The organism is Pseudomonas sp. 1912-s, assembly GCF_029269205.1.
Lineage (GTDB): Bacteria > Pseudomonadota > Gammaproteobacteria > Pseudomonadales > Pseudomonadaceae > Aquipseudomonas.
In genome coordinates this window covers 1-56493 of record NZ_JARIXR010000019.1, presented here as the reverse complement: position 1 = coordinate 56493, position 56493 = coordinate 1, and the positions used below count along the sequence as shown (strand labels likewise).

The window sequence follows — 56493 nt, the reverse complement described above, 5'->3', positions numbered from 1 at the left end:
TAGTCGCGAACGGTACGGCTCCCAGTTAATCAGGAGCTATGCCATGTTTAAAATTGTCCCCGATCCACCCCGTGACCAAGCCAAAGACCGCGCCGCCTTCAACCGAGCGCTAGACCACTACTTGCCGACCGACCCGCCGCAACCGTCGACGAACTTCTACGCCATCAGCGACGACATCAGCTTCGAAGACTCGCTGCTCTACACCGCCGACCTGCTGCACAGCGCCTCGGCCACCGCGCTCGACTGCGGCGAACAGCTGCAAAGCCCCGAGCGTGCCAAAGTCCTCGCCGTGTGGCACCTGCTGGAAATCGCCAAGGCCATGGTCGACCGCTCGATAGAGTGCCTGCACCCGCGCAAAACCTGACGATCAACACCGAACAAATGTGGGAGCTGGCTTGCCGGCGATAGCATCACCTCGGTATCAGGGATACACCGAGGTGCCTGTATCGCCGGCAAGCCAGCGCCTACAGAAGATTTTTGTGAGGCCGGGACCTGCGCAAACCCCAACCGCTCGTCACCAAACCCGGTGTTTCCCGTTAAACAGTTGATAGCGTAGATAAATTTTCAAAAAAAGCGCTTGACGCATTCCCGTTCTCCGCGAATAATGCGCGCCACTTGGCTACATAGCTCAGTTGGTTAGAGCATAGCATTCATAATGCTGGGGTCCGGGGTTCAAGTCCCTGTGTAGCCACCAAGTACTAAAAACGGCTTACCGAAAGGTAGGCCGTTTTTTTATGCCTGAAGAAAAGTACACTGCCCCACCACATGGAGGTGACGCATGACATTCCCCGCCACCGGCATCCACACCGACCGGCTTTTACTGCTCCCCGCCCACCCTTCCCACGCACGCGCCGTGCAAGCGTACCTGCTGCAAAACCGCGATTTCCTCCAGCCTTGGGAACCGTCGCGTGATGACGCCTTTTTCGAACTGGCCGCCATCACCGAACGCCTCGAAACCCTGGCCGACAAAACCGCCAGCGGTGAAGCGTTGCACCTGCTGATATTCAGCCACGGCAACATCATCGGCGCCTGCAACTTCAGCAATGTCGTACGCGGTGCGTTCCAGGCCTGTCACCTGGGTTACGCGCTGAGCGAGTCCGCCCAAGGCCAGGGCCTGATGCAGGAAGCGCTGACGGCGGCGATTGCCCATGTGTTCGACGCAATGCAACTGCACCGAATCATGGCCAACTACCGCCCGGAGAATCAGCGCAGCGCGCGCCTGCTGGCGCGGCTGGGGTTTGAACGCGAGGGTGAAGCGCGGGCGTATCTCAAGATCAACGGGGTTTGGGCGGACCATGTTCTGACAGGCCTAGTAAACCCTGCGGATTATTAAGACTCATATGTAAATAAACCAGCATTCATGAGTATCACGTCAAAAATCCAAAACGTAGCCGCCATGGTTACTGCTCGATGAATATCTAGGCTCCGCAGGGCTAATAAAATGGTGAGAACACTGGGCCTGATAAATCCTTAGCGTGCCAGGCATCACTAGGCATGCTCTAGGTAAATTTTCGCCGGTGGGTCTCGTTCGAATTGCCTTAGCCCCAATCAATGCCCCAACGCCAGTGTGAGAAACGGTGTTTTTGGCTGGATGCTCGACAAGTATTTACCAAGGACTCCAAAAACCTAATAGCAGTCGGTGAGTGGATAAACAACTTGTTCATCTTGAGCGGGAAACTGACCGACCTACCGATTCGGCAAACAATTCGTTGCAAAACTCAGCGGAAACGGCCTTGTGCCACCATCGATTTAGCGTCTACGATCACTATGCAGGGCGCAACGATAAAGTACGTAACTCAGAAAACAAACACCACGCAGTATCCGTTGGACAGGCTGGCGTTTTAATTTCTGCCCTCCAGGACTCGATCTATTCATCAAATGCAAGGAGCGCGATATGCAATACGTAGCATGCTTAAGGGTAGGACAAAACGACATAAAAGCCCTCACCAATCTGGAGCCTGAAAGAAGAGATGTATTCACTCCCTTATTAGATATGAGAGGAGATGACGACCGGCACTTGCAGACATTTTTAGCAAACTGGACTGATCACCCATTTTTCCTAGACGTCTCCAGAGTAAGAAAAGATGTCGCGGAGGATTTCATTGTGGGTAATGACCTACACAACCCTAGCGCGGCCTTCGAAAACAAACAACAATTCTTTCTCAATACGAAACTAACAAACAACCACATAATCCCAGTAATATCATGGACCGACGACGACCCGCAGAGAGATGTTATTCAACTAGCACTTTCCGCAGAGCGGAACTTCAATCAAATTGCAATTCGAGTCTTTTGTCCTGAAAAACCAACCCCAACATCTTGGGCCAGACTCTTATCAATTCTGGACGCTCTAAACACCCCTAACTTCTCCCATGTAATATTAGACTTTGGCGCTACATCACCAGCAAGCACGGCTGCCGGCTCTGAGTTCAACCATATTTTAAAACAGCTTAACGGTTATAACTTACAAAACATAATACTGCTGAGCACGTCATTCCCTATCGACAAACCAGCGTCGAACACCTCTCGGTCTTCTGCTTGCTATGATGTCGCTTGGCAGTCGAATATTGACTGCAATGGCGTAAATCCGAGCCCTGTGTACGGCGACTACGCGGCTACAAATCCGACTGCACCCATGGAGTACGTCCCGGGGATGCCGGTACTACCGTTTGGATGTTATTACACCCCGACGGAATGGTGGCAAAGACGGAAAGGCGGTAATAAAGAGTTTGTAAACTATATCGAAATAGCAGAAGAGGTTAGAAACCTGCCAGGTTACCACGGTGATGATTTCTGTTGGGCTACCCGTGAATATTCCCGAATAGTCGCAACCTCTAGCGGATATGGGAATAATGGAACATGGAACGGCTATAGAATTAACCAGCATATCTGCGCCATAATTCTATCTATCACGGACGACACCAACGAGGAGTTTGAAGATTTAGATCTCGATGATTTAATCTAAGAATATCTTTTCTTTAGAGATCGCAAAACGCACGCTCTAATATCTGACAACGGGAGTGCGCCACTTACTTTATGGCGCACCTCCTTAATCAAATCCTTGCTACGTACATCAATACCGAAGTTCTTAGCAAGAGAGTCAAGCTCTTCACGCCACAAAAAACCGGTCAAATGAAATTTATCCTGCGACCTATTTGATTTGGCGCTTCTTACCATTGCCATTCCTGAATAATCATCCACTACCAGTATACCTACAGTGGAAATAGAAACTTCTAGAGCCTTTATCAAGTGTTTCGAATGACAGCAAAGCCATACCTCGTCAAAACAGGCTAAATAAGCTTCTTGCTGTCCGCTCCACCTAGTCAGAGTATCGGCGTGAGATTTTATCTCAAATGCGCTCAACTTTCCGTTTGCATGAACGAGGTCGGCACGCCGAGCCTTATCAATAAAGCAGAGTTCCTCAATGAACACATCATGAGCATCATGGGGCATCACTCGCGTGATCCACTGCTTAAGGAGAGGCCGTATTTCGGTTGGATTTAGCATGGAGCGATTATAGCCTTCGATTTTAAAGTCTTCACAGTAGATCTGACGGGCGCTCGACGAGAGGATGTCCTCCCCCCCGGCAAAACCGAGCAGCTATCGCATCAACAAATCTTAGCCCGCGTTCGAAGCAGCCAAACGCTAATATCGAGGAAGCCTAGTCCGTGATGCGCCTTTGATCGTGATAATACGTAAAACCCGGCTCACCGCGAAGATAGGCCCATCCCTTCAACTGGTCACATCGGCCGGCTTATGCCGCACCTCGGCCCCAATCCCCATAAACCTGCGCACCCGCTCCCCCGCCGCTTCTTGCCGTATCACCTGCGGCGCCGCATCCAGCTGCACCTTGCCGTCTTCCATAAAAATCACCCGATCCGAAATCGACATGGCGAAGTCCATTTCATGGGTGACGATAACCATGGTCATCCCTTCGTTCGCCAGGTTGCGGATCACACTGAGCACCTCGCCCACCAGTTCCGGGTCCAGTGCCGAGGTGGGCTCATCGAACAACATGATGTCCGGCTCCATCGCCAGCGCCCTTGCGATAGCCACGCGTTGTTGCTGGCCGCCAGATATCTGGTGCGGGTATTTGCCGGCATGGGCCAGCAGGCCGACCTTGTCCAGTAACTGGTAGGCGCGCTGTTCACTCAGGCGCTTTTGGCTGCCGTGGTAACGCTGGGCCAGGGTGATGTTGTCGAGGATGTTGCGGTGAGGGAAAAGGTTGAAGTTCTGGAACACCATGCCGATGCGCCGAACACCTCGGCGGATTTGCGCGTTATTGGGTTTGTCGTGGGGGCCGATAAAGCCTTCGCCGAACAGCAGGATCTTGCCCTGGTCGATGGCTTCAAGGCCGTTGATGGTGCGGATCAGCGAGGTCTTGCCCGAACCTGAAGGCCCGATGATGGAAATCACTTCGCCGGACTTCACTTGCAGGTCGATGCCTTTGAGCACTTGATGCTCGCCGTAGCATTTGTGGATGTTGTTCAACTGCAACGCCGGGGTCGCCGCCGGCTGCGCGCTGCGCACCACCGGCACTTGGGTGTCGAGGGTTTTGCGCAGGGCGGCGGTGGCGGTTTCGTTGAGGCTTTGGGGTTTGCGTTTGCTCAGGTCCAGGTAGTTTTCAAGCCACTGCAACAGTTGGCCGAACACCGTGACAATCAGCACGTAGTACACCGCGACGGCCAGCAAGGTTTCCATCACCAGGAAGTTTTGCGCATACAGCCGCTGGCCAACGGTGAGGATTTCTGTGAGGGAGATCACCGAGATCAGCGAAGTCAGTTTGACCACGGTGATGTATTCGTTGATCAGGGTCGGCAACGCGATGCGAAAGGCCTGGGGAATCACGATCAGCCGTTCGATGCCCACGGTGCCGATACCCAGCGCACGACCGGCTTCTTTCTGGCCCTTGAGCACCGAGATCAATCCGCCGCGATGGATCTCGGCCATGTACGCCGACTCGGTCACCACCAGTGCGATTAACCCGGAGTAGAAGGGGTTTTGCAGCAACGAGCCGCTGACCGGGAACATCTGCGGTGCGTTGTACACGAACACCACTAATACGAGCAGCGGCACGCTGCGAAAGAACCAGATATACACCGCCGCCGGCGCGCTGAGCAGGCGGTTTTTCGAGAGCTTGGCCGAGGCCAGGAAAAACCCCAACACCATGCCGATGAACCAGCTCAAGGCACTCAGTTCGATCACCACCAGGCAGGCGTCCCAGAAGGCCCGCATGGAAAACAGCGAGACGAAATACGACCAGTCAAATTGCATAAGAAACTCCCATCGCCGCCCGCGTCGGGGCGGCATCGCCCTAAAGGAAAGTCAGTCGGGGATCGCGTCGAGGTTGTATTGCTTGAGGATCGCCGCGTACTCGCCGCTGGCTTTGCTCTGGGCCAGGGCTTCGGTCAGGGCCTTGAAGGTCGCGTCGTTGCCTTTCTTCACGTAGATGCCGAGGGTCTGCGGGTAGATCAGCGTGTCGGAGGTGATCATCACCCGCCCGCCGGTGCGCTTGACGATCATCTCGGCCGCGCCGCCGATTTCTACCTGGGCTTCGATGTTGCGCGACATCAGGGCCTGGGTGACTTCCGGGGAGTTGGGGTATTGGTTGACGGTGATTGCGCCCTTGTTGTTGGGCAAGCAGTAATCGCTGGAGAGCTGCAGGAATTTGGCAACCCAGGCGCTGCCTTGCAGCAGGCCGATTTTATGGCCGCAAAGGTCTTCAGGCTTCTTGGCATTCAGCTCACTGCCCTGGGGCGCCAGGATCGACGCGCCAGCCTGTGCATACGGGATGGTCTGCGCCTGGAGCTGGCGCTCGGGGGTGATGTAGATACCGGAAATCACCGCGTCGTAGTGCCCGGCGTTGAGGCCCATGATCAGGTTGGGGAACTTGGTGTCCAGCAACTGGGTTTTCAGGCCCAAGTGCGCGGCCATGGCTTGGATCAGCTCCGGGTCGGAGCCGACGACTTTGTCGCCGTCGTAGGACTCGAACGGCGGGTAGGTGATTTCCATGCCGATTTTCAGCACACCGGGGGTGGCAGTGACATCGGCCTGGCTCTGGCCGATGCACAGCAGGGACGCGGCGAACAAGGCGGCGCGGGTGATACCGGGGGTTTTGGCGAACATAGGTAAGGTCTCGATCTTATTGTTGTTGGATGAAACGCTCGGTGCAGCGGGTGATTACTCGTCGTCCCTGGCCGGAATCCACCACTCTTCGCCGCGTACGGTGCTGATGTATTCCGGCCAGCGGAAGCGGTGCGGTACCTGGAAGTCTTCCGGCAACAGCGGCGCCTGCCACTGCGCGCCGCCGATGCCGCCGCCGGTGCGTTCGTTGAATTCGCGCTGGGCGGCGTGCAGCAGGTCGGGCTGGGTGAACAGGTCGATCAAGGAGGTACCGATGGTTTTGGCGGCGACATTGATCATCGGGTCGATGGTCTGGCGAATGCCGCCCAAGGCGTTGGAGACCCAGTCCGGGTAGGTGTAGCCGGACGGCGCCGAGAGCATCGGGCGCGCTACGTACAGGCGTACCGTCGGGCAATGCCAGGTGTATTCGGGGTAGTCATCGGAGGTCAGGTATTTTTGCCAGGCCGGCATTTGCAGGCGCAGTTGCCGTTCGCACTCGCGGGGTTCCATCAGCGCTTCGGTGGCCGGCAGGAAAGGTTTATCCATCGGGTCGAGATTTAGGTTGGCCTGGATTTCCTGGGCGATGGCGATGGCTTCAGCGTCCCAGGTCGGAGCGCCGATGGCGGCCAGGTTGTCGTAGGTGGCCTGGGCCATGACGTGGTTGGCCAGGCCGCCACGGGACTTGCACACCCAGGTCTTTTTCCACTGACAACCGGTGGCCAAGCTGACCGCCGCCGCGTTGTTGTCCATCACCTGGGAAATGGTTTCGGCCTGCTCGATGGAGTCGCAACGCAGCAGGTATTGCACCTGGGCAATGTGCGGCGGCAGGTTGTCGGCGGTGGCCTGGCCGGCGGTGAGGATGGCTTCGTTGAAGCTCCACAATCCGGTGAAGGGCAGTGTCGAACGGCGCAGGCTTTCGTTCAGGGTGTAGAAGTGCACCAGCGCATCGTTGGCACCGGGTGCGCGGGCAGCGAGGTGGTTCTGCGGGATCGGGCTGTATTTGTCGGCGGCAATCCAGTTCTGCGGCTCTTCGCAGGTAAAGGTGTAGATGTAGGAATAGGCGATGCCGCAGTGGGTGTCCCAGGTGGTGGTGTTGTTCAGCGGCAGCATGTAGGTGGGGTGAAAGCTGATGGCGGCGTCGAGGTCATCGTAGTAACCCTTGGCAGCGTGCACCGGCTTCGAGGCGCGGAGTTTTTCCGCCGGCTCGCCGAAGAACTTGATGGTGCCCTGGATGCCGAATTCAAGCATCGCGGCCTTGGCTGCCAGGGTGCCGCCGAGGGCGCTGATGCCGAGGGCCGAATGCGGGTCGGTGTGGCCGGGGGCGAATTTGGACAAGCTATCGCGGGGCATTTTTTTCGTGGTCGCGGCCTGGCAGTTGCCGGGCACCGCGTCGTATTCGGCGTAGGTGGCGAGCACCGGGCCGTCGCCCAGGGTGAAGGTGGCGCAGAACGCGGTGGGCATCCCGCCGCTGCCCTCTTCGACGGTGAAGCCTTCCTGGCGCAGCAACTCGACGTACCAGGCGCACGACTTGTACTCACGAAAGGCCGGCTCGGCGAAGTGCCAGATGGTCTGGTGCCAGTCGGATAATTGCTGGCGGTGAGTGTCGATCCAGTCCAGCACAAATTGCTTGTGTTGCTGCATTGCGGCTACCTCGGCTTTTTTATTTTTTTAGAGTTCGAGACGGTCACGCCGGTGTCTCGTTTCGCCTTAGTATTGGTGAAGGGAAATAAACAACAATCGAAAAAAATCGCCGCTTATTGAGTAAATAGTTTTACCTTTTACCCACACCGACGATGCCTTTAGACTCCAGAAAAAACAGGAGCATGAGCCAATGCGATTCCCCTCGATGACGGCGTTGCGCGCCTTTGATGCCGTGTCGCGACTGGGCAGCGTCACTGCAGCGGCCGTGGAGCTGAACCTGACCCGAAGCGCTATCAGCCACCGCATCAACACCCTGGAGGAAGGCCTGGGTTACGCGCTGACCGAGCGCACCGGGCGAGGCATCAAGTTGACGTACGAAGGCGAGCGTTATGCCCGGGAAGTGCACAAGATTCTGGCCAGCACCCAGGAGGCCGGGCGGCGTTCCGACGACGATAAATTCACCGGGCCGTTATGTGTCAGCTGCAACCCGGGGTTCGCCACGTATTGGCTGTGCCTGCACATCGGCTCGTTCCTCAAGCAATTCCCCAAGGTGCGCCTGAAGATCATTTCGCCACGCTCCGTCGAAGACACCAGCGACACCAGCGCCGACGTATTCATCGCCTATGGCGTGGGTGACTGGCCCAACCAGGTGACGCGCCAGGTGGTGGGCCTGCACTACTTTCCGGTGTGCAGCCCGCGCCTGATCAATGGCAGCCCGGGTTTGAAAACACCCCAGGACCTGGCGGCCTACCCGCTGCTGCACATGAATGACTATTCGGACTGGCGCACCTGGCTGGGGGCAGTCGGTGCCACCGGCATAGACGTCACCGCCGGCGTGTTGTTCACCGATGCTCACTGCGCGATTTCCGCGTGCATTGCCGGCCAGGGCGTGTCGATCGGCGACAACCTATTGGCCGGTGACGCGTTGACGCGAGGGTTGCTGGTGCGGCCGTTTGAGCTGTCGATCCACTCCAATCGCGGCTACTACCTGGTGGCCGACCCGTTGAAGGCAGAACGGCCAGTGGTGAAGGCGTTCAGTGAGTGGCTGACGCGGCAGGTGTATGCGACGACGCCGAACATGAGCGGTATTTTTGCGCCGGAGCCGGATGCCGGAAAATAGGACACCTTATTTGGGCCGTTACCCTGGTGCATAAGTAAAACGGTCCTTGTGCCTCTCTTTGCTACAGAGGTTTGCCATTAGGCTTAAAGTAGTCTGTCAGCTCAATTATTGGGGGGTGCAACAGAAAAGCAGTAGACAGGTTCGCAAGTAACATATAAAGCCCTCCGAGGACTTCGCCTTTATGAGCGTCGCTGTCAGCCTCCCAGATACAGTAAGCACTTGCATTTTCACCTTTCTGCTTGGGCCACAAGAAATCGTTATCCTTGTAAATATAGAACCCTCGCTCCAAATTAATTATCATGTCCGGACCATGCTCTTCAAGCGAATACTCCGGCCCCGCCTCCTCCTTATACCTGCCAATCAGGTGACACAGTGACTCTTTTGTAGCGCCCTTATAGGCAAAGACTATATAGGGGGTTTTCTTTAAATTTGTCTTGCGCTCTTCGTACTTGAACTCTAGTTTTACGCCTGCCTTATCAAGCTTGTCGACCAATTCATAGTCCGACCTAAGCTTTTCAAACCGCACCTTAGTGTCATTCAACCCTAGAATTATCTCATCACGACGTAGCGTCTTTAATCGTTGGCTTGCAAGCATGCACTGAGACATATCACTAGCGTTCAAAACCGACTTCACCTCAATAGCCGCCATCACTGCATCTATAAATGCCAAATGGAAGTCGTCAATCAACGGGAGCCTTGGACAATGCCCGGCATAAATAATCAAATCCATTTGCGATGATCGATTATCGTCGCAATCTATTATTTCACCGGTAAAAAAGTCCACCACCTTAGGTAAATGAGACTTTAGAAAATTTCTGGCCAAGGCTTCACGCCCATACCCCTTGATATCCCTATGCTCGGCAAGAGAAAACTTTTCGGAGAGTTGCAACAACTCACCTCTCACCTGGCTGAAATGCTTGGATATCAACTTATCCACCATCAGACTATTCTCCAAACTTACTCTTCAGCCCCGGGACAAGGATTCACCAACTCCGAATACTCAAACTCCGTGAAATACGGAATCTTTGTCCCCGGGATCATCCCTCCGCCGTACTTCTTCTTGCCGCTCGGCCTGACTGCTTTCGCGCCGGCACCGATCAACAACGGCTGACCATCCGCCAGCAAATAATCCACCATCTCCCGGTGCATCGCGCCGTTCCATTGCTTGTCGGCATTCAGCGGCAGCAACACGAAGTTGGAGTCCGCCGTGAACATGTTCAGCGCTTCCGCAGCTTCCCGGGAAGTGGCGGTATGGCCGCACAGCACTTCGGCGGTTTTCAGGGTGTAGGCCGGCACGTACCGGCTGCTTTGGTACTTGCTCAGGATCAGCCCTTTGCGGGTCAGCACCGCTATGCCTTGCTCGGCATGGCAGATCGCCTCGTCGCCATACTGCAGTTTGCAGAAGTTGGTGTAGGAGATGTCGATGATGTCACTGCCGGAAACGCCCAGGTCCTGCTGTATCTGCGCGCGGGCTTCAGGGGTTTGGTAGGGGATGCTGCAGCCGCTCAACAGCAGTGCGGCAACGACGAAAACCAGCGGTAAAGTACACATGAAAACTCCAAAAAAGATGAGGCGTGGCAATCCATTAAATCTCTACCGGTAAAACCAGGTCCTTTTGCCCTTCCACTGTCACGTCATAAATCTTCTCGCTGCACACCGAGAAGCCCTGCAAATCAAACTCCACCAGATAGGTTTTGTTAGCCTTCGGCAGGAAGCTGCGGGACAACGGTCCGCACTTTTCCAGGGTATAGGACGTGCCGCGATCATTGCGCCAGTTCGCAACGCCCTCTACCACGGTCACCTGATCCGCCGGCACCAGCGTCTCCCGGAACGGCCGGACCTGATAGAGCCCGTGGGCCAGCCCCTTGTACAACCCGCGGGCAAACGCCGGCATTTGTTGCTCTTGGGCATCATTGTAAACATTCCCCACGCTGCTCAGGTTTCCCGCCGGGCCAACGCTGAAATGCACCTGTGATTCAGTGCTGAGCATTCTGAAAATGACTTTTGCATGATGGTCGTCTGCCGTCAGTACGACCGGCTTGGGTTTGGCCGGGGGCGGGCCTTTATGAGAAGAACACCCCGTTCCAACAGCAGCCACCAGGCACAACGGAATGACCCACGCAAAGGAACGACCCATAGATAAATTCAGACTCTGTTAAATGCCATGAAGGTTAAGTGCTGGATAGCTTAATGCCATCACCCCGCAAAGTATCGCTTCCCGCCCATGTGCCTCGCAATATTCCCCCGCCGCCGAAATTCCACTACTGCCGAACAACCTGAAAAAAGGAGCTACACATGGGTTTTCTCGCCGGATCCCTGGGCCCGGAAGGTACGCGGGTTAACGCGGTGTCTGCCGGGCCGATCGCACCCTCGCCGCTTCCGGCATCAAGAATTTCCGCAAGATGCTGGCGGCCAACGAGGCGCAAACGCCGTTGCGGCGTAACGTCACCATTGAGGAGGTCGGCAACGCGGGCGCCTTCCTGTGCTCGGACCTGGCGTCGGGAATCAGTGGGGAAATCATGTACGTGGACGGCGGTTTTAATACCACCGCCATGGGCAATCTCGACGAGTGATCTTCAGACCGCAACGGTGCCCCGCTGACTGGGGCGCTGTTGCATCAAACCCCTTGCCGCACAAAACACTGCTCCACCACCGACTTGCCCCACTGCTGCCCTTCCTGCTCCGACACCAGCACAAAGCCCGCGTTTTCATACAGCTTGCGCGCCACGTCCAGGCCCTTGAACGTCCACAACCGCACTGCCGGGAACGGGTGCTGATCACAGAAATCCACCGCTTCTTTCAACAGCCGTTTACCTAACCCCTGACCATGGGCCGACGGGTCCAAAATAAAGCAGCGCAGGATCGCCTCGCCGTTTTCGCCCTCGCCATCAATGGCAATCGAGCCGACGATCTGCGCGCCATCCAGCACCGTCCACACTTCGTTGCGCGGGTTGGCCAGGCGTCCCATCAGCTCGGCCATGTCCGCCGCCACCAGGCTTTCGAATGGCTGGCCAAAATTGGCGTGTTTGGCGTAATACTCGGCATGCATCTGCGCGATGCGCCCGATCACGCCCGGCCGGTAGCCACGGGCAATGCGGTAGTGCCGGGGTTGCCGGGCGCCGGTGCGCTGGGTTTGCAGGGCGCCGGCGTATTGATCCAGCCCACGACTGACGGCCTGTTGCTGCTCGCTGGACAGGTCGGCAATCGCCTCGCCCACCTGGCGCCGGGCAAACGCTTCGATCTCGCCCAGCGTCTTTTGGCCTCGCGCGGTGAGCCGCAGTTTTTTCGAGCGGGCATCGTCCTCGTTGGCAAACTCTTCCAGTTCGCCCGCCTCGATCAGCTTGCGCACCATGCGGCTCACGGACGACTTTTCCAGCCCCAGCAAGGTGACCAGTTCCGCCGCCGTCAGCGCGCCGCGCTCGCCGATTTCAACAATCGTGTGCACCGATGACGGTGGATAACTGCTGGCCGCCAACTTCGGCTGCATAAAGCCCAGCTCTCGCACCATCAGGCGCGAGGCAGAGCGGATCTGATCGATAAGGTCTGGCCTGGAACGGTTCACGGGAAAACCTCTTGCCCGATTGAAGAGGTATATAGTTGTACCGCACAACCAAATACAGATCAATCTCCCCTCTCGCAAACCGCTGAGGTACATTCCCTCCCCACGGACAACAGATCATTCTCAAATGAACGGAGTCATCGCGTGTTTTCGATTTTCCACCGTCAACGCCTTACCGCCCTCTCACTGATTACCACTGCCCTCACCCTCGCCGCCTGCCACAGCGCCACCGCGCCCGAACTGCCGCCCGCCCCGGAACTCGGCTCGGGCTATCGCACCGACATGAGCACCCGCCACGCCGAGCGCCATATGGCGGCGGCCGCCAACCCGCTGGCGGCTGAAGCCGGGCGCGAGATCCTGCGCAAAGGCGGCTCGGCCATCGATGCAGCAATTGCCATGCAAGCCGTGCTGACCCTGGTGGAGCCGCAGTCGTCCGGGATCGGCGGCGGCGCGTTTATCATGCTGTGGGACGGCAAAAAGGTGCAGGCCTATGACGGTCGCGAAACCGCACCGGCGGGCGCTACCGAGCGGTTGTTCCTCAACGCCGACGGCACGCCGATGGCGTTCCCGCAGGCACAGATTGGCGGGCGCTCGGTGGCAACGCCGGGCGTGTTGCGCGCCCTGGAAATGGCCCACAAAAAGACCGGTCACCTGCAGTGGGCAACGCTGTTCGAGCCGGCCATTCGCCTGGCCGAACAGGGTTTCCCGATCTCGGCGCGCCTGCACAGCCTGATCGCCGCCGACCGTTACATGAGCCGCTCGCCGGAAATGACCGCCTACTTCCTGAACGCCGACGGCAGCCCCAAGGCCACCGGCACGCTGCTGAAAAACCCGGCGCTGGCCAACGTCTTCAAGCGCATCGCCAAGGAAGGGCCGGACGCGCTGTACTACGGCCCGATTGCCGAAGAAATCACCCGCAAGGTGCAGGGCAACAGCAACGCCGGCAGCCTGACCCTGACTGACCTCAAGGGCTACAGCGCGGTTGAGCGGGCGCCGTTGTGCACCGACTACAAGCGCTGGAAAGTCTGCGGCATGCCGCCGCCGTCGTCGGGCGGGATCGCCATCGCGCAGATCCTCGGTACGTTGCAGGCCCTGGAAGCCCGCGACCCGCGTATGACGCTTGCGCTATTGAAGCCGGTGAAGAACGACTCTCCCGCAGGCCTGGAGCCGGTACCCGACGCGGTGCACCTGATCGCTGAAGCCGACCGCCTCGCCTATGCCGACCGCGCCCAATACGTGGCCGACTCGGACTACGTGCCGGTGCCGGTTGCCGGGCTGGTGGCGCCGGATTATCTGGCCGGCCGTGCCGCGCTGATTGGTGAGCGCAGCATGGGCGTCGCCAAGCCGGGCAAGCCTGCCGGGATTCAGGTGGCCTACGCGCCGGATCGCTCGCCACTGCGCATTTCCACCTCGCAAGTGGTGGCGGTGGATGACGTGGGTGGCGCGGTGTCGATGACCACTACCGTGGAGTCGGCATTCGGCGCCCATGTGATGGTCCAGGGCTTTTTGCTGAACAACCAGATGACCGACTTCTCGTTCATCCCCGAAGAAAATGGGCAACCGGTGGCCAACCGGATCGAGCCCGGCAAACGCCCGCGTTCGTCGATGGCACCGACGCTGGTGTTTGATCGCCAGAGCGGCGAGCTGGTGGCCACGGTCGGTTCCCCGGGCGGTTCGCAGATCATCGAATATGTGAGCAAATCCCTGGTGGCCATGCTCGACTGGAACCTCGACCCGCAAGCCGCCGTCGGCCTGCCCAACTTCGGCAGCCGCAACGGGGCGACCGAACTGGAAGCCGGCTTGTTCAGTGCGCCATTGAAACAGGCGCTGAAGGACAAGGGCCACGCCCTGAGTGAAATCGACATGACCAGCGGTGCCCAGGCGATCGTTCGAGTGCGTGATGCCCAGGGCAAGGTATCGTTGATCGGCGGGGCGGACCCACGCCGTGAAGGCGAGGCCCTCGGGGACTGATGTGACTCACTGGAGAGCTGCGCGTGCACAAGGCAAATAACCTCGGCGCCCTGGTTGGCGTCGACCATGGGTTCTGTTCGATTGACGATCCATTGCGGCCTGACGACGTGTTCATCTGCAAGCAGGTGCACAGCGCCACGACCATTGAATGGAGCGCGGAGCTTACGGCCAATACGGTTGAAGCCGATGGGGTTTTCAGCCGGGATGTGCAGCCGATCGCGGTGATCACTGCCGACTGTTTGCCGTTGCTGATGGCCTCGGAGAGCGGAGATTTTGTCGCGGCAATTCATGGCGGCTGGAAGGGGCTGCAAGGCGGGATTATCGCCAATGCCATGCAACGGTTTACCGCCGAGGGAGTGGCGCTGGACCAATTGCGGGTTGCGATCGGGCCGTCGATCAAGCCTTGTTGTTATGAGGTGAGTGGCGAGTTTGTCGCGCAGTTGCAGGCGAGCCAGGGTCACTTATGGCCGGACGGGAATGCGCCGTGGACGTTCGAGCAGCCGGGGCCGTTGTTGGCACCGCAGATTCAGCCGCCAGAACCCAGGCAGGCCTTGAGTGCGTGGTTTGATTTGAGTCGTTATGCGCTGATCTTGCTGGAGACGGCGGGAATCAGGCGTGAACAGGTCGAGGTGAGTGAGGTGTGTACGTATTGCACCTCGCCGGCGTTTGCGAGTTATCGCCGAAGGACCCATGACAGCACGGAGCGCAAGACGTTGTTGTATTCGTGGATTGCTCGCGCAGAGTTATGGGAAGCCCCCTACAGTTCTCGTAGCTACTAGCCTTGGGGAGCCCATAGGCTGTCATCTTTTGCGATACAACGCTTCTTGAATACCACTCCATCCGCTGACATTTCCTGGCCCCGCCATTCCTTGCCAGAGGCTACGTCAAAGACGTAGAATTTTGCGTGTTAACGATCATCGAGTCGCCACTATTCAGCAAGCTATGGCCCGATTACTGGACCGAAGAAGAACGGGGTATTTTTATGGCTTTTCTCGCCAACCACCCCGACTCAGGAACTGTCATTCCAGGCTCTGGTGGTTGCCGAAAAGTACGCTGGAGCCTTGAAGGCCGAGGCAAGAGCAGCTCAGTGCGGATCATCTACACAACACAATTGGCGTGTGGTGCACTGGTTGCCCTGCTGATTTATGGCAAAGGTGCCACCGAGAATATTCCCGCGCATGTCCTCTACAAAATCGCCAAGGAAATGAACCATGCCACTCACTGAGAAACAACTTAAGGAACGTGACGCCAAACGCAACATCGGCGAGGAATTGCTGGCTGCCGTTATTGATGTCAAGGAAGGTCGTCATGGCCAGGTCCATCACGTCGAAATCACCCAAGCCGCCGAGGCCCGAAGTAAAACTGGGCTGTCGCAACCCAAGTTCGCCGAATTGCTGGGAGTCTCTGTACGAACGCTTCAAGAATGGGAGCAAGGCCGCCGCTCTCCGTCCGGCGCAGCACGTTCATTGCTGCATATAGCAGCCATCAGGCCGGACGTTTTTCGAGAAGTCCTCAGTAACGCCTGATGGCATTCCTGGGCTACCGGCTGATCTTCAGCCCCTTACGCCCCGCATGCCGCTCCAGCGCCAGCTCGATCAACCGGCTTACCAGCTCGCTGTAGCTCATGCCCGCCGCCTGCCACAACTTGGGGTACATGCTGATGCGGGTAAAACCCGGCAACGAGTTGATCTCGTTGATCAGCACCTCGCCCTCGTCCGTCAGAAACACATCCACCCGCGCCAGCCCGGCACAGCCCAACGTCTCAAACGCTTCGATGGCCAAGGCGCGAATGCGCTCGCTGTCTTCAACACTGATGTCCGCCGGCACCACCACCTGGGCCGCCTGGTCATCGATGTATTTGCTGTCGTAGGAGTAGAAACCGTCCCGCACCACGATCTCGCCGCAACCACTGGCGATGGGATTCTCGTTGCCCAACACGGCGCATTCGATTTCCCGGCCTTTTACCGCCGACTCCACCAGCACCTTTTCATCAAACCCGAGGGCCAGTTCTACGGCGGCCTGATATTCAGCCTCGCTGCTTACCTTGCTGACGCCCACGGATGAACCCTGGTTCGCGGGTTTCACGAACATCGGCACTCCGAGTTTCTGCCGGGCTTGTTCGAAGGTGGTTCGCGCCGCCGTGCGACGGTTGAGGGTGATGAACGGTGTCACGGCAATCCCGGCATCGCGCAGCAGGCGTTTGCTGATGTCCTTGTCCATGCACACGGCCGACCCCAGCACATCGGAGCCGACAAACGGCAAGTCCGCCATGCGCAGCAGGCCTTGCAGGCAGCCATCTTCGCCGAGGGTGCCGTGGACGATCGGGAAGATCACGTCGACATGTTCCAGGGTGGCCTGGCTGGCGGTTTCCACCAGTTGCTGGCTGGCCTTGCCCGGCACCACGGCCAGTTCACGGTTGGATTGATTGAGGGCGATCAGCGCCGGGTTTTCCTCGTTGAGCAAAAAGCCCGAGGTGTCGTTGAGGTGCCAGTGGCCGGCCTTGTCGATGCCGATCAGGATCGGCTCGAAGCGCGAACGGTCCAGTGCATCGACGATGTTGCGCGCCGATTGCAGCGACACTTCGTGCTCGGCCGAACGGCCACCAAAAATAATCCCTACCCGCAGCTTGCTCATGATCGGCCTCACGTTTGAAAGTAAGGCTTCTTACCATGAGCCGTCAGCGATTCGCTACCAGCGTGGCCCCGAACAGCACATAACAACCACCGGCAAACCGGTCCAGCCACTTGCGCGAGCGGCTGTAGACGTTGGCCATGCGTTCACTGGAAAACACCAGCGCCACGCAGGAATACCAACTGAACGACAGCGTCGCCATGGTGATCACGGCCAGGGTCAACAGCATCGGCGACGGTGACTGCGGCATGGTGGACGCAAAGATCGTCGCGACGAACAGCGCCGCCTTGGGGTTGGACAGGTTGCCCAGCAAACCCAGGCGCCAGGCAGAGAACAACGAGCGACGCGGTTCGTCGGGCAACAGGTTCTGGGCCATCGACGGTGCCGAGCGTTTGAACAGCTTCAACCCCAGGTAAATCAGGTAGCAGCCGCCGATGATCTTGAACGCCAGGTACAACATGGGCGCTGCAGTGAACAACGACTTGATCCCCAAGCCGCCTGCCAGACCCCACATCACGGTGCCGGTGGCCACGCCAGCCGACGCCACCACGCCATGGCGGCGTGAACAACTGGCGGCCAGTTGCGCGGTGTTGAAGAAGTTCGGGCCGGGCGTCACCACCGCGACGGTCCAGAGCAAGGCCAGCGACAACAACGGCGCGGCATACGGCAGGCTGGGGAAAAGCATCGATTGATCCATCCTTAAGGGAATTAAAAGAGCCTTGCCGTTTACAGCTCAGGTTCGGGTTCGTGCACCAACAGGTCGCCCGGCTGACACTCCAGATACTTGCAGATTGCGTCCAGGGTCGCCAGCCGTATGCCCTTGACCTTGCCTTGCTTGAGCAATGACAGGTTTTGTTCGGTGATACCAATGGCGGCGGCCAGGTCCTTGGACTTGACCTTGCGCCGGGCGAGCATAACGTCCAACTCAATGACAATAGACATGCTGTTCTCAAACAAACGTGCGGTTTTCAGAATCCACTTCACTGGCCTGCCACAGGATACGCGCGATCACCGAGATGCAGCCGGCGAGAAACAGCGCAACGATGCTGGGCGGGGTAAAACTCAAGGTGAGCAGCCGCTGGCCAACCGGCTCATTCATCGTGACCCAGACACTGAGCAATGGCTCGCACAGAAAATCCAGCAACACCCACAGTGCCACGGCCCGGCCTACTTTACCCAAGTGCTGGGCGGCGGCGCTGGAAAAATACTCGCCACGGGCATAGTTCTGAAACAGCTGGCGCAAATGATTCAAGCCCGACACCAGCGCCATCAGGGGAATGCTGGAGAGCAGGACACCGCCCAGGGTCTGCCACCAAGGGAACGCCGCCACCATCTCGGCCCGCCCCTCGATCTGTTGAGCACTCAAGGCGAAACCAAACCCGACCGAAGCGCTTTGTACCGGGTAAAGCCACGCGGTGGTATTGAGCAGCAGCATCGCGACAATCAACAGCAGGGTGAGCAGTGCCATGCGCTGGCTAAGTTGGGCAAGACGTTGGGAATTCATGGGTAAGCCTCGGGGGTTAATGTGAGGCGAAAAATAAACGATAAATTATCGTAAAACAATCATTTTTTAATGATTTGCGATATCCACGTATAAATCGTATCCCTGCCTCCGTCGTTCCGGTGCTGGCACAATCGTTCAAGACCACGGCAGACAGCCCGGTCACACTGGGTTAACGTATTTGCGTCCCGACTTGCGGCTTTCACCATGACCAAACCCTCTCTCGACTGGCTGCACCGCGCGCCCCACGCCAGTGGCCTGGAGCGTATCGAGGCGTATTTTGCCGGGTTTGGCTTCGACCCCCATCGCCATGACACCTACGCCATCGGCCGCACCCTGTTCGGCGTGCAGAGTTTTCACTATCGCGGCGGCATGACCCACAGCCTGCCGGGGCGGACCATGGTGATCCATCCCGACGAAGTGCATGACGGTTGGGCCGGCAGCGAGGAAGGCTTCAAATACCGGATGATCTACGTGGAGCCGGCGCTGATCCAGCAGGTGCTCGGCGGCAAGCCGTTGCCGTTTATTCCCGGCGGGCTGTCCAGCGACCCGTGGCTGTACCGCGCCAGCGAAGTGTTGCTGCAAAGCCTGGATTGCCCGATTGATCCGTTGCAGGAACAGGACGCGATGTTTGACCTGGCCCAGGCGCTGAACAATGCGTCGGGCATCACGGTGAACCGCAAGACCTTCGACTACCGCGCCGCCGAGCGCGCGCGGGAATTTATCCACAGCGCGCTGGGCAGCCCGATCACCCTCGATGAGATGGCGGAATACGCCAACCGCGACCGCTGGGCGTTGTCGCGGGATTTTCGATTGTTGTTTGGTACCAGCCCTTATCGCTACCTGACCATGCGTCGCCTGGACCTGGTGCGCAGCCTGCTGGGCCAGGGCCAGTCACTGGTGGATGCCGCGCTGACCGCCGGTTTCACCGACCAGAGCCACATGACCCGCCAGTTTCGCAGCACCTTCGGCATGCCACCGTCGCGCTGGGTGAAGATGCTCGGGCGCTGAAAATCCCGCCTTTGGAATACAACCAAAAATGTGGGAGCGGGCTTGCTGTGGTGAGCGGGCTTGTTGTGGCGAGCGGGCTTGCCCCGCGTTGGGCTGCGAAGCAGCCCCATCAATCTGTGGTGAACCCGTCGGGGGGCAAGCCCCCTCACCACAGCAAGCCAGCTCCTACCATTGAACTATGTCGCTGCCGAAATCGTATTCGACGCTGGAGCTCGTTCTTTAAGGGCCAACGCCAGCACCGCTCCCGCCAGGGCAATCGCCGCGCTCCACCACAACGCCAGTTCGATCCCACCCGCCTGCGCCGCACCCGTCGACCCGCCGGCATTCGCCAACGACACCAGCAACGCCAGCCCCAATGCGCCGCCAATCTGCTGGCTGGTGGACGCCATGCCCGCCGCCACGCCCTGCTCTCCTGGCCGAATGCCCAGGCCGGCAGCCACCCACATTGCCGTCCAGGTCATGCCCTGGCCGATACTCAGGATGAAAATCCCCGGCAGCAGCGACCAGAATCCCGCCCCCGTCGGCAACGCCACGCACACCAGTGCGATGCCCACCGCCCCCGCCAACTGGCCGCTGACCAGGGTGGTGCGCAAGCCCAGCCGCGCCAATGATCGTTCAGCCAGCCAGATACCGCCGGTGCACACCAGGGTCGCCGGCAAAAACGCCAACCCCGCCTGCAGCACGCTGTAGCCGTAGACCTGCTGGTAATACACCGCCAGAAAGTAGTACTGCACGCCAAAGCTGCTCATGAATACCGCGGTCAACACCATGGCCATGCGCAACTCGCGATAGCCCAGCAGCCGCAGCGGCATCAAGGGGTCACGGCCCCGGTGTTCGATCCACGCGAACAACCCCAGCAGCGCCAACGCCACGGCCATGCAGCCGAGGGTCGATGGCGCCGCCCAGCCCCACTCCGGCCCTTGCACCAGGGCGAACACCAGCAACGTGCCGCCCAGCGTCACGGTCAACGCGCCGCTGATATCAAAATTGCGCCCACGGGCCCGCTCGCCATCGGCGGGTATCCAGTAGCGCGCCGCCAGCGCGCAGGCGCCGGCCAATGGCACGTTCACCAGGAAGACCGCTTCCCAGCCCCAGGCCTGGGTCAGCACGCCGCCGAGCAACGCACCCAAGGCCAGGCCCGCCGCAGACGCCGCGCTCCATACCGCAAACGCACGGTTGCGGGCCGGGCCTTCGGCGTAGTGAGTGTTGATCAGCGCCAACGTGGCCGGGAACAACAGCGCCCCGCCCACGCCCTGCACCGCCCGGGCCAGCACCAGCAGCAAGGCGCTGCCACCGAGCACCGCCGCCAGGGATGACAGCGCGTACAAGGACTGGCCGAGGATGTACAAACGCCGCTTGCCCAACAGGTCGGCGGCCCGGCCGCCCAGCAGCAGGAAACCACCGAACGCCACGCTGTAGGCGCTGACCACCCACTGCAATTGCTGGGCGGAAAAACCCAGGTGGCTGCCGATCTGCGGCAGCGCGACAAACACGATGGTCGCGTCCAGGGCGATGATCAGTTGCGCGGTCGCCAGCAGCAACAGCATCCAGCCTGAGGGTCGAGAGAAAGACATCACAGCGTCCTGCCAGAAAATGAGAGGCGCCAGTGTCTTTCATGCTCAACAGATGATAAATAGCCTTATCACTCTTTCAGTAATGACTTTAATCATGGACCTGAACGCTGTTCGCCTGCTGGTGCGGGTCGCCGAAACCCGCAGCTTCACCCGCGCCGCCGGGGACCTGGGGCTGACTCAATCCGGATTGTCCCGGGCCATTTCCCGGCTGGAAAACCAGCTGGGCGTGCGCCTGCTGCAACGCAACACCCGCAGCGTGAGCCTCACGCCCGACGGGCAAATGCTCTATGAACGCAGCGCGCCGCTGCTGGCGGAACTGGCCGAAGCCGAGCAGCAGATGCTCGACCGCCGCAGTTCGCCGTCCGGCCTGCTGAAAATCAGCACGCCGTCGTTGTTCGGTCGCAAGGTGGTGATGCCGGTAATCGGCGAATTGACCCTGCAATACCCCGACCTGCGCATCGAAGCGGTAATGACCGACCGCCTGGTGGACATCGTCGATGAAGGCTTTGATGCCTTGCTGCGCACCGGCGATATCCAGGATCAGCGCCTGATCGCCCGGGCGCTGCCGCCGCTGCGCTGGGTCACCGTTGCCGCCCCGGCGTACCTTGCGCGTTTTGGAGCACCGCAGACCGTCGATGAACTCAAGGACCACAACTGCCTGACCGTGCGCAACCTGCGCACCAGCCGGCTGGTGGACTGGCAATTCATGCTCGATGGCAAGGTGCAGGACGTAAGCGTCGAAGGAAGGCTGATCTTTGATATCGGCGACGCGCTGGTGGACGGTGCTGTCGGTGGGTTTGGCATCGCCCAGGTGATGGATTTTGCGGTGAGAGACGATCTGGCGGCCGGGCGCCTGGTGCCCTTGCTGGAAGATTTTGCCGGGCGCAGCCGCGCGATATCGCTGGTGTATCCGCCGTCGCGGCAGTACTCGCCGAAGTTGATGGCGTTTGCCGAGGCACTCAACAAGGCGCGGTGGTAACACACCCATTGTGGCTAGGGGGGTTGTCCTGTGGTGAGGGGCTGTCCTGTTGCAGGGGGGCTTGTCTGTGGTGACAGGACAAGCCCCCTCACCACAGACAAGCCCCCTCACCACAGGACAACCCCCATAGCCACAGGACAAGCCCCCTCACTACAGGACAAGCCCCCTAGCTACAGGTTTGATGTACGGCATTACGCAAGGTGTTTACCTTCCAGCGGCTCGCCAATCGTCAGGAAATGCCCACCCGCCACATGGTGCAAGGTACGCAGCGCATCCTGCCCTTCGAAATGCCAGCGGCCTTCACTGAACACCCGCTCATCCGCCTCGGCCGCCACCACTTCGGCGAGGAACAAATCGTAGGTCTGCTGGTTATGCGGCTCCGGCAGCAACCGGCACTCCAGCCACGCTACGCAGCCTTCGAGCATCGGCGCATCGGTGTGTTCACCACTGAACGTCTGCAAGCCATACGCTGCGAACTTGTCGGTCTCGCTGCCGGTGGTGTTGCCCACCGTCTGCACGATATCGGCCTGGGCCGCACACGGCACGTTGAGCACAAAGGTGCCGGCGCCTTCCAGCAGTTGCCGGGTCCAGGTGGCCTTGTCCAGCACGACGGCAACTTTGGGCGGTTCGAAATCCAGCGGCATGGCCCACGCAGCCGCCATGATGTTGCGCTGGCCGTTGTGCGCGGCGCTGACCAGCACGGTCGGGCCGTGGTTGAGCAAGCGGTAGGCCTTGGACAGCGGGACGGGACGGCGATGGTTTGGGCTCATGGACGAAAGGCTCGGAAAAAAAACTTACGATACCTCAAGCATGAGCCCCGGTGACTAGCTGCTCAGTTGATTGGCGAATTGCCCCACTGCGCTGACCACTTTCTGCGCACCGTCCTGGATCTCCACGATCACCGTGCCCGCCTCGGCCGCCAGGGCCAGGCCTTGTTCGGCTTGCAGGCGGCCATCGGTCATCAGCGCCACGGCGTCGCGGGCCATGTCCTGGTTCTGGCGCACCACGCCGACGATTTCCTCGGTGGCCTTGCTGGTACGCGACGCCAGTTGCCGAACCTCATCGGCCACCACCGCAAAACCACGGCCTTGCTCACCAGCGCGGGCGGCTTCGATGGCGGCGTTGAGGGCCAGCAGGTTGGTCTGTTCGGCGATGCCGCTGATGGTCTTGACGATGCTGCCGATCACCTGGGACTGGGCGTTCAGCGCTTCGATGCCCTCGCCCGCCTGTTGCATGTGCTTGGCCAGGTCGCGCATCACGTCCACCGCCTGGGTGACCACGGTGGTGCCGCGCTGGGCGCTGCTGTCGGTTTGCAGCGAGGTGCTGTAGGCGATGTTGGCCGCGTCGGCCACGGCCTGCTCCTGGTTGACCTGGTCGGTGATCACCGTGGCGAACTTGACCACTTTGTACAGCCGCTCATTGGCGTCGAGTACCGGGTTGTAGGAAGCCTCCAGCCACACGGTGCGGCCATGACTGTCGACACGCTTGAAGCGGCCGGCGACGAATTCGCCGGCGTTCAGACGCTTCCAGAACTGTTGGTACTCGACGCTGTTGGCGTCCTGCGACTCACAGAATATCCGGTGATGCTTGCCCTGGATCTGCGCCAGGCTGTAACCCATGCCGTTGAGGAAACGGTCATTGGCCGTCAGCACATTACCGTTGAGGTCAAACTCGATCACCGCCGTGGAGCGCACCAGCGCAGTGATCAGGTTTTCGTGTTCACGAGACGCTTCGATGGTGCGCGTCAGGTCGCTGGAGTACACCGAAAAATGCTTGATGCGTCCGTCCGAACTGCGCACCGGCTGCACGATGGAGCGCAGCCACGCCTCGTCGCCGTTGCCCCGGGTCAGGCGCACGGTACCGGCGAAGTGCTCGCCACGCACCAGGGCGTTTTTGAAACGCAGTTGAAACGTGTCCTGCTTGACGTGCGCCGGCACTATATCGTCGATCAAGCGGCCTTGCAGTTGGCTTGCCTGGTAACCCATCTCCTGAAGAAAGATGGCATTGACCGACTCGATGCGCCCTTCGGGATCCAGTGTCAGGGTCATCATTTCACTGTCCAGGCTCTCCTTGACCTGCTGCAGGCTTGATAATTCTTCGCGAAGAGCAGACAGCTCCTGCTTGAGACGGGTGTTGAACATGGAGGCACCGGTGGGCAAATGAGGACGGGATCTGACCTGCATCGGCGCTACCGGCGTTTTCTTAAGAGCGCTTTAGCCCGTTGCCCAATTATATTTTTCGAGACCTCAACTGCCGTTGTTACGGCAGATACCCATGACCTGATACTGCAGCGTATTGAGTTTGCCGGTGGAGTCTTCATAGGTCATGCGCGACGGCACTGCGGTGCACGAACGGATCGGCGGCGTCACGTTAACCACCTTGGCAATGTCCAGCTTCATGCCGTAGCGATAGCTCTGGACGACGGGCGCAGGCAGGCCCTTTTTCGCGGCGTAGGCGGCCATCGCCTGCTCGTTGTTTTGCATCATCTGGGCGAAGGTGCGATCACCTCCGCCTTCAGCCATCGCGCCAACGGAAAAGATCAGGGCCAGTGCCGCAACCGTGGTTTTCAGGGTGTTCATGAGGGCTTCCTCGTCTGACTTATTGAATTAAAAGTTCAGAGCAAGGGTAACTAACCAAGCCTGTCGTAAAGTTCACCGAAAGATTACTTATTGGTTATGTTTTATTGAAATTCCAAAATTGTAATCTGTGCGCCACCTCGTCGTTATCTCGTGTTTGCAACTATCCGCTTGGGCAACACCACAACAAGAATGCCCCATCGATAAGAAGCTAATAGCTGCCAAAACCGAGGAGCGCTACATGAGCACTAACCGCACACTTTCCGTTTCCATGATTGCCGCCCTGGCAGGCCTTGCACCGCTTTCAGGCATGGCCGTGGAAGACAAACCCGAAGGTTTTATCGAAGGCAGCACGCTGAACGTGCTGGCCCGTAACTTCTATTTCAACCGTGACGACCGCAAAGGCCAGTCGAGCCCCACCGGCAATGGCTACTCCGAAGCCTGGGCCCAGGGGTTTATCGGCAAATTCGAGTCCGGTTTTACCCAGGGGTCGGTGGGTTTCGGCCTGGACGCCTTTGCGATGTATGGCCTGAAACTCGACTCCGGCACCGGCCGCAGCGGCGGCAAGGGCTCGTTCGGCGTGCTGCCGGTGGACAGCGACAATCACCCCGAAGACGGCTACAGCAAGCTCGGTGGCGCGGTAAAAGTGCGCCTGCTGGATACCGTGATCAAGGCCGGTGATGTGTTCCCGCTGACCCCGGTGGTGGCCTACGGCGACGCGCGCGTATTGCCGCAAAGCTTTCGCGGCGTCACCGCGCAAAACACCAGTCTCGAGGGCCTGAGCTTGCAGGCCGGGCACCTGAACGGCATGAGCCAGCCGACCCAGAGCGGCATGGACAAAGGCTTTGCGACCTTTTATGCGGGCAAGGTGGATTCGCCCTGGATCGGCTATGCCGGTGGCGACTACCAGGTGAACAAGCACCTCAGCCTCAGCCTGTACACCAGCCGCCTGAAGGATGCCTGGGACCAGTACTACTTCGGCAGCGCCGCCAGCTACCCGCTGAACGATGACGTGTCTCTGTTTGGCGACTTCAACTATTACAAGGCCGTGGACGAGGGCAAAAAACGCCTGGGCGAGTTCGATAACAACATCTGGAGCGCCAGGCTCGGGGTCAAGGTGGGCGCCCACAGCCTGGCCTTGTCCCACCAGCGCAACAACGGGGACGGCGACTTTGACTACCTGCGTATGTCCGACTCGATCTTCCTCAACAACTCGATCCAGTACAGCGACTTCAACTCGCCCAAGGAACGCTCGTGGATGCTCACCTATAACCTCGACATGCAGCCCTTCGGCATTCCCGGCCTTTCGTTCATGACCCGCTACGGCAAAGGCACCGGCGCCGACTACAGCAACGCCAACGCGGTGTACATGCGCCGGGACGCGGCCGGCGACCCGCTGACCGATCAACGCCGCTGGGAACGGGATATCGAAGCCAAGTACGTGGTGCAGGGCGGCAACTTGAAAGACCTGTCGCTGCGGTTGCGTCAGGCGACCGTTCGTTCAAGTGCGTTTGAGTCAGACCTGGAAGAAGTCCGGTTGATTGTGGAGTATCCGCTGGCGATCCTTTAAACCGTCACAACGGCAGGTGCTTACATTCACTTGCCGTTGACTAACATCTGTTCACAATTTGAAGTCTGTCAGAACTGTAATATGCGCCTCACCTTCTCGTTAAGTTGAACTTCATATACTGGACCCAACTAACGGCACACGCCTTAATTGGAGAACAGTCATGAAGCCATCTTACGTGTTATTGATCAGCTTTCTCGGCGCTACATCCACCGTCGCCCTGGCCGACGACGGTGCCGACCGTTCCCGGCAATTTCTCGCCGAGTTCCGCCAGCAACAGCAGCAGGTCCACGGCGAACAGTCCGTGGCCGAGGCCGCGCCCGCCGACGCACAGAAGCAGTCGATCTGAACGGCGCACACCGAGCACATTCATCTCTGAAGCTTTTGTGTAGCTCCTTTGGAAAGAGATGAATTTTTAACGCCCCGGATGGGGCGTTTTTTTTGTCCGCAGGATTGCAGCGCAACAACCAGTCACAAACTGGTTGATTGACCCTGAAGCTACTTCAGCCTTCAGGCTTCCGAAAATTCGAATCGCAGCCTCTCTCTATCAATAAAAGGTAAATCCCCATGCGTATCCTTGTGGTTGAGGACGAGCAAAAGACTGCCGCCTACCTGCAGCAGGGCCTGACCGAAAGCGGTTACGTGGTCGACTGTGCGGCCAGCGGCGTGGACGGCCTGCACCTGGCCGGGCAACACGCCTATGAACTGGTGATTCTGGATGTAAACCTGCCGGCCAGGGACGGCTGGGACGTGCTGGAGCAGCTGCGTCGCGACAGCAACCAGCGGGTGATGATGCTGACCGCCCGTGGCCGGCTGACCGACAAGATCAAGGGCCTGGACATGGGCGCCGACGATTACCTGGTCAAACCCTTCGAGTTTCCCGAACTGCTGGCCCGCGTGCGTACCCTGTTGCGCCGCAGTGAACACATACCGGTGCCGGACGTATTTCGTGTGTCGGACCTGGAGCTGGACCCGCGCCGCCACCGCGCATACCGCGGCACTCGGCGCATCGACCTGACCACCAAAGAGTTCGCCCTGCTGCATGTGTTGATGCGCCAGTCCGGCGAAGTGCTGACCCGCACGCAGATTATCTCCCTGGTCTGGGACATGAATTTCGACTGCGACACCAACGTGGTGGAAGTCTCCATCAGCCGCTTGCGGGCCAAGGTCGATGACCAGAGTGACGTCAAGCTGATCCACACCATTCGTGGCGTGGGCTATGTGCTGGAGGCCCGCCAATGAGATCCAGCAGCCTGTCGATGCGCCTCGGCCTGACGGTGAGCCTGATGGGCGCGGGCCTGGTGGTGTTGCTCGCGACGCTGGCGTACCTGGCGCTGACCCACGAGCTTGAGAACCTGGCGCGCAAGGGCCTGGAAAGCAAGATGGAGCAGATCCAGCACAGCCTGGCCCTGGGCCTGGACACCCGCGCCATCCAGGCCCGCCCGCACTCGCTGATGGACCTGGTCATGGGGCATGACAATTTTTACCTGACCATCGTTGGCACCGCGCCCGATGACGCGGTGCTGCTCAGTGTCGGCGCCAAGCCCCAGGAACCGTTGCTGACCGACTTCGCCCCGCGGCAAACCCTCGGCTACCTGAACTGGGACGACAGCAACGGCAACCAAGTGCTGAGTGCCTCCAGCCTGATGCGCCTGGCCAGCGGCGAACGCGTGCGGGTGTTGCTGTCGCTCGACCGCATGGACGATCAGGCCTTGCTCAGTGCGTACCTGCGCTCCACGGTGATCGCCCTGCCGCTGCTGTTGCTGCTGATCGGCATTGGCGCCTGGTGGGTGGTGCAACGCGGGCTGGCGCCGCTGCAACAGTTCAGCCGCGTCGCCGCCAAGGTCACCACCCAGGACCTGACGCATCGGCTGGCTGTGGATAACTTGCCCAAGGAGCTGGGCGAGTTGGCGCAAGGCATCAACTTCATGCTGCAGCGCCTGGACGGCGGGGTGCAGCAGTTGTCGCAGTTCTCCGATGACCTGGCCCATGAACTCCGTGCGCCGCTGACCAACTTGATGGGCAAGGCGCAGGTGACGTTGTCTCGTGAGCGACCGCCCCAGGAGTACAAGGCGGTGCTGGAATCCAGCACCGAAGAGATGGAACGCCTGGCACGGATCGTCTCCGACATGCTGTTTCTGGCGCAGGTCAGCCACCCGACGGCGCGGGTTTCGTTTGCGCCGGTGTCCCTGGCCGACGAAGCGCGCCGGGTCATGGAATTGTTTGCCTTGAGTGCCGAAGACAAGCACCTGACCCTGAGCCTCAACGGCGATGCCTCGGTGCATGGCGACCGCCTGATGATTCAGCGGGCGATTTCCAACTTGTTGTCCAATGCCATCCGGCATACCCGGCACGCTTCCACGGTGTCGTTGCAGGTGGAAACCCACGGGCAGCAGGTGTCGCTGTCGGTGGGCAACCCGGGCCCGGGGATTGAAGCGCACCACCTGCCGAACCTGTTCGAGCGTTTCTACCGCGTCGACAGCAGCCGCGCCCGCTCCGAAGGAGGGACCGGGCTGGGGCTGGCCATCGTGCGGTCGATCATGACCCTGCATCAAGGCCGGGCAGAGGTCAGCAGCGAGCCCGGAGATTTCACTGTGTTTCGGTTGGTGTTTCCCCTTCATACCAACGCTATCTGCCAATAAACCATTGTGGTGAGGGAGCTTGCTCCCTCACCACAGGTTATTGGTCAGGCATCAGGCGGTCTTCCTGTTCTTCACGCCGATGTGCCCAGTGATACAGCGCCGGCAATACCAGCAGGGTCAGCAGCGTCGACGAGATAATCCCGCCAATCACCACCGTCGCCAACGGGCGCTGCACTTCGGCGCCGGTGCCGGTGGCCAGGGCCATGGGGATAAACCCCAGCGACGCCACCAACGCCGTCATCAACACCGGGCGCAAGCGCGTCAGGGCGCCTTCGTTGATCGCTACCGACAATGAGCGCCCCTCTTCCCGCAGGTTGCGAATGAAGGCAATCATCACCAGCCCGTTCAGCACCGCCACCCCCGACAGCGCGATAAAGCCCACACCCGCCGAGATCGACAGCGGAATGTCCCGCAGCCAAAGCGCCATGATCCCGCCGGTCAACGCGAAGGGAATCCCGGTGAACACCAGCAGCCCGTCCTTGAGGTTGTTGAACATCATGAACAGCAGCCCGAACACCAGCAGCAACGCCACCGGCACCACGATGCGCAAGCGCTCGGAGGCTTCCTTCAACTGTTCGAACTGGCCGCCCCAGGAGGTCCAGTAACCCGCAGGGATTTTCACCTGGGTGTCGATGGCAGCCCCGGCCTCCTCGACAAACGAACCGATGTCCCGCCCACGCACGTTGGCGCTGACGATCACCAGGCGCTTGCCGTTTTCGCGGCTGATCTGGTTGGGGCCGAGCACCAGGTCCAGGCTGGCGACTTCCGACAGTGCGATAAACCCCAACTGCCCCGCCGCGTTGTTCACCAGCGCCGGAATCGGGATCAGCAACCGCGACAAGCCTTCGATGTCGGTGCGCAGCGCGTCGGACAACCGCACGACCATGTCGAAACGCCGGTCGCCTTCGTACATCGTCCCGGCCTGGCGCCCACCCACGGCAACGGCAATCGTGTCTTGCACATCGCCCACATTCAGGCCAAAACGCGCGGCCTTGTCGCGGTCGATATTGATGGTCAGCACCGGCAGGCCGGAGGTCTGTTCCACCTTCACTTCCGAGGCGCCCTGGAGGGTTTGCAAGGTCTCGGCAATTTCCCCGGCGGTCTTGTTGAGCACCGCCATGTCGTCACCAAACACCTTCACCGCCACGTCACTGCGCACCCCGGAAATCAGCTCGTTGAAGCGCAGCTGGATCGGTTGCGACAACTCATACACGCTGCCCGGCACAATCGCACTGGCGCGCTGGATGTCGGCGATGATTGCCTCGCGGGACTTCTTCGGGTCGGGCCACTGGTCCTTGGGTTTGAGCATCACGTAGCTGTCGGAGATGTTCGGCGGCATCGGGTCGGAGGCGATTTCCGCGGTGCCGGTGCGGGCAAATACCCGTTCGATTTCCGGCACCTCGGCCATCAAGGTTTTTTCCAGCTGCTGCTGCATGTGCACCGATTGCGTCAGGCTGGTGCCCGGCACGCGCAATGCTTGTTGGGCGAAGTCACCTTCGCTGAGGCTGGGGATAAATTCGCTGCCCATGCGGCTGGCCACCAGGCCCGACGCAACGATGGTCAACACCGCCAGACCGAACACCAGCGGCCGGCGCGTCATCACCCAATCCAACACTGGCGCGTAGACACGCCGTGCGGTGCGCATCACCAGGTTTTCTTCTTCCTTGACCTTGCCGGTCACGAACAACGCAATCGCCGCCGGCACAAAGGTGACAGACAGAATCATCGCCCCCAGCAGCGCGATCACCACGGTGAAGGCCATCGGGTGGAACATCTTCCCGGCAACGCCGGTAAGGGCAAAGATCGGCAGGTACACCACCATGATGATCAACTGCCCGAAGATCAGCGCACGCCGCGCTTCCTTGGCCGCCGCAAACACTTCATGCAGGCGCTCGCTGCGGGTCAACAACCGCCCGTGGCGCTGCTGGGCGTGGGCCAGGCGGCGGATGGCGTTCTCGACAATCACCACTGCGCCGTCGACGATAATCCCGAAATCCAGGGCGCCGAGGCTCATCAGGTTGGCGCTGACCTTGTTGGTAAACATCCCGGTAAAGGTGAACAACATGGCCAGGGGAATGACCATCGCGGTGATCAGCGCGGCGCGGATATTGCCGAGGAACAGGAACAGCACCGCCACCACCAGCAACGCCCCTTCGAAGAGGTTTTTCTTCACCGTGCTGATGGCTTTTTCCACCAGGTTGGTACGGTCGTAGACGGTGACGGCGACCACGCCTTCCGGCAGCGAGCGGTTGATCTCTTCGAGTTTTTTCGCGACCGCCAGGGACACGGTGCGGCTGTTTTCGCCGATCAACATGAACACCGTACCCAGCACCACTTCGCGGCCATTTTCGGTGGCGGCGCCGGTACGCAACTCACGGCCGATATCGACTTGCGCGACGTTGCGCACCCGAATCGGCGTACCGTCGGACGTGGTGATCACAATGTTGGCGATGTCGTCGATGGACCCGACTTGCCCCGGCGCGCGGATCAGCAATTGCTCGCCGCTGCGTTCGATGTAGCCGGCGCCAACGTTGGCGTTGTTGCGCTCCAGCGCGGTGACCAGGTCACTCAAGGTCAGGTTATAGGCCGCCAGGCGCTTGGGGTCCGGGGCGATCTGGTATTCCTTGGCAAAGCCGCCGATGGTATTGATCTCGGCCACGCCCGGCACGTTGCGCAGTTGCGGCTTGATGATCCAGTCCTGGATCACCCGCAGATCGGTCGGCGTATAAACTGAGCCGTCTTCCTTGCGCGCGCCGTCTTTCGCTTCCACGGTCCACAGGAAAATTTCCCCGAGCCCGGTGGAAATCGGCCCCATCATGGTTTCGATGCCATCCGGCAATTGCTCGCGGGCCACCTGCAAGCGCTCGTTGACCAGTTGGCGGGCGAAGAACAGGTCGGTGCCGTCCTTGAAAATCACCGTGACCTGGGACAAACCCGAGCGCGACAGCGAGCGGGTCTGCTGTAAACCCGGCAGCCCGGCCATGGCGGTTTCAATCGGAAAGGTGATGCGCTGCTCGGTTTCCAGCGGCGAAAACCCCGCCGCCGCCGAGTTGATCTGCACCTGCACGTTGGTGATGTCGGGCACCGCGTCGATGGGCAGTTTCTGATAGCTGGCGATGCCGACACCGGCCATCAACAGCACCGCCAACAGCACGATGATGCGCTGCTCGATAGCGAATTGGATAAGGCGCTCAAACATGGGAAATCACTCGCAGGATCAATGGGCGTGCTCGGCCGAGGCCTTGCCCAATTCGGACTTGAGGATGAAGCTGCCGACCGTGGCCACCTGCGCTCCGGCGTCGAGGCCCTGGCGCACTTCGACAAAACCGTTTTCGCTGACGCCCAGTTCGAGATGGCGCGTCATGAAGCCGTCGGGGGTTCGCACGAACACCGAGGGTTTGTCCTCGACGGTCTGGATTGCTTCCTGCGGCACCGTCACCTTGGCCTGATACGTATCGGTAGCGACCTGCACGGCGACGAACAAGCCTGGGCGCCACGAGTCGTCAGGGTTCTGCACCGTGACGCGCACGGTGGCGGTGCGGGTCTGCTCCCCCAGCAAGTTGCCGACATAGGCCACGGTGCCGAGCACTTCGGTGCCCATTTCCGAGGAGGTGACCTTCACCGGCTTGCCGACCTGGACCTTGTTCAAGTCTTTGGGAAACACGCCGAAGGTGACCCACACCTGGGACAGGTCCGACAGGGTGAAGGCGTTGCTGGTCTCGCTCACCACCTCGCCGACGCCGAGGTGTTTTTCCACCACCACGCCGTCGAACGGCGCACGCAGTTCGTAGCGATTGCCGCCCACCAATACGGCGCTGCCGCTCAGGGCGTTCATCTTTTGCCGGGCGTTGTTCAGGGCGATTTCGGCCTCTTGCAGCGCCTGGCGCGCCAGCAGGTAATCCTGTTCGGCGGAGATCTTGTCCTGCCATAACTGGCGCTCGCGCTGGAAGGTGGTGCGGGCCAGTTCGACCCGGCGTTGGCTGGCCGCCAGTTCGCTGCGCTGATCGGAAATCTGCTGGCTGGCGATCACCGCCAACAGTTCGCCCTTCTTCACCGACTGCCCGAGGTTGACCTTCACCGACTCCACCACGCCGGCGGCACGCGGCACGATGTGGGAGGTGCGGTCTTCGTCGAATCGCACCTCGCCCGGCAGTGACAGCACGGTGCTGATCTGCCGGGATTGGGCGGGCGCGAGTTGAATGCCGGCGGCCTGGATTTGCTGGTCGGTCAACTCAAGTTTGCCTTCTTCTTCCGCCTCTGCCGCAGCGCTGAGGGTCGGCCACGCCAGCATCAGCGCAACGGCCAGCGCCATCCTGTGTTTGTGGTTCATGGAACGCTCCTGAAAAAATCAAAACCGGGCGAGGTCGCCGTAAATCCGTTCGATGCGCACCCAGGCGTCAGTCGCCTGAGCGGTGGCCACGAGGTATTGGGTACGGGCCGCAATCAAGGTGCGCTGGGCGTCGAGCACGTCGAGGAAATTGAACTTGCCCATTTCGAAGCCACGGGTGGCGCTGTCCACCGCGCTTTGGGCGGCGGGCAGGATCTGTTGGTTGAACGAGCGCACTTCGGTATTCGCGGTTTGCCACAGGTCCAGGGCCTGGCGAGTCTCGGTGCGCAGGCGCAGCTCGGCGGCGTTGCGCAGGTCGCGGGCCTGGTCGGCGCGGCGACTGGCGGCGAGCACATTGCCCTGGTTGCGGTTGAACAGCGGGATCGGCATCGACACCCCCACTACGTTGACCCGCTCACGTACGCTGGCGTCGTATTGGCTGCCGATGGACACGTCGAGGTCGGGAATGCGCTGGGCTTTTTCCAGGCCCAGGGCCGCCTCGCCCTGGACGATTTGCAGTTCGGCCAGGCGCAGTTCGGCAGTTTGTTCCAGTCGCCCCAGCAACTGCGCGGGCGACGGTAATGTCGGCGCCGCCTGGGACTGGGCGGCCACGGCCTGGAAGTCGGTGCTGGCCGCGCCGGTGCTGGCGGCGAGGCGGCGATAGGCGTCGGTCAGGCCCATTTGCGCGCGGTTGAATTCCAGGCGAATTTCCGAGAGCTGCACCTGGGCGCGTGTGGCTTCCACCGGGGACGATTTACCCGCGGTGACACGGCCATTGGCAACCACCAGGCCGCGCTCGGCCAGTGCCAGTGAGCGTTGGGCCAGGTCGAGGCGTTCCTGGGCCCGAAGCGCCCCGTAGTAACCGTCGATGACCTCGGCCCGCAGCACATTGCGGCGCTGTTCCAGGGTCAATGCGGCGGCTTCCTGGGCGCGGGTGGCCACGTCAATCCGGGCGCCGCGCTTGCCACCCAATTCCAGGGTTTGGCTCAGTTTGACGGTGGTGGTGCGTGAGTTGCGGCGGGTGTCTTCGGCATCCCAGGAAGCGACCGGGTTGGGGATCAACCCAGCCTGCTGGCGACCGCCCTGGGCGATGTCGATTTCCCATTGCGCAGCGGCCATCTCCGGGTTATTGGCGAAGGCGGTTTGCAGGGCCGATTCGAGGGTCAGGGTTTGCGCCGACGCCTCTTGAACCGTCGCAGTGGCCAATAAAAAGACAGTCGACAAGGCGCCTGCCACCCACAGTAATTTGCGTATGAACGTTGGCATAACAAGAGTTCCATGCCCATGAATTAACAGGTGGGCAATGTAACTTTCGGTACTTATCAGAGGAGTGGCCAGAACATTACAAATCCGTTAGCAACGGCTCTGCCACGGGCTTTTGCTTTAAGCTGCGGCCAACTTTTCCACTGCCCGGCTGGATCCTCGACATGCGTATTCTGGTTATCGAAGACGAACCTAAAACCGCCGATTACTTACATCAGGGGTTGAGCGAAAGTGGCTATATCGTCGACTGTGCCGCCACCGGTGCCGACGGCTTGCATTTGTCCCGCCAGCACGCCTACGACCTGGTGATGCTGGATGTAAACCTGCCGTTGATGGATGGCTGGGACGTGCTGCAGCGCATCCGCCAGAACAGCAGCACGCGCATCATGATGCTGACCGCCCAGGGCCGCCTCGCCGACCGGATCAAGGGCCTGGACCTGGGCGCCGATGATTACCTGGTCAAGCCGTTTGAATTCCCCGAATTACTGGCGCGGGTGCGCACCTTGATGCGCCGCAGCGCGCACTCGCCGGTGCCGGATGTGTTGCGGGTGGCCGACCTGGAACTGGATCAGGGCCGCCACCGGGCATTTCGCGGTTTGCAGCGCATCGACCTGACCACCAAGGAATTCGCCCTGCTGCATTTGCTGATGCGCCAGAGCGGCGTGGTGCTGTCCCGCACGCAAATTATCTCGTTCGTGTGGGACATGAACTTTGATTGCGACACCAATGTGGTGGAAGTGTCGATCCGCCGCCTGCGGGCGAAGATCGATGACCCGTTCGAGCGCAAGTTGATCCACACCCTGCGCGGCGTGGGTTATGTGCTGGAAGACCGTGAGTAGTCCTCAGGCGTGCACCTCGTCATGCTCGTCGTGGTGAAAGCCGTCGCCCTCCACCTGAATGGTGGCGTGGGAAATATCGAATTGTTCATGCAGTAATTCCGTCACCTGGCTGAGGATCTGTTGCTCGGAGCCTTGCGCCGAATCCGCCACCAAGTGAGTACTCAGCACATTCTTGCCGCTGGTGAGCGCCCAGATATGCAGGTCGTGTACGTCCTTTACTCCGGGCACACCACGAAGCGCCTGCTCGACCTTGTCGATATCGATGCCATCCGGCACACCTTGCAGCAGCACGTTCATGCTTTCCTTGAGCAGGGTCCAGGTACGTGGCAACACCCAGAAGCCAATCGCCGCAGCCACCACCGAATCCACCCAGCCCCAGCCGGTGTACATGATCACCAGCGCCGCGATGATCACGCCGATGGAGCCGAGCATGTCGCTCCAGACCTCCAGGTAAGCGCCCTTCACGTTGAGGCTTTCGCCGCTGGCCGCACTCAGCAACCGCATCGATATCAGGTTGACGATCAGCCCCAGCACGGCGATCACCAGCATGCCGGTGGACTGGATCTCGGCGGGCGCCTGCAGCCGTTGATACGCCTCATAAAGGATGTAGAACGCCACGGCGAACAGCAGCAGCGCGTTAAACGCCGCCGCCAGAATCTCGAAACGCGCATAGCCAAAGGTGCGCTTGCGGTCGGCGGGGCGCTTGGCCACCTGGATCGCCACCAGGGAAATTGCCAGGGCCAGGGCGTCGGTCATCATGTGGGCGGCGTCGGACAACAGCGCCAGGCTGCCGGTGATAAAGGCACCGACCACCTCGGCAAGCATGAAACTCGAGGTCAGCCCCAGGGCGATCCATAACTTGCGTTCGTGGCCGGCGCGTACTTGGGCGTGGCTGTGTCCTGCGCTCATGAAATGTCCTCGTGGGTCGTCGTCCGGTTGATCATAGAGCTATAGGCCAAAACCACCGGCATGGGTTACGAAATTGTCATCACCTCGTCAGGCAGGCGTTACGCGGTGCGCACCAAAATTGAACATGAACGCTCTGGAACCGTTCTATCAGGTATGCTTTTCGAGCAGGAAACAAAAAGAAACATATTAGCCAACCTGTTCGATAAGGAGTCCCGTTTTGGAGTTATCGACTGCCGCGTGGATGGTTCACGACACCCGCCTCATGTTCTGCGTACTGCTGGCCATCGCCAGCATCATTGTGTTGATCAGCGCCACCAAGCTGCCGCCGTTCCTGTCGATCCTGATCGGCACGTTTATCGCCGGTGTCGGCGCGGGCTTGCCGCCGGAAGAAGTGGCCAAGGCGTTCAGCAAAGGCGCCGGGGCGATCCTCGGTGAAGCCGGGATCATCATTGCCCTGGGCTCGATGCTCGGCGCGTTGATGGCCGAGTCCGGGGCTGCCGACCGTATCGCCACTACCCTGCTCGGCCTGGGCAAGGGCAAGTCGTTGCCCTGGGTGATGGCGCTGGTGGCAATGGTGATTGGCTTGCCGCTGTTCTTCGAAGTGGGCCTGGTGATGATGGTGCCGATCATCTTTGTGATGGCCAAGCGTTCGAACCAGCCGCTGCTGAAAATCGCGATCCCGGCGCTGGCGGGCATGACCACCCTGCACGCCCTGATGCCTCCGCACCCAGGGCCGTTGATTGCAGTCAGCGCCTTGCACGCCGACCTGGGCCTGACCATGTTGCTGGGCTTTTGCCTCGCCGTGCCGGCCGTGATTCTGGCCGGCCCGTTGTACGGCAACTGGCTGTCCAAGCGCATGCACGTGGATGAGCCGGCCGACATTGGCGCACTGTTCAGTGCACCGCCCAAGGCGCCGCGCCAGCCGAGTTTTGGTGTGTCGCTGCTGATCATTCTGTTGCCGGTGATCCTGATGCTCGGGAGCACCCTGGCCAAGGTCGCCATGTCGCCGGAAAGCCCGGTGGCGCTGACCTTGAAGTTCCTCGGTGAGCCACTGATCGCGCTGGGCCTGGCGGTGATTGCGGCGGTGATTTGCCTGGGTTGGGCCAGCGGCATGCCGCGAGCCGATGTGGGCAATACCTTGCGTAAAGCGCTGGCGCCGATCGCGGTACTGCTGCTGACCATCGGCGCGGGTGGCGGGTTGAAGCAAACGTTGCTGGATGCCGGCGTGAGCCAGACCATCAGCAAAGTGGCCGAAGGCGCGCACATGCCGTACCTGTTGCTGGCTTGGCTGATTGCCGTGGCGCTGCGTCAGGCCACCGGTTCGGCGACCGTTGCCACGACGACAACGGCGGGCATTCTGGCGCCGATGATGGCGGGTCTGGCGGCGACGCAAAGCTCACTGGTGGCCCTGGCGATTGGTGCCGGCTCGGTGTTCTTCTGCCACGTCAACGACGCCGGCTTCTGGATGGTGCGGGAGTACTTCGGCTTGCAACTGAAGCAGACGATTTGGGTGTGGTCGGTGTTGCAGACCATCGTGTCGGTGGTCGGCCTGGTCGGCACACTGCTGATGTGGCACTTCCTGACGTAAGCCTTACCCTGCCTGGGTGCGGCGCTTGCCAAAATGCGCCGCACTCACTGCGCCCACCGCGCCCATCACCACGCAATACACTACGCAGATCCAAGGGCTGGCAGGCATCAACGCGATCAACATCAGCGGCGTGGTACTTGCCCACAGCGCATACGCAATGTTGTAGGTGAAGGAAATCCCCGACACACGCACCTGCGCCGGGAACAGGCTGACCATCACCGACGGCACGGCCCCCACCACCCCGCAACTCAAACCGGCAATCGCATACGCCGCGCCCAGCCACACGCCCCCCGCAATCAGGCTGGCATACAGCACGGCAATCCCCACCGGCAGCAGCAGGCTGTAGACCAATACCGCGCGCCACGCGCCGATGCGGTCCACCAGCAGGCCGGCCAGCACGCAACCGATGTTCAGGAACACGATGCCCAACGCACTCAGGGCGAAGGTGTGGCTGGGGCTCATGCCGAAGGTTTTCTGCATCATGGTCGGGGTGATGACGACCAATACCACCACGGCTGAGGTGAGCACGCAGGTGAGGATCATGGCCGGCAGCAGCGCGTTGCGGTGTTCCCGCAGGACGGTGCGCAGGGGTAATTCGGCGCCAGCCTGGCGGCGGGCCTGCATCTGCAGGAACACCGGGGTTTCGCTGAGCCAGCGCCGCAGCCAGACGCCGATCACACCAAATACGCCGCCGAGCAGGAACGGGAAGCGCCAGGCGTAGTCGAGGATTTCTGCCGGGGTGAAGACTTGCGCCAGCAGCGTCGCGGTCAGCGCGCCGAGCAGGTAGCCGAAGGTCAGCCCGGCCTGCAGGAAGCCCAAGGCGTAACCGCGATGGTTGTCCGGGGCGTGCTCGGCGACAAATACCCAGGCGCTGGGCACTTCCCCGCCCACCGCCGCGCCCTGGAGGATGCGCAGCGCCAGCAGGATCAAGGGCGCGAAATAACCGATGTGTGCGTAGGTGGGCATGATCCCGATCAGCAGGCACGGCAGCGCCATCATCAGGATGCTCAGGCTGAACACCCGCTTGCGGCCCAGGTGATCGGCGAAATGCGCCATCAGGATCCCGCCCAGCGGGCGCGCGAGGTAGCCGGTGACGAAGATGCCGAAGCTTTGCAGCAGGCGCAGCCATTCGGGCATTTCCGGCGGGAAGAACAGTTGGCTCAGGGTCAGCGCGAAAAACACGAAGATGATGAAGTCGTAGATTTCCAGGGCCCCGCCCAAGGCAGCCAGGCCCAGGGTTTTGTAGTCGGAGCGGGAGAAACGCTGCGCCTGTGGATAAGAGGTGGCAGTCATGTGCAAGCTCGGCAGACAAACAAAATGGCCTGCAGGTTATGAGCTGGGCCGAGTGATGGCAATCACGCTGGATATATTTGCTTTACTCATTGATCAATGAAGATAACTACATTCCCAAATGAATAACCGTAGAGGAACATGCAGCAAAACTGCCGCCCCCATAATAAATACAAATAGAGGTACTGAACGTGGCCGATGCTATCGAAGAAAGCCGCTACGCCCGATTTGCCCTGCGTTGTTCCAACTTCGCGGAGCGCTGGTTCCCGGACTCCTGGGTGTTTGCCGCCCTCGCCGTGATCATCGTCGCCGTGGCGACCCTGGGCATGGGCGCCGCGCCGACCGAGGCCGCCAAGGCGTTTGGTGACGGGTTCTGGAGTTTGATCCCGTTCACCATGCAAATGGCCTTCGTGGTGATTGGCGGTTATGTGGTCGCCAGCTCCCCGCCCGCCGTGAAATTGATCGATCGCCTCGCACGCATCCCGAAAAACGGCCGTTCTGCCGTGGCCTGGGTGGCGCTGATTTCGATGGTCGCCTCATTGCTCAACTGGGGCTTGTCCCTGGTGTTCGGCGGCTTGCTGGTGCGGGCACTGGCCCGTCGTACGGATTTGCGCATGGATTACCGCGCGGCCGGTGCTGCGGCCTATCTGGGCCTGGGCGCGGTATGGGCGCTGGGGCTGTCGTCGTCGGCGGCGCAGTTGCAGGCCAACCCGGCGAGTTTGCCGCCGTCGATTTTGTCGATCACCGGGATGATCCCGTTTACCGACACCATCTTCCTGTGGCAATCCGGCGTGCTGTTGCTGGCACTGATCGTGGTCTCGCTGATCATCGCCTACGCCACTGCACCCGGGCCGAACTCCGCGCGTGACGCCAAGGCCTGCGGTGTCGACCCGGCCTTCAACCTGCCCAAGCCACAACCGCCAACCCGTCCGGGTGAGTGGCTGGAACACAGCCCGCTGCTGACTATCCTGCTGGCGTTACTGGCGGCCGGGTGGCTGTTCCATGAGTTCTCGACCAAGCCGGCGATCAGCGCGATCTCGGGGCTCAACACCTACAACTTCCTGTTCCTGATGGTGGGCGCATTGCTGCACTGGCGCCCGCGCAGCTTCCTCGACGCCGTGGCCCGCGCGGTGCCGACCACCACCGGGGTGCTGATCCAGTTCCCGTTGTATGGCTCGATTGCGGCGTTGATGACGGTGGTCAAGGGTGGCGACGGTCAGACATTGGCTCACCATATCTCGACCTTCTTCACCTCCATCGCGTCCCACGACACCTACGCGCTGTTGATGGGCGTGTATTCGGCGGTGCTGGGCTTCTTTATCCCGTCGGGCGGCGGCAAGTGGATCATCGAGGCGCCGTACGTGATGCAGGTCGCCAATGACCTGGAATACCACTTGGGCTGGGCGGTGCAGATCTACAACGCTGCCGAGGCGCTGCCGAACCTGATCAACCCGTTCTATATGTTGCCGCTGCTGGGGGTACTGGGGTTGAAGGCGCGGGATTTGATCGGCTTTTCGTTTGTGCAGTTGCTGGTGCACACGCCGCTGGTGCTGTTTTTGCTGTGGGCGCTGGGCACGACGCTTAAATATTTGCCGCCAGTGATGCCATAGGGCAGCTGCCAGTAACCTTTCTGATCAAACGCGTCGGGGTTGTCCCACTTAATACGGTGGCAACCCCTGATTTCCGCCGCCAACGCCTTTGATTAACCTGATTCGGATGACGCCTCACACCCCCCAAGGAAAATCCGATGACGCCCCTATCCAAATCGCTGGAAGAGTTGATCAATGCTATTTACAAGGACGGCAACGTGTCGTTCGTTGAGTACCAGGGCCTGCGCGACAATGCCGATTGCCGCATGGCCACTGTTATCAAGGAGTTTGGCCTGCACAACAACGTGACGGCGTTCCAGAAAGCCATGGACGTGGCCATGCAACTGCTGCAGTCCTGCGTCATCGATGCCAAGAAAGCCAAGCTGACCGACACGGGCGAAGCCATCGTCAAGGATGCGCTGGCGTCCCAGGTGGAGTACTTGCGCACCGGCAGCCAATTGGCACTGCGCTTGTTATGAGTGGCCTGTAGCGTTCAAGGCACTGTCTTCGTTCCGTCACATTGCATTGCTACCGTCCTGCGAAATATCTTGCAACATTCAACCAGCAGGAACTCCCAGCAATGAGCGACGAGCACGAAGACCGCCCTTCCCACGACATTGAAGCCAAACCGCCAGTCGACACCAGCCGGCGGCGCTTCCTGGGAGGCGCGGCCGTGCTGGGCGTGGGTGCGACCCTGAGTGCCTGCGGCAATACCAGCGAGGCACCCGGCAAGCCGGTGGAGCGCCCGCTGACGCCGCAAGAGCTGGACAAGGCCCTGCACGAACAGGTTAAAACCGTGGTGGTGATCTACGCCGAAAACCGCAGTTTCAACAACCTGTTTGCTGATTTCCCCGGCGTCGAGAAACCCCTGTCGGCCCTGACCGCCGCTGAGTATCAACAACGCGACCGCGACGGCAGCCTGCTGAGCACGCTGCCCCCGACCTGGGGCGGCGTGTTGCAAATCGGCCCGCAGACCGTGGACGGCGTGACCTACCCCAGCGAAGTCCAATACCAGGAAAACCTGCCCAACGCTCCCTACGCCCTGAAGGGCCCGAACGGTGAAGACCAGCCCCTGAGCCTGGTCACCCGGGATTTGTGGCACGTGTTCTATCAGAACCAGATGCAGATCAATGGCGGTAAAAACGATGCGTTCGTCGCCTGGGGCGACTCCGGCGGCCTGCTGATGGGCCATTACGCCCAGAGCCGTTACGCCCTGCGCTTGTGGGACGTGGCGAAGGAGTTTGTGCTCTGCGATAACTTCTTCCAGGGCGCGTTTGGCGGATCGTTCCTCAACCACCAATACCTGATCAGCGCCACCCCGCCGGTGTACCCAAACGCGGCTCAATCGGTGGCCAAGGCGCAGATCGCCACGCTGCAAAGCGACGACCCGACCGACCCGCGCCTCAAGCCTCTGGACAAATCCCCGGCCAGCGCCATGACCGGCCCGCCGCAATTCGGCCCCAGCGCACTGACCCCGGACGGTTTCGGCGTGAACACCCTGGCCCCGCCTTACTGGCCTACCTGGATTCGCGACCCCGAGCGCCCGGATTACTCCAAGCCCGACTTGCCTAACGTGCTGGTGCCACAAACCCACGAGCATATCGGCGACAAACTGTCGAAAAAGAACGTCGACTGGGCCTGGTACGCGGGTGCGTGGCAAGCCACGCTGGACCAGTTCAAGGACTCGGGCGGCATTCCGAAGATTCCGAACTTCCAGTACCACCACCAGCCCTTCAACTACTTCAAGCAGCAAGGCCCGGAAAACCCGGCTGAGCGCAATAAACGCCTGCGCGATGGCGGCCTGGGGGATGACGCCAGCACCAACAAGTTCTTCGCCGATGCCCAGGCCGGCAAGCTGCCTGCGGTGACCTTCTACAAACCCCAGGGCAACCTGAATATGCACGCCGGTTACGCCGACGTCGCTTCGGGCGACCGGCATATCACCCGCGCCTTGAAGGTGCTGCAGGAAAGCCCGCAGTGGAAGAACATGGTGGTGATCGTCACCGTCGATGAAAACGGCGGCTGGTGGGACCACGTCGCACCGCCAAAAGGCGATCGTTGGGGCCCGGGCACGCGGATTCCGGCACTGGTGGTCTCGCCGTTCGCGCGCAAGGGCACGGTGGACCATACCGTCTACGACACCGCGTCGATCCTGCGTCTGATCACCCGGGTGTTCCAGCTGGAAACCCTCGACGGGCTCAAGCAGCGTGACGACGCCATGACCGCGCGGGGCCAAAAGCCCATGGGGGATTTGAGCAACGCCCTGCACTTCCCGGTGTAGACGCACTTACTCAAAAGCGACAAGCGCGCAGTTTTTCTACGCGCTTTTCCCGGTCAACCGCTACTGTGTGAAGGTGGGCATTCACCCCGCGCAGACGGGCTTTCGCTGACAGGGAACCATCCATGTTCAAACTCTCCAGGTTGTCTTTCACCCTGGCCGCACTGACCTTGAGTGCGGTCGTACAGGCTGACATCACCGTACCGCTGGGTACCCCGCAACGGGTCACCCAGCTGTTCGCTTACCCGAACAATTGCAACGTCATCTGTTTTCGTCCCTGGACGCTGGAACAGACCGTCGAGCACTACCTGAATCAGAGCCTGCAGCGAGACGGTTACAGCCGGGGAAAAGTCAGCGTCAAGACCGACCATGACCAAGTGCTTGCCACCTTCAGCGGCGTGCCGGACGGTTATGGCCAGCCGTTGACCACCTTGCTCGACACGGCCGACCTGGCTTACCAGGGCGCCAGCAAACTCAACAGTGATGGCAAATGGCAGTTCAACTGGTACCTGTTCCTGCCGCTGGGCATGGCCCTGGAGAACCGCAAGAGCATCGAACTGCTGCACTTTCCGCCGGATTACTCCCTGACCCATTTCCAGGATTACCTGGAGTCGGCCACCACCGACCGCTGGGCGACCTTGCTCACCGCCAACGGCATCCCGGCGACCCAGACACCGGAATACCAGACCATCATCGACATCGCCCCGATCGCCGCCCCCGCCACGGCGGGCAAAGACCTGGAAGGCGTCTACAGCTATTTCACCGACTACCAGACACGCATGGTCAAGGAACTGAGCCTGCATGCGGGCGGCGCGCTGCCGATGGTGGCCTTCGGGGCGCCGGTGCGCAGCTGGATCAAGCAGCAATACGGGCAAACCGTGGCCGTACTGGGCCTGGCGCAGATCAGCCCGGCCGCCGGGAGCCAGGTCGCGGTGCTGGGGGCCAACCACCCGAGCTACATCTGGTATGCCGCCAACCCCGACACGTATGACGGTGACGAGCAAAAGGCCGATGAGGCCGGTTTAAAGGTGATGGGCCAGGATTTGAGCGCCGCCTGCTGGCAGGCCGCGATGGGCCAGAAGCCGGCCAGTGATCCGAATGTGCAGCTCAAAGGCTGCATGAACACCTGGCAGGTGACGCGCAAGGAGCAGACCTGCGAGCTGTTCTATACGTCGATCCGTGAACTGACGCCCGATCAAGCCAACGCCAAGTGCGCCCTGCCTGCGATCAAAACTCAGCTGAGGCAATTGAAAAGCGCAGTGCCAGCACCGTCGGTAGATGCACCGGCACCTTGACCCGAGTTGCAGACAGGACATTTTCCTACATGAAAGATAGCCAATTTCTACTGTCATATTTGACAGTAGAAATTGGATCCCACTTCAGCGAGTCTTGAGCCGCGCCCATCCGCTGCAAGACTGGCAGTCCAGCCACCACCGACAGGTCGATGCAGCCCCCCTTGGAGAGTCATGAAAACTCAAGCCATGGATAAGGCTAACGCCTGCGTGAATGACTGCCTTTACCCGTTTGTGATGTTGCAGGGCGAACACGGCTACCCCTCCACCCGCGACTACGAGGTGGTGCGTACACGGGACGGTTCAGGCGAAGGGATCAAGACCCGCGTCGCCTTTGACAGCCGCCTGTGCATTGCCAAGGTGTCCGGCTATGCGCTGAGCGAGCGACGCCTGCATACGTTGCAGATGTCCTCGCGCATCCACTTGTACGACCCATGGTTCAGCGGTCTGCTGTCGCACTCATGCAACCCGAACGTGTTCCTCGACATGACGTACCTGGAACTGTGGTCGGTTCAACCCGTTGCCGCCGGCGCCCTGCTGACCATGGATTACGCCCACACCGAGGACGTGTTGTTCCGACAGTTTCGCTGCCAATGTGGCGAGCTCAACTGTCGAGGCTGGATCACCGGCATGAACGAGCCTCTGAACGCCGAAGGTCAGCAGTTCATGGAGCAGTGGCGCCAGCGCAAAAGCCCTTAGACCGCACCCAGCGGGCGCAGGCGGTATTGCGGCGGCAACTGCTCGAAACCACTGATGGTGGTGTTCAGGCTTTTCCAGCGACCGTCCTTGATCCCGTAGATGCAGCCGTGAACCGACAGGCTCTGCCCGCGATGCCAGGCGTTTTGCACAATGCTGGTATGGCCGACGTTGGCCACTTGCTGGATCACGTTCAGCTCGCACAGGCGGTCGACGCGTTCTTCTTCCGTGGGCAACTGGGCCAGCACGTCGCGGTTTTCGTAGTACAGGTCACGGATGGTGCGCAGCCAGCCGTCGATCAGGCCCAACTGGTTGTCCTGCATCGAGGCGCGCACGCCGCCACAGCCGTAGTGGCCGGTGACGAGGATGTGTTTGACCTTGAGCACGTCGACGGCGTACTGGATCACCGACAGGCAATTGAGGTCGGTGTGCAGCACCACGTTGGCCACGTTGCGGTGTACAAACAGGTCGCCCGGCAGCATGCCGACGATCTCGTTGGCCGGTACGCGGGCGTCGGAACAGCCGATCCACAGGTATTCCGGGGTTTGCTGGCGGGCGAGCTTGGCGAAGAATTCGGGATCTTCCTGTTTGATCGCATCTGCCCAGCGTTCGTTGTTATCAAGCAGGTCTTGTAGTTCGTTCATCAGGGAAAGCCTCAGGAATGATGCGCAGTTTTGACACTCGACCGCCCGTCCGGGTCACGCCGGGAATAAAGATAGCCGGCGGGCAATTACTTGAATCTTGGGGAGCCATGCCTGTCCACACACTATAAGCCCCACAGTATGAGGAATCGCCATGACTGATTCACGACGTCCTTTCGGCGCCACCCAACCGGAGCCGATTGATGACAACGAAGACCGCATGGGTTCGATGCGGGAACTGGATTTTGACGAGGAAGAGCCCACGGCCGAGATCGGCGACGAGATTCCGCCCCGCGAACGCGAGCATCTGATGCCCGACGAACGGGTGCGCGAGGCCGGGATGACCGGGGCGTCCACCGATGATCATGAATCAACCGATGATGACATGAGCCCGGAAACGCTGATCCGCGAGGATGGCGCACGGGACGCCCGGGAAGAAGGTGAAGGTGAACCGGCCGACTGGGACCTGAGCATCGTCGATGAAGATGAGATTGGCGGCGGCAATGGCCTGGATGAGGCCGAGCTGGCGGAGCGGGATCCGGTGGACGGAAACCGCTAGGCCAACGCGTTAATCCACCAGGGTGCAGGCCATCACGACCGCATCTTCGCGACCACCGACGGCGGGGTAATAATCCCGCCGGCGGCCAATTTCGTTGAAACCATAACGCTCATAGAGCCGGAACGCGCCGGTGTTGCTGTCGCGCACTTCCAGGAAACATTCCCGCGCCTTGGCCTCGTAGGCTCGGGACATCAGGTGCTCCAGCAAGCTCAAACCCAGGCCACGGCCCTGGTTTTCCGGCTTGACGGTGATGTTCAGCAAATGGGCTTCATCGAGGATGATCTGCACCACCCCGTGGCCCACCTGCTGCTCACCTTCGAACATCAGCCAGATCTGGTACTTGCCCAGCCCGTCGAGAAAAATCCCGCGGGTCCAGGGGTGGCTGAACGCTGCGTATTCGATCTTCAGTACGGCGTCGAGGTCCGCCTCGGTCATCGGGCGGAAGGATAAAGCTTCACTCATCGGTACTTTTCCAGCGCGCCATCAGCCGGCGCATGGCTTGCCAGACATCAGCCTTACGCTGTGGCTCTTCCATTAATAGTTCCAGGCCCGGCAGGGCCCAGACGGAGCCGAGGCCCTCGACCTGCAGTTCGCGGTACCAGGCTTCGGCGTTGGCTTCGCCGGCAAACCGCACGGCGGGCAGGCCGATCAGCCACAGGCACACACAGGGCTCGTCTTCCAGGCGCGCCGACACAAAACCTTGCACAAAATCCCGCGCGGCCTCCGGGCCCTGGTCCATCGTGCCCCGGACCAGCAGTGGCCAGCGCACCGGTTCGCCGACGATTTGCGGACTGTCGGGCAGGCCCGCGGCGCGCAGCATGTCTTTGAGCAACAAATACGCGGGGTCGCGGCTCTGGAAGCGCTCGCCGGTGGGCAGCTCTACCAGCAACAGGCAACGCCCGGCCCGCAGCAGTTGCAGGGCGAAGCGCGGCGGCGGTACCACCGGGGCCTTGGCCACGGCAGGCGCCTCCTCGGCGACGACCGGCTTGGCCACCGGCGACGGGCGCGGGACTTCGACTTTTGGCCGAACCGCTGGGGCGTCTGCCACGGGTTTGACCAGAGGCACCGGCGCAGCCGCCTCCTCACCCGAAGGCTCGAACGCCTCGAACGGTTCCGGGGCCTCCAGCAGCTCGAGCCGCGAAGGTGCGGCGAACGGTAATTCAGTGCGCGGCAGCCAGTTGACCACCTGCATGGCGGTCAAGTAAGCGCGACGTCGGGACTCGATAAGCAAAGGTCGGCCACTTGTGGATAACTAAAGGACAGGGATTCTACCGCCCTTCGACGAAGATCGCCCGCAGTTGATCGTTTCGCCGAGCGCCTCACGACCGGCTGTGGATAAATCCCGGCACCGATGCAGTACAATCGCTGCTTTTAATCGCTAACCAGCCGGCCATTCCGATGATCGAACCCAAGCGCGTCTTGCGCGCCCTCGCCGAACACTGGGCCCTGCTTGAGCCACTGTGCGAACACTTCGACCAAGGCACCCTGAGCCTCAGCGAATTGCGCGCGCAACTGGCCGCCCAACAACTGGACAGCACGCCACAGGACATCACCAGCCTGCTGGACGTGTGGATTCGCCTGGATATCCTGGTGCCTGTCGCCAAGAGCCCGAACCGTTTCGAGCTCAACGCACAGATCCACGACTTCCTGGCTTATCTTCGCAAGGAGCACCGGCTAGGCCTGTGCCTGGAAATCGAAGCCTACCTGCGCCACCTTGAGCGCCTGGCGGGTTATATCCAGGACGCCTTCGACATCCGTGACGGCCATGACCTGGCGCGCCAACTGCGCCTGCTGGACATGCGCGTGCGCGACGTGCTGAAAAAACTCGCCAACGACGAGCAAGCCCTTGCGGCCGTGGCCGACCGCGCCAAGACCAGCGACCGGCAGATCCCGTTGCGCCAGCGCTACGCCGAAGTACTGGCGACGTGGGACGAATACGTCGAGCCGATGATCCAGCTGGTGAACGCCGACGGCGCCTTCGAACAAGGCGTGCGCAAGGTCGAAAACGTGCTGCTGCGCATGCTCACCGAGCAGCAGCGCCTCGGCCACCTGGTGGACGACGACATGCTGCTGCGCACCCACGCGCGCATCCTCGAAATGCAGACCAGCGCCCAGTTGACCTTGCGTCACGCCCGGGAACTGCTGCTGCCACTGCGTGAAGAAGCACGCCGGCACAACGCCGTGACCCGGGGCGCGGCCCTGGCCCTGTCGGCGATTCGGCGCAAGGGCCTGGACGCGGTGCCGCAAGCGGCGATGCCGATGTTTACCCGGCCGCAAAGCACCTTCCTCGGCAGTGCGAGCCAGGTCGAAGCCTATGTGTACGCCCTGGCCAACTTCGAACCGAAGCCGGCGCGTTTCCCCAAGGCGCACAAATCCCACAAGGGCGAAGCCCCTCGCGCCCCGCGCACGGTCAAGGAAATGCTCGAGCGCTGCGAAGACGCACTGCCGATGCCCGACCTGATGACCTGGCTGCTGGAGCAGGAGCCGGACGGCGCAACCGACGAGTTGCTGTATTGGTTTTCACGCCTGTCGCGGGAAAAACGCTTCAAGCGTGAACGTCTGGAACGACGGGATTACCACACTCACGAGCACCAGGTCAGCCTGCGCTCATTCGCCCTGCTCCCGGCCAGCATTGATGCGCACGGGAATTCTGCGAGCACACCAAATGCATCTTGATCTATCCGAACTGTCCCAGCTGGCGCCGATCTTTCGCGAGCTGTTCAAGGGTTACCACGTCAGCCGCCGCGACCCGGAGCTGTACGCCCAACTGTCGAACTTCCAGGACCAGTACCGCACGCTGTTCAAGGCCCTGGGCTTTGAGCTGGTATGCGACACCCGGGGTTTCTACTACTTCGTGCCGGACTCGGCCGTGGCCGCCGCGCAGGTCAACAAGACCGCCCAGCGCCTGGCGTTGTTCACCTTCATCATCGTCGAGCACCTGGCCGACCAGGGCCGCGACCCGATCGCCGTGCTCGACGGTGGCAGCCTGGGCCGTGACGAGTTGCCCTCCCTGCTGGAAAAGTACCGTGACCTGTTTATCCAGGCCGAAGTGCAGACCGTTGAGGAGCTGGAAGAAAAAATCATGCGTCGTATGACGCAGCTGGGTTTTGCCAGTGAAGAGAACGGTATCTACCGCTTCCTGCCGCCGATGCACCGCTTCCTCGATGTGTGCCTCTCGGTCCAGCAGGACCGTGATCTCGCCGCGAGCATCCACAGCGTATTGCCGCTGCCGGCCCCGGTGATCATCGACGAAGACAGCGATGAAAAACTGCTGAAGACCGATGACCCGCTCGATCTCAGTGACTTCTCTGATGAGAGCGAAGAAGACGCCCTGGCCCGTGCCATTGCCGAAGAACAGGAGACCGACGCATGAGCAAGGAACGCTACGGCATTCGCCGCTTCGCCCTTTTGAACACGGCCGGTTACAGCCTGGGGTTGTTCCCGCTGGAAGAACCGCTGTCGGTGTATGGCGCAAACAACCTCGGTAAATCGGCTTCGATCAACGCCTTGCAGTTCCCGATTCTGGCGCGCATGTCGGACATGAGTTTCGGCAAGTACACCCTGGAACAGTCCCGGCGTTTCTACTTTGCCACCGACACCAGCTACATCCTGGTGGAAGTCGCGCTGCCCCACGGCCCGCACGTGATCGGCGTGGTCGGGCGCGGCCCGGGCGGTGGTTTCGGTCACCAGTTCTTTGCCTACGCCGGCAAGCTGGACCTGGCGCACTACCAGAAGAACGACACCTGCCTGCGCCAGAAAGAGCTGTTCACCAACCTTGAGCGCGAAGGCCTGAAAGCCTATGAGCTGAAGCCCGATGAACTGCGCCGTTTGCTGGTGGGTGGCCATACGTCGATCCCGCTGGACCTGACCCTGATTCCGCTGCGCTCCACCAGCGAGCAGAGCCTGAAGACCTTCCGCGCGCTGTTTATCAACTTGCTGCACATGCGGGAAATTACCGCCGCCAAGTTGAAGCAGCTGTTTCTGGATGCGTTCGAACACAGCCTGCGTTCCGGCAGTGTCGATTACATCGCGGCGTGCGAAGAAGCCTTCCGTGATGTACGACGCATGGAGCAAGACTACAACTCGCTGGTGGCCGCCGGGCCATTGGTGGAAGCGCTTTCCAATGGCGTGAAACAGCGGGAAATTCTGCGCGGCAAACTGCATCGCCTGTCGCCGCTGCTGGATTCGCTGCTGGGCACTTGGTCGGACTACGCCAGTGCACGCAAGGAAGAGCTGACGATCCAGGCCGAGCATTACCGCAACGAGCAAGACGCGCTGCAGAACGACCAGCGCGGCGGCACTCAGGAGCTGATGCGCCTGGAGCGGGAAATCAGCGGCATTCAGCGTTGGCTCGGTGAGTTGTCGGTGCTCAAGCATCGCTTCGCGCTGGTGGATGACGTCAAGGTGCTGGAGCAGCAACTGCTGGCGGCCAAGGATGCCCACGATGAATTGGCCGGTGCCTTGGCGCAGTCGCGTCAGTTCAGCGCCGAGGATCTGGACGAGCGTCTGCGTGACCTGGAAAAACGCCTGAAGTCGGTGAAGCAGCAACTCGATCACGCCGACAACAACAGCTACGCCAAGCTGCGGGAAGAATTCTCGCAGCAGGATGTCGAGCGACTGATGCGCCTGTTCAACAGTTCGCTGTTCAGCTTGCCGCTGGGTGAGCATGGCATCACGCTGGACGAGGACGGCCTGTGGGTGAAATCCCTGGAGCAGATCCTCGATGGCTTCAAGGGCGAGCGCTTTGAAGTACCAGGGCTGGCCATCGATATCTCGCACATCGAGCCGCCGGCGTTGCAGGCGCTGGCTGACCGCGCCGCATTGCGCGACCAGAAAGAGCGCCTGGAAAAAGAACTCAAGCAACTGAAAACCCAGCAAGCCGTGGCGGCCGACCGCGCGGCGAGCAAGACCCAGACCGAAGCGTTGTACCAACAGGTACTGGACGCGCAAAAGGCGCTGGAAGATTTCCGTCGTGCACAAACCCTGAGCGCCGAGGAAGGCGAGAAGCTGGAAAACCTGGCGCAGATGGAAGCCGCCCAGGACGAGTTGAAACGCTCCAGTGATGCGTTCACCGAACGCGTCCAGCAACTGTCGGCCAAGCTGCAACTGGTGGGCCGCCAGATTGGCGACATGGAAGCCAAGCAGCGCACGCTGGATGACGCGTTGCGTCGTCGCCAGTTGCTGCCGGCGGACTTGCCGTTTGGTACGCCATTCATGGACCCGGTCGACGACTCCATGGAAAACCTGCTGCCGCTGCTCAATGACTATCAGGACAGCTGGCAGGGTTTGCTGCGCGCGGATGGTCAGATCGATGCACTGTATGCACAGGTACGCCTCAAGGGCGTGGCCAAGTTCGACAGCGAAGACGATATGGAGCGTCGCCTGCACCTGCTGATCAACGCGTACGCGCACCGTACCGATGAAGCCCTGACCCTGGGCAAGGCACGGCGTGCGGCGGTTACCGATATCGCGCGCACCTTGCGCAATATCCGCAGTGACTACGACAGCCTTGAGCACCAGCTGGCGTTGTTCAACCGCGAGATCAACAAGCGCCAGGTCTCCAACCTGCAGAGCTTCCGCATCGTGCTCGCGCCGAACAAGGAAGCCCTCAAGCATATCGACCAGATCATCCACAGTGCCGGCCAATATGAAGAAGGCGAAACCCTCTCGGTGTTCGACCTCAGCCAGAGTGCCGAGCAGGACAACAAGAACGAGGAAGCCAAGGAGTACCTGGCGCGCCTGGTAGCGGCCAACCACAACCAGTTGGGCCTCAAGGACTTGTTCGAGCTGGCGTTCGAGATCACCAAGGTCAACGGCCAGCCGATCATTCATACCGACATCGATGGCGCCGCCTCTAACGGCACTACCATGACCATCAAGGCGCTGACCAACATGTACTTGTTGCTGCACTTGATGGACCGCGACCAGGCCGGGCGCGTGCGCTTGCCGTACTACCTCGACGAGGCCGCGGACATCGACGAGAAGAACCAGGCAGCGTTGCTGGAGACCAGCTTGCAGTTGGGCTTCGTGCCGATTCTGGCCAGTGTGAAGCCGCAGGTGTCCGCTCAGGTAGCAATTGACCTGGAAGGCGGCAGCGGGCCGAACGGGATCTACATCGATGAGGCGGACTGGAAGTACATTCGCCGTCACGATGTGGTGAAAGCGACCATGAATGTGCAGGCGGATGAGCCGGAGCTGGATGAGGTTTAACCTGCCCCGCTGAAATGCAAAAAGGCCGCGATCTTTTGGATCGCGGCCTTTTTTGTGTTCTTGAGGGCCTCTTCGCGAGCAAGCCCGCTCCCACATTCAATCGGGCTCCTTCAGGGGGAACTCGGTCAAATGTGGGAGCGGGCTTGCTCGGGAAGGCCGCGCCTCGGTCTATTTGCCGAGTGGGATTTTAGGGGCCCAGGTCAGCCATTCGTCTTCAAACTTGTCGAACAGCGGGAAGGTTTGCTGCGGTCGAGCGGCGTTGCCCATGCGGTCGCCGTCTGGCGTGGCAAAGGCGATGCCGCCGGCAACCAGGGTCTCCAGGGACTCGGTACGCACCGTCGCGCCCTTGAAAAGGCCGAAGTCGAGACCGAAGCCGCTGGTGTTCCAGAACCGGCTGCCGCTGCGCACCAGCGGCGCGTATTTGGGCTCGATCAGGATGTGTATCAGCACGCGGTCGGCGGTCTGGCCCAGCTCGTAGCCTGTGACCTTGCCTACGGTGACTTCGCGGTAAGTGACCGGCACACCTTCCTTCAACGAGCCGCGGCGTGCGGCGCTGAGTACCAGGCTGAGGCCTTCCTCCTGATGTACAGCCTCTGGTGGCTTGTCCAACGCGACAAAGCTCTTTTGTGGGCCGGCGTTTTTCGCTGACGGCTGTACTTCGATGTACTGGCCGGTCACCAGGGTTTCAAGGTTGGAGGTTTTCATCAGGCCCAGCTCAGGCTTGACCACCCAGAACTGACTGCCGGCCCGGGCGATGCGGTCGGCCACTTGAGTGATGCGCGCACTGAGCAGTACCGACTGCATATCGGCACTCAGGTCGACGCTTTCGATCTTGCCGACGTCCAGGCCCTTGAAGCGCACCGGCGTACCTGGGCGCAAGCCATCGGCGCGGTCGACCTTGATGGTCACCAGCGTACCGTGCTGGTTGGCGGCCTCACGATCCGCGAACAAGCGAAAACGCGGGATGCGCTTTTTCAGCGGCACATTCTGCTCCGGGGTTTCGAAGGCGATACCGCCTGCCATCAGACTGGCCAACGATTCGCTTTTCACCTGGATACCGCCAGTCAGCCCACCCGTCAGGGTCACGCCGCTGGCATTCCAGAAACGCGTCGAGCCGTTGACCAACCCTTCGTATTCCTTCTCGATGTGGACACCGATCACCAGTTGCTTGGACTTGCGGGAGAACTGGTAGCTCTGCACGGAGCCCACCTTGACCTGCTTGTAGAGGATCGGACTGCCCACATCCAGGGAACCGAGGTTGTCGGTGAACAGCACCATGTGCAGGCCGGGGGAACGCAGGTCCAGTGGCGGCGCCTTGGCCCGAGCCACGAATTCCCGTTGTGGCGCACTGCCCTTGTCGCCGGGGCGGATCGCGATGTAGTTACCTTTCACCAGGGCTTCCAGCCCGGTGATGCCGGCCAGGGAAATGGACGGTTTGACCACCCAGAATTGGGTGTCCTGAACCAGGTAGTCTTCGGCCAGTGGGTCGAGGGTCAGCTCGGCATTGGCGCTGGACAGGTCCGGGTCGATCTTCAGGGTTTTCAGGCTGCCGACCTGGATACCTTTGTACATCACTGGCGTGCGGCCAGCCTGAAGGCCTTCGAAGTCGGTGAGTTTGACCTTGACCTTGATGCCCGCGGCGGCGGCGTCGAAGTCTTCGTATAGGCGGAACGGCAGGCTTGGGTCGGTCGGCGGGCTGTCCTTGCGGTTCTCTGGCGTGGCGAAGGCGATACCGCCGGCAACGATGCTGGCCAGGGACTCACTGCGGACTTTTACACCGGAGAGGTTGGCGTCGATGCTGATGCCGCTGGCGTTCCAGAAACGCGTGTGTTTGCGCACCAGGCTGGCGTAGGTCGGTTCGATGTAGACCTTGATCTCAACGGTGGTCTGGTCCTCGGAGAGCAGGTAGCTTTTGACCTGGCCCACCTGGATCTGTTTGTAGAACACCGGGCTGCCACGATTCAGCGAGCCGAGGCGATCAGCTTTGATGGTCAGGTGCAGGCCGGGCTTGGCGTCGGATAAAGGCGGTTCTTCGGACAGGGCCTTGAACTTGCGTGTCGGCTCACCATCGCCCGGGCTGGCGGCGATGTAGTTACCCGAGACCAGGGTTTCCAGGCCGGTGATACCGGCCAGGCTGACACTCGGTTTAACCAGCCAGAAGCGGGTGTTGGTCTTGAGGTATTGCTCGACGTCCTTGTTCATCTCGATGGTGGCAATCACCCCGCGATTGTTACCTTCGTCATCCAGGGCCAGGGCTTTGACCTTGCCCACAGACATGCCTTTGTAGACCACTTCGGTCTTGTTGGCCTGGATACCTTCGCCACTTTCAAAGCGAACTTGAATCTCGATACCTTGCTGGTTGTAGGCACGCCATCCCAGCCAGCCGCCGATGATCAGGGCAATCAGGGGCAGCACCCAAATGGCCGACCAGTTCGAAGCTGGGCGGGTTTTAGCCTTAGGCAAATCACTCATGGTCGTCGTCCGACTCCGTGTTATCCCAAATCAGTCGGGGATCAAAAGTTACTGCGGCAAGCATCGTCAAGATCACCACACTGGCGAACGCCACGGCACCGAGATTGGCCTCGACACTGGCAAGTCGCCCAAAATTTACAACCGCCACCAGGATGGCGATCACGAAGATATCCAGCATGGACCAGCGGCCGATGAACTCGATAAAGCGGTACATGATAATGCGTTGTTGCGCGGAAAGTGGCTGGTGACGTTGCACTGAAAACAGCAGCAGGCCGATGCCCACCAGCTTGAAGGTTGGCACCAGGATGCTCGCAATAAACACCACCGCGGCAATGGGGAACATGCCGTGCTGCATCAATTGGATCACGCCGGACATGATGGTGCTCGGATCGCCCTGGCCCAGGGAGCTGACGGTCATGATCGGCAACAGGTTGGCCGGGATGTACAAGATGGCCGCGGTGATGAGCAGCGCCCAAGTGCGTGTCAGGCTGTTCGGACGGCGAGCGTGGACCAACGCACCGCAACGGGTGCAGGTTTGCTCGTCGGCGTCCGGGTCTTGTTTGTTCAACTCGTGGCATTCCGTACAGATCAGAATGCCCGCATCAATCGCCCGCATGAGCGTCCTCTCCTGACAGCGCTTCCCAGATCTGGTGAGGTGACATCACCACCTCCAGCAGCACCTGGACCATTAACAGACTTACGAAGCAGGCCAGGCCCAGCCCGACGGTGATGGAGGCCATGTCAGCCAGTTTTACGATCGCCACCAGCACCCCCATCAGGTAGACCTCGAGCATTCCCCAATCCTTCAGGTGATGGTAGATGCGGTAGAACAGCAGGCCGTAGCTGCGACCAATGTTCCAGCGGATGCTTAGCAATACCGCCAGTTGGCACAGGAGCTTGAGCAATGGAATGCCCATGCTGCAGAGGAACACCACCACGGCGACGCCTTGCATGCCGGTGTCGAACAGGCCAACAACGCCGGTCCATACGGTGTCCTGCGAAGACTGCCCGAGTAGATTGAGCTGCATGATGGGTAAAAAGTTCGCGGGGACGTACAACAACAGCGCGGCAAGCACTAAAGCCAGGCTCCGCTCCACGACGTTGTGGCGGTGCGCGTACAACTCGTAACCGCAGCGTGGGCATTGGGCCTTTTCACCACGGGCAAGCTCTGGCTTACGCATCAGCAAGTCGCACTCATGGCATGCCACCAGTTCGTCCAGCGGTAAGTCTGACACCTCAAGGGTATCAACCGGGTCGGGCATATAGGGCTCGGACTCTGAAAAAGATTAGGTGCCTATTCTAGTGTTCTGGTTCAGAAATAACTGTGCAAATTTGTCGGGGCGCCGCCGCAGATCAAGCATGGTGCTACGCGTAACTTTTCGACCGCCCAAAACAAAACCCCTGATTGCGTTAGCAATCAGGGGTTCTGGAATTTAATCTTGACGATGACCTACTCTCACATGGGGAAACCCCACACTACCATCGGCGATGCATCGTTTCACTGCTGAGTTCGGGATGGGATCAGGTGGTTCCAATGCTCTATGGTCGTCAAGAAATTCGGGTACTGAGTCGTGACCAGTTGGCCTCGCTTCAGCAAATTGGGTATGTGACAGCTTTCGGTGTTTGCAAGAATCGAACTTTCGGT

At 60.5% G+C, this 56493-nt stretch carries 52 protein-coding genes, 1 tRNA gene, 1 rRNA gene and 1 pseudogene; 27 read left to right on the top strand and 28 right to left on the bottom strand.

Features of this window, described 5'->3' with window-relative positions; translation table 11 throughout:
- Nucleotides 1–43: 43 nt before the first annotated feature.
- The 4 genes from P3C29_RS21880 to P3C29_RS21865 all read left to right on the top strand — a co-directional run bounded on the left by P3C29_RS21880 (nt 44) and on the right by P3C29_RS21865 (nt 2965).
- Nucleotides 44–364, top strand: coding sequence for a hypothetical protein (locus tag P3C29_RS21880; protein WP_010177056.1), 321 nt, complete (start codon nt 44–46; stop codon nt 362–364).
- 253 nt (nt 365–617) lie between these two features.
- Nucleotides 618–694 (top strand) — tRNA-Met (locus P3C29_RS21875).
- A gap of 84 nt (nt 695–778) precedes the next feature.
- Nucleotides 779–1333: a GNAT family N-acetyltransferase gene (locus P3C29_RS21870; protein WP_275965425.1), complete on the top strand. Its 555-nt coding sequence runs from the start codon at nt 779–781 to the stop codon at nt 1331–1333.
- Between the two features lie 561 nt (nt 1334–1894).
- Nucleotides 1895–2965: a hypothetical protein gene (locus P3C29_RS21865; RefSeq protein ID WP_275965424.1), complete on the top strand. Its 1071-nt coding sequence runs from the start codon at nt 1895–1897 to the stop codon at nt 2963–2965.
- Here P3C29_RS21865 and P3C29_RS21860 read toward each other — a convergent pair.
- From P3C29_RS21860 to P3C29_RS21845, 4 genes are all read right to left on the bottom strand, one after another.
- Nucleotides 2962–3507 (bottom strand): sce7726 family protein, encoded by a 546-nt coding sequence (locus P3C29_RS21860; protein ID WP_275965423.1) that lies wholly within the window; start codon nt 3505–3507, stop codon nt 2962–2964. The genes P3C29_RS21865 and P3C29_RS21860 overlap by 4 nt on opposite strands.
- A gap of 225 nt (nt 3508–3732) precedes the next feature.
- Complete coding sequence (locus P3C29_RS21855; RefSeq protein WP_275965422.1) at nt 3733–5274, bottom strand: amino acid ABC transporter permease/ATP-binding protein; 1542 nt, start codon at nt 5272–5274, stop codon at nt 3733–3735.
- A gap of 51 nt (nt 5275–5325) precedes the next feature.
- Nucleotides 5326–6126 (bottom strand): ABC transporter substrate-binding protein, encoded by an 801-nt coding sequence (locus tag P3C29_RS21850; RefSeq protein WP_275965421.1) that lies wholly within the window; start codon nt 6124–6126, stop codon nt 5326–5328.
- A 54-nt stretch (nt 6127–6180) separates the two neighbouring features.
- Nucleotides 6181–7764 carry an amidohydrolase gene (locus tag P3C29_RS21845; RefSeq protein WP_275965420.1) on the bottom strand — a complete coding sequence of 528 codons (1584 nt, stop codon included), beginning with the start codon at nt 7762–7764 and terminating at the stop codon, nt 6181–6183.
- 190 nt (nt 7765–7954) lie between these two features.
- On the opposite strand from P3C29_RS21845, the gene P3C29_RS21840 reads away from it, so the two are divergent.
- Nucleotides 7955–8884: a LysR substrate-binding domain-containing protein gene (locus tag P3C29_RS21840; RefSeq protein ID WP_275965419.1), complete on the top strand. Its 930-nt coding sequence runs from the start codon at nt 7955–7957 to the stop codon at nt 8882–8884.
- Nucleotides 8885–8945: 61 nt separating this feature from the next.
- On the opposite strand, the gene P3C29_RS21835 is transcribed toward P3C29_RS21840, so the two are convergent.
- The 3 genes from P3C29_RS21835 to P3C29_RS21825 are packed head-to-tail and all read right to left on the bottom strand — an operon-like array spanning nt 8946 to nt 11021.
- Nucleotides 8946–9824, bottom strand: a complete 879-nt coding sequence (locus P3C29_RS21835; RefSeq protein ID WP_275965418.1) for a DUF6602 domain-containing protein — start codon at nt 9822–9824, stop codon at nt 8946–8948.
- A 17-nt stretch (nt 9825–9841) separates the two neighbouring features.
- Nucleotides 9842–10435 (bottom strand): hypothetical protein, encoded by a 594-nt coding sequence (locus P3C29_RS21830; protein ID WP_275965417.1) that lies wholly within the window; start codon nt 10433–10435, stop codon nt 9842–9844.
- Between the two features lie 34 nt (nt 10436–10469).
- Nucleotides 10470–11021 carry a hypothetical protein gene (locus P3C29_RS21825; RefSeq protein ID WP_275965416.1) on the bottom strand — a complete coding sequence of 184 codons (552 nt, stop codon included), beginning with the start codon at nt 11019–11021 and terminating at the stop codon, nt 10470–10472.
- 164 nt (nt 11022–11185) lie between these two features.
- On the opposite strand from P3C29_RS21825, the pseudogene fabI reads away from it, so the two are divergent.
- A pseudogene (gene fabI / locus P3C29_RS21820) lies at nt 11186–11457 on the top strand (enoyl-ACP reductase FabI); the annotation flags it as partial.
- Nucleotides 11458–11501: 44 nt separating this feature from the next.
- Here the strand turns inward: fabI and P3C29_RS21815 are convergent.
- Nucleotides 11502–12392, bottom strand: a complete 891-nt coding sequence (locus tag P3C29_RS21815; RefSeq protein WP_207201834.1) for a bifunctional helix-turn-helix transcriptional regulator/GNAT family N-acetyltransferase — start codon at nt 12390–12392, stop codon at nt 11502–11504.
- Nucleotides 12393–12587: 195 nt separating this feature from the next.
- Here P3C29_RS21815 and ggt point away from each other — a divergent pair, with 195 nt between their 5' ends.
- From ggt to P3C29_RS21795, 4 genes are all read left to right on the top strand, one after another.
- Nucleotides 12588–14414, top strand: coding sequence for a gamma-glutamyltransferase (gene ggt, locus P3C29_RS21810; RefSeq protein ID WP_275965415.1), 1827 nt, complete (start codon nt 12588–12590; stop codon nt 14412–14414).
- 23 nt (nt 14415–14437) lie between these two features.
- Nucleotides 14438–15193 (top strand): polyphenol oxidase family protein, encoded by a 756-nt coding sequence (locus tag P3C29_RS21805; RefSeq protein ID WP_275965414.1) that lies wholly within the window; start codon nt 14438–14440, stop codon nt 15191–15193.
- A gap of 125 nt (nt 15194–15318) precedes the next feature.
- On the top strand, nt 15319–15639 hold the full coding sequence (locus P3C29_RS21800; protein WP_087693782.1) for a transcriptional regulator: 321 nt from the start codon (nt 15319–15321) through the stop codon (nt 15637–15639).
- A complete protein-coding gene (locus tag P3C29_RS21795) occupies nt 15626–15940 on the top strand; it encodes a helix-turn-helix domain-containing protein (RefSeq protein WP_010177068.1) in 315 nt (104 codons plus the stop codon). The genes P3C29_RS21800 and P3C29_RS21795 overlap by 14 nt, the downstream gene beginning before the upstream one ends.
- A gap of 13 nt (nt 15941–15953) precedes the next feature.
- On the opposite strand, the gene ddlA is transcribed toward P3C29_RS21795, so the two are convergent.
- The 4 genes from ddlA to P3C29_RS21775 are packed head-to-tail and all read right to left on the bottom strand — an operon-like array spanning nt 15954 to nt 18549.
- A complete protein-coding gene (gene ddlA / locus P3C29_RS21790) occupies nt 15954–17048 on the bottom strand; it encodes a D-alanine--D-alanine ligase (RefSeq protein ID WP_010177069.1) in 1095 nt (364 codons plus the stop codon).
- A gap of 43 nt (nt 17049–17091) precedes the next feature.
- Nucleotides 17092–17730: a LysE family transporter gene (locus P3C29_RS21785; RefSeq protein ID WP_010177070.1), complete on the bottom strand. Its 639-nt coding sequence runs from the start codon at nt 17728–17730 to the stop codon at nt 17092–17094.
- Between the two features lie 41 nt (nt 17731–17771).
- A complete protein-coding gene (locus P3C29_RS21780; RefSeq protein WP_010177071.1) occupies nt 17772–17987 on the bottom strand; it encodes a helix-turn-helix transcriptional regulator in 216 nt (71 codons plus the stop codon).
- 7 nt (nt 17988–17994) lie between these two features.
- The gene (locus tag P3C29_RS21775; protein WP_010177072.1) at nt 17995–18549 is read right to left on the bottom strand and encodes a DUF2975 domain-containing protein; all 555 of its coding nucleotides are present in this window, start codon (nt 18547–18549) and stop codon (nt 17995–17997) included.
- Between the two features lie 204 nt (nt 18550–18753).
- Between P3C29_RS21775 and P3C29_RS21770 the strand changes: the two genes are divergently transcribed.
- Nucleotides 18754–19557 (top strand): AraC family transcriptional regulator, encoded by an 804-nt coding sequence (locus P3C29_RS21770; protein ID WP_275965413.1) that lies wholly within the window; start codon nt 18754–18756, stop codon nt 19555–19557.
- Nucleotides 19558–19733: 176 nt separating this feature from the next.
- Here the strand turns inward: P3C29_RS21770 and P3C29_RS21765 are convergent, their stop codons facing one another.
- Entirely contained in the window at nt 19734–21104 is a 1371-nt protein-coding gene (locus P3C29_RS21765) for an MFS transporter (protein WP_010177074.1), read from the bottom strand.
- Nucleotides 21105–21225: 121 nt separating this feature from the next.
- On the opposite strand from P3C29_RS21765, the gene P3C29_RS21760 reads away from it, so the two are divergent.
- On the top strand, nt 21226–22110 hold the full coding sequence (locus tag P3C29_RS21760; protein ID WP_275965412.1) for a LysR family transcriptional regulator: 885 nt from the start codon (nt 21226–21228) through the stop codon (nt 22108–22110).
- Between the two features lie 191 nt (nt 22111–22301).
- Here P3C29_RS21760 and P3C29_RS21755 read toward each other — a convergent pair whose 3' ends face one another.
- The 3 genes from P3C29_RS21755 to P3C29_RS21745 all read right to left on the bottom strand — a co-directional run bounded on the left by P3C29_RS21755 (nt 22302) and on the right by P3C29_RS21745 (nt 24689).
- Nucleotides 22302–22880: a flavin reductase family protein gene (locus P3C29_RS21755; RefSeq protein ID WP_275965411.1), complete on the bottom strand. Its 579-nt coding sequence runs from the start codon at nt 22878–22880 to the stop codon at nt 22302–22304.
- Nucleotides 22881–22934: 54 nt separating this feature from the next.
- Nucleotides 22935–24251: a PAS domain-containing methyl-accepting chemotaxis protein gene (locus P3C29_RS21750; protein WP_201121840.1), complete on the bottom strand. Its 1317-nt coding sequence runs from the start codon at nt 24249–24251 to the stop codon at nt 22935–22937.
- 105 nt (nt 24252–24356) lie between these two features.
- Complete coding sequence (locus tag P3C29_RS21745; RefSeq protein ID WP_010177078.1) at nt 24357–24689, bottom strand: DUF2790 domain-containing protein; 333 nt, start codon at nt 24687–24689, stop codon at nt 24357–24359.
- Between the two features lie 238 nt (nt 24690–24927).
- Here P3C29_RS21745 and P3C29_RS21740 point away from each other — a divergent pair, with 238 nt between their 5' ends.
- From P3C29_RS21740 to P3C29_RS21725, 4 genes are all read left to right on the top strand, one after another.
- Complete coding sequence (locus P3C29_RS21740) at nt 24928–26256, top strand: OprD family porin (protein ID WP_275965410.1); 1329 nt, start codon at nt 24928–24930, stop codon at nt 26254–26256.
- Between the two features lie 160 nt (nt 26257–26416).
- Nucleotides 26417–26602, top strand: a complete 186-nt coding sequence (locus tag P3C29_RS21735) for a hypothetical protein (RefSeq protein ID WP_010177080.1) — start codon at nt 26417–26419, stop codon at nt 26600–26602.
- A 218-nt stretch (nt 26603–26820) separates the two neighbouring features.
- Nucleotides 26821–27495 (top strand): heavy metal response regulator transcription factor, encoded by a 675-nt coding sequence (locus tag P3C29_RS21730; protein WP_169387084.1) that lies wholly within the window; start codon nt 26821–26823, stop codon nt 27493–27495.
- The gene (locus P3C29_RS21725) at nt 27492–28895 is read left to right on the top strand and encodes a heavy metal sensor histidine kinase (protein ID WP_201121846.1); all 1404 of its coding nucleotides are present in this window, start codon (nt 27492–27494) and stop codon (nt 28893–28895) included. The genes P3C29_RS21730 and P3C29_RS21725 overlap by 4 nt, the downstream gene beginning before the upstream one ends.
- Nucleotides 28896–28932: 37 nt before the next feature.
- Here the strand turns inward: P3C29_RS21725 and P3C29_RS21720 are convergent, their stop codons facing one another.
- The 3 genes from P3C29_RS21720 to P3C29_RS21710 are packed head-to-tail and all read right to left on the bottom strand — an operon-like array spanning nt 28933 to nt 34488.
- Entirely contained in the window at nt 28933–32094 is a 3162-nt protein-coding gene (locus tag P3C29_RS21720; RefSeq protein ID WP_275965409.1) for a CusA/CzcA family heavy metal efflux RND transporter, read from the bottom strand.
- An 18-nt stretch (nt 32095–32112) separates the two neighbouring features.
- Nucleotides 32113–33225 carry an efflux RND transporter periplasmic adaptor subunit gene (locus P3C29_RS21715; protein ID WP_275965408.1) on the bottom strand — a complete coding sequence of 371 codons (1113 nt, stop codon included), beginning with the start codon at nt 33223–33225 and terminating at the stop codon, nt 32113–32115.
- Between the two features lie 18 nt (nt 33226–33243).
- Nucleotides 33244–34488 (bottom strand): TolC family protein, encoded by a 1245-nt coding sequence (locus tag P3C29_RS21710; protein ID WP_275965407.1) that lies wholly within the window; start codon nt 34486–34488, stop codon nt 33244–33246.
- Nucleotides 34489–34649: 161 nt separating this feature from the next.
- Between P3C29_RS21710 and P3C29_RS21705 the strand changes: the two genes are divergently transcribed.
- The gene (locus P3C29_RS21705; protein WP_275965406.1) at nt 34650–35324 is read left to right on the top strand and encodes a heavy metal response regulator transcription factor; all 675 of its coding nucleotides are present in this window, start codon (nt 34650–34652) and stop codon (nt 35322–35324) included.
- A 3-nt stretch (nt 35325–35327) separates the two neighbouring features.
- Here the strand turns inward: P3C29_RS21705 and P3C29_RS21700 are convergent, their stop codons facing one another.
- Nucleotides 35328–36233 (bottom strand): cation diffusion facilitator family transporter, encoded by a 906-nt coding sequence (locus P3C29_RS21700; protein WP_275965405.1) that lies wholly within the window; start codon nt 36231–36233, stop codon nt 35328–35330.
- Nucleotides 36234–36450: 217 nt separating this feature from the next.
- Between P3C29_RS21700 and P3C29_RS21695 the strand changes: the two genes are divergently transcribed.
- Entirely contained in the window at nt 36451–37821 is a 1371-nt protein-coding gene (locus P3C29_RS21695; protein ID WP_008437508.1) for a gluconate:H+ symporter, read from the top strand.
- Between the two features lie 3 nt (nt 37822–37824).
- Here P3C29_RS21695 and P3C29_RS21690 read toward each other — a convergent pair whose 3' ends face one another.
- Nucleotides 37825–39114: an MFS transporter gene (locus tag P3C29_RS21690; protein ID WP_201121855.1), complete on the bottom strand. Its 1290-nt coding sequence runs from the start codon at nt 39112–39114 to the stop codon at nt 37825–37827.
- Nucleotides 39115–39302: 188 nt separating this feature from the next.
- On the opposite strand from P3C29_RS21690, the gene P3C29_RS21685 reads away from it, so the two are divergent.
- The 5 genes from P3C29_RS21685 to P3C29_RS21665 all read left to right on the top strand — a co-directional run bounded on the left by P3C29_RS21685 (nt 39303) and on the right by P3C29_RS21665 (nt 44969).
- Entirely contained in the window at nt 39303–40721 is a 1419-nt protein-coding gene (locus tag P3C29_RS21685; RefSeq protein ID WP_201121857.1) for a TIGR00366 family protein, read from the top strand.
- A 137-nt stretch (nt 40722–40858) separates the two neighbouring features.
- Nucleotides 40859–41179 carry a hypothetical protein gene (locus P3C29_RS21680; RefSeq protein ID WP_275965404.1) on the top strand — a complete coding sequence of 107 codons (321 nt, stop codon included), beginning with the start codon at nt 40859–40861 and terminating at the stop codon, nt 41177–41179.
- Between the two features lie 101 nt (nt 41180–41280).
- A complete protein-coding gene (gene acpA / locus P3C29_RS21675) occupies nt 41281–42981 on the top strand; it encodes an acid phosphatase (RefSeq protein ID WP_275965403.1) in 1701 nt (566 codons plus the stop codon).
- A 122-nt stretch (nt 42982–43103) separates the two neighbouring features.
- Nucleotides 43104–44273 (top strand): hypothetical protein, encoded by a 1170-nt coding sequence (locus P3C29_RS21670; protein WP_275965402.1) that lies wholly within the window; start codon nt 43104–43106, stop codon nt 44271–44273.
- 171 nt (nt 44274–44444) lie between these two features.
- Complete coding sequence (locus tag P3C29_RS21665) at nt 44445–44969, top strand: SET domain-containing protein-lysine N-methyltransferase (protein WP_201121864.1); 525 nt, start codon at nt 44445–44447, stop codon at nt 44967–44969.
- Here P3C29_RS21665 and can read toward each other — a convergent pair.
- Nucleotides 44966–45610: a carbonate dehydratase gene (gene can, locus P3C29_RS21660; protein WP_003214385.1), complete on the bottom strand. Its 645-nt coding sequence runs from the start codon at nt 45608–45610 to the stop codon at nt 44966–44968. The genes P3C29_RS21665 and can overlap by 4 nt on opposite strands.
- A 151-nt stretch (nt 45611–45761) precedes the next feature.
- Between can and P3C29_RS21655 the strand changes: the two genes are divergently transcribed.
- Nucleotides 45762–46166: a hypothetical protein gene (locus tag P3C29_RS21655; RefSeq protein ID WP_010177096.1), complete on the top strand. Its 405-nt coding sequence runs from the start codon at nt 45762–45764 to the stop codon at nt 46164–46166.
- 9 nt (nt 46167–46175) lie between these two features.
- Here the strand turns inward: P3C29_RS21655 and rimI are convergent, their stop codons facing one another.
- Together rimI and P3C29_RS21645 are read right to left on the bottom strand one after the other, a co-directional pair.
- Entirely contained in the window at nt 46176–46628 is a 453-nt protein-coding gene (rimI, locus tag P3C29_RS21650) for a ribosomal protein S18-alanine N-acetyltransferase (protein ID WP_003214382.1), read from the bottom strand.
- Nucleotides 46621–47358, bottom strand: coding sequence for an energy transducer TonB (locus P3C29_RS21645; RefSeq protein WP_275965450.1), 738 nt, complete (start codon nt 47356–47358; stop codon nt 46621–46623). The genes rimI and P3C29_RS21645 overlap by 8 nt, the downstream gene beginning before the upstream one ends.
- A 206-nt stretch (nt 47359–47564) precedes the next feature.
- Between P3C29_RS21645 and mksB the strand changes: the two genes are divergently transcribed.
- Genes mksB through mksF form a run of 3 tightly spaced genes read left to right on the top strand, consistent with a single transcriptional unit; the run spans nt 47565 to nt 52376 of the window.
- The gene (gene mksB / locus P3C29_RS21640) at nt 47565–48842 is read left to right on the top strand and encodes an Mks condensin complex protein MksB (protein ID WP_201121865.1); all 1278 of its coding nucleotides are present in this window, start codon (nt 47565–47567) and stop codon (nt 48840–48842) included.
- A complete protein-coding gene (gene mksE, locus P3C29_RS21635; RefSeq protein ID WP_010177099.1) occupies nt 48832–49539 on the top strand; it encodes an Mks condensin complex protein MksE in 708 nt (235 codons plus the stop codon). Before mksB ends, mksE begins: the two co-directional genes overlap by 11 nt.
- Nucleotides 49536–52376, top strand: a complete 2841-nt coding sequence (gene mksF, locus P3C29_RS21630) for an Mks condensin complex protein MksF (RefSeq protein WP_275965401.1) — start codon at nt 49536–49538, stop codon at nt 52374–52376. The genes mksE and mksF overlap by 4 nt, the downstream gene beginning before the upstream one ends.
- Nucleotides 52377–52544: 168 nt before the next feature.
- Here mksF and P3C29_RS21625 read toward each other — a convergent pair whose 3' ends face one another.
- From P3C29_RS21625 to rrf, 4 genes are all read right to left on the bottom strand, one after another.
- Nucleotides 52545–54848 carry an MlaD family protein gene (locus P3C29_RS21625; protein ID WP_201121869.1) on the bottom strand — a complete coding sequence of 768 codons (2304 nt, stop codon included), beginning with the start codon at nt 54846–54848 and terminating at the stop codon, nt 52545–52547.
- Nucleotides 54841–55464 carry a paraquat-inducible protein A gene (locus tag P3C29_RS21620; protein WP_201121871.1) on the bottom strand — a complete coding sequence of 208 codons (624 nt, stop codon included), beginning with the start codon at nt 55462–55464 and terminating at the stop codon, nt 54841–54843. The genes P3C29_RS21625 and P3C29_RS21620 overlap by 8 nt, the downstream gene beginning before the upstream one ends.
- Nucleotides 55451–56110, bottom strand: coding sequence for a paraquat-inducible protein A (locus tag P3C29_RS21615; RefSeq protein ID WP_010177104.1), 660 nt, complete (start codon nt 56108–56110; stop codon nt 55451–55453). The genes P3C29_RS21620 and P3C29_RS21615 overlap by 14 nt, the downstream gene beginning before the upstream one ends.
- Before the next feature lie 175 nt (nt 56111–56285).
- Nucleotides 56286–56401 (bottom strand): 5S ribosomal RNA (rrf, locus tag P3C29_RS21610).
- Nucleotides 56402–56493: the final 92 nt, after the last annotated feature.

Excerpts from the sequence above, each read along its gene's own strand:
- P3C29_RS21880 (WP_010177056.1), top strand. The coding sequence starts at position 44 with ATGTTTAAAATTGTCCCCGATCCACCCCGTGACCAAGCCAAAGACCGC.
- P3C29_RS21870 (WP_275965425.1), top strand. The coding sequence starts at position 779 with ATGACATTCCCCGCCACCGGCATCCACACCGACCGGCTTTTACTGCTC.
- P3C29_RS21865 (WP_275965424.1), top strand. The coding sequence starts at position 1,895 with ATGCAATACGTAGCATGCTTAAGGGTAGGACAAAACGACATAAAAGCC.
- P3C29_RS21860 (WP_275965423.1), bottom strand. The coding sequence starts at position 3,507 with ATGCTAAATCCAACCGAAATACGGCCTCTCCTTAAGCAGTGGATCACG.
- P3C29_RS21855 (WP_275965422.1), bottom strand. The coding sequence starts at position 5,274 with ATGCAATTTGACTGGTCGTATTTCGTCTCGCTGTTTTCCATGCGGGCC.
- P3C29_RS21850 (WP_275965421.1), bottom strand. The coding sequence starts at position 6,126 with ATGTTCGCCAAAACCCCCGGTATCACCCGCGCCGCCTTGTTCGCCGCG.
- P3C29_RS21845 (WP_275965420.1), bottom strand. The coding sequence starts at position 7,764 with ATGCAGCAACACAAGCAATTTGTGCTGGACTGGATCGACACTCACCGC.
- P3C29_RS21840 (WP_275965419.1), top strand. The coding sequence starts at position 7,955 with ATGCGATTCCCCTCGATGACGGCGTTGCGCGCCTTTGATGCCGTGTCG.
- P3C29_RS21835 (WP_275965418.1), bottom strand. The coding sequence starts at position 9,824 with ATGGTGGATAAGTTGATATCCAAGCATTTCAGCCAGGTGAGAGGTGAG.
- P3C29_RS21830 (WP_275965417.1), bottom strand. The coding sequence starts at position 10,435 with ATGTGTACTTTACCGCTGGTTTTCGTCGTTGCCGCACTGCTGTTGAGC.
- P3C29_RS21825 (WP_275965416.1), bottom strand. The coding sequence starts at position 11,021 with ATGGGTCGTTCCTTTGCGTGGGTCATTCCGTTGTGCCTGGTGGCTGCT.
- P3C29_RS21815 (WP_207201834.1), bottom strand. The coding sequence starts at position 12,392 with ATGGTGCGAGAGCTGGGCTTTATGCAGCCGAAGTTGGCGGCCAGCAGT.
- P3C29_RS21795 (WP_010177068.1), top strand. The coding sequence starts at position 15,626 with ATGCCACTCACTGAGAAACAACTTAAGGAACGTGACGCCAAACGCAAC.
- ddlA (WP_010177069.1), bottom strand. The coding sequence starts at position 17,048 with ATGAGCAAGCTGCGGGTAGGGATTATTTTTGGTGGCCGTTCGGCCGAG.
- P3C29_RS21785 (WP_010177070.1), bottom strand. The coding sequence starts at position 17,730 with ATGCTTTTCCCCAGCCTGCCGTATGCCGCGCCGTTGTTGTCGCTGGCC.
- P3C29_RS21780 (WP_010177071.1), bottom strand. The coding sequence starts at position 17,987 with ATGTCTATTGTCATTGAGTTGGACGTTATGCTCGCCCGGCGCAAGGTC.
- P3C29_RS21775 (WP_010177072.1), bottom strand. The coding sequence starts at position 18,549 with ATGAATTCCCAACGTCTTGCCCAACTTAGCCAGCGCATGGCACTGCTC.
- P3C29_RS21770 (WP_275965413.1), top strand. The coding sequence starts at position 18,754 with ATGACCAAACCCTCTCTCGACTGGCTGCACCGCGCGCCCCACGCCAGT.
- P3C29_RS21765 (WP_010177074.1), bottom strand. The coding sequence starts at position 21,104 with ATGCTGTTGCTGCTGGCGACCGCGCAACTGATCATCGCCCTGGACGCG.
- P3C29_RS21760 (WP_275965412.1), top strand. The coding sequence starts at position 21,226 with ATGGACCTGAACGCTGTTCGCCTGCTGGTGCGGGTCGCCGAAACCCGC.
- P3C29_RS21755 (WP_275965411.1), bottom strand. The coding sequence starts at position 22,880 with ATGAGCCCAAACCATCGCCGTCCCGTCCCGCTGTCCAAGGCCTACCGC.
- P3C29_RS21750 (WP_201121840.1), bottom strand. The coding sequence starts at position 24,251 with ATGTTCAACACCCGTCTCAAGCAGGAGCTGTCTGCTCTTCGCGAAGAA.
- P3C29_RS21745 (WP_010177078.1), bottom strand. The coding sequence starts at position 24,689 with ATGAACACCCTGAAAACCACGGTTGCGGCACTGGCCCTGATCTTTTCC.
- P3C29_RS21740 (WP_275965410.1), top strand. The coding sequence starts at position 24,928 with ATGAGCACTAACCGCACACTTTCCGTTTCCATGATTGCCGCCCTGGCA.
- P3C29_RS21735 (WP_010177080.1), top strand. The coding sequence starts at position 26,417 with ATGAAGCCATCTTACGTGTTATTGATCAGCTTTCTCGGCGCTACATCC.
- P3C29_RS21730 (WP_169387084.1), top strand. The coding sequence starts at position 26,821 with ATGCGTATCCTTGTGGTTGAGGACGAGCAAAAGACTGCCGCCTACCTG.
- P3C29_RS21725 (WP_201121846.1), top strand. The coding sequence starts at position 27,492 with ATGAGATCCAGCAGCCTGTCGATGCGCCTCGGCCTGACGGTGAGCCTG.
- P3C29_RS21720 (WP_275965409.1), bottom strand. The coding sequence starts at position 32,094 with ATGTTTGAGCGCCTTATCCAATTCGCTATCGAGCAGCGCATCATCGTG.
- P3C29_RS21715 (WP_275965408.1), bottom strand. The coding sequence starts at position 33,225 with ATGAACCACAAACACAGGATGGCGCTGGCCGTTGCGCTGATGCTGGCG.
- P3C29_RS21710 (WP_275965407.1), bottom strand. The coding sequence starts at position 34,488 with ATGCCAACGTTCATACGCAAATTACTGTGGGTGGCAGGCGCCTTGTCG.
- P3C29_RS21705 (WP_275965406.1), top strand. The coding sequence starts at position 34,650 with ATGCGTATTCTGGTTATCGAAGACGAACCTAAAACCGCCGATTACTTA.
- P3C29_RS21700 (WP_275965405.1), bottom strand. The coding sequence starts at position 36,233 with ATGAGCGCAGGACACAGCCACGCCCAAGTACGCGCCGGCCACGAACGC.
- P3C29_RS21690 (WP_201121855.1), bottom strand. The coding sequence starts at position 39,114 with ATGACTGCCACCTCTTATCCACAGGCGCAGCGTTTCTCCCGCTCCGAC.
- P3C29_RS21680 (WP_275965404.1), top strand. The coding sequence starts at position 40,859 with ATGACGCCCCTATCCAAATCGCTGGAAGAGTTGATCAATGCTATTTAC.
- acpA (WP_275965403.1), top strand. The coding sequence starts at position 41,281 with ATGAGCGACGAGCACGAAGACCGCCCTTCCCACGACATTGAAGCCAAA.
- P3C29_RS21670 (WP_275965402.1), top strand. The coding sequence starts at position 43,104 with ATGTTCAAACTCTCCAGGTTGTCTTTCACCCTGGCCGCACTGACCTTG.
- P3C29_RS21665 (WP_201121864.1), top strand. The coding sequence starts at position 44,445 with ATGAAAACTCAAGCCATGGATAAGGCTAACGCCTGCGTGAATGACTGC.
- can (WP_003214385.1), bottom strand. The coding sequence starts at position 45,610 with ATGAACGAACTACAAGACCTGCTTGATAACAACGAACGCTGGGCAGAT.
- P3C29_RS21655 (WP_010177096.1), top strand. The coding sequence starts at position 45,762 with ATGACTGATTCACGACGTCCTTTCGGCGCCACCCAACCGGAGCCGATT.
- rimI (WP_003214382.1), bottom strand. The coding sequence starts at position 46,628 with ATGAGTGAAGCTTTATCCTTCCGCCCGATGACCGAGGCGGACCTCGAC.
- P3C29_RS21645 (WP_275965450.1), bottom strand. The coding sequence starts at position 47,358 with ATGCAGGTGGTCAACTGGCTGCCGCGCACTGAATTACCGTTCGCCGCA.
- mksB (WP_201121865.1), top strand. The coding sequence starts at position 47,565 with ATGATCGAACCCAAGCGCGTCTTGCGCGCCCTCGCCGAACACTGGGCC.
- mksE (WP_010177099.1), top strand. The coding sequence starts at position 48,832 with ATGCATCTTGATCTATCCGAACTGTCCCAGCTGGCGCCGATCTTTCGC.
- mksF (WP_275965401.1), top strand. The coding sequence starts at position 49,536 with ATGAGCAAGGAACGCTACGGCATTCGCCGCTTCGCCCTTTTGAACACG.
- P3C29_RS21625 (WP_201121869.1), bottom strand. The coding sequence starts at position 54,848 with ATGAGTGATTTGCCTAAGGCTAAAACCCGCCCAGCTTCGAACTGGTCG.
- P3C29_RS21620 (WP_201121871.1), bottom strand. The coding sequence starts at position 55,464 with ATGCGGGCGATTGATGCGGGCATTCTGATCTGTACGGAATGCCACGAG.
- P3C29_RS21615 (WP_010177104.1), bottom strand. The coding sequence starts at position 56,110 with ATGCCCGACCCGGTTGATACCCTTGAGGTGTCAGACTTACCGCTGGAC.